Genomic DNA, 57,671 nt, shown 5'->3' on the forward strand with positions numbered 1-57,671 from the left:
AACACCGGGTTCCCGGTGTAAGTCAGGTCGAACCCTTATTAACCCAGGACGGACGGCTGATCCTGAACTTCCAGGACGACACGTTCAAAGACCCCTTTATTGATAAGTACGTCTCTGACGGCACCATCAAAATGTTTGCCTACCTGGTGCTGTTGTACGACCCGGAGCCGCATCCGCTGCTGTGTATCGAAGAGCCGGAAAATCAGCTTTACCCCACCTTACTCTGGGAGCTGGCTGAAGAATTCCGTGCCTATGCTGAGCGGGGTGGCCAGGTATTTGTGTCCAGCCACTCGCCCGATTTCCTGAACGCGGTAAAGCTTGAGGAAGTGTACTGGCTGGTGAAAGAGCAGGGCTATACCCACATTCGTCGGGCGGAAGATGACCCACAGTTGAAGGCCTTTATAAACGAAGGGGACCAGATGGGCTACCTGTGGAAAGAAGGCTTTTTCCCGGGGGCTGATCCACGATGACCGAACTGGTATTTTTTCTTGAGGAGCCATCCGCCAAAGCCATGCTGGAAGGTGTGGTCCCCAGGCTTCTGGATGACAGCATTAACGTACGTTATGTGGTATTTGAAGGCAAGCAGGACTTGGAAAAACGCCTTCCACGTCGATTACGTGGCTGGCAGAACCCCCATGCTCGCTTTTTGGTGATGCGAGACCAGGATTCTGGTGATTGCTACGAGATTAAAGGCAAGCTGGCAGGCATTTGTGATAGAGCAGGCCGACCGGATGCACTGATTCGCATTGCCTGTCATGAGCTGGAAAGCTTTTATCTGGGCGACTTGAATGCCGTAGCCGCTACGATTGGGCCACAAAAACTGGCCAAACAACAAAACAACGCGAAATACCGTGATCCGGATCGCCTCAACAACGCCGCCCAGGAACTGAAACGTATCGCCAAAACCTATCAGAAGCTCTCTGGCTCACGTGCCATTGGCCCAGTGTTGTCACTGGATGAGAACCAGTCCCAAAGTTTTAATCAGTTGATTGGTGGCATCAAACGGTTGGCAGGAGTACAACCATGAATTTAAAACCTGGCGGTAAAACCCACACCATGCGAACTATCTACAAACTACCTCTGAGCGTCTACGTCTTCCTCGCTGCAGAACTTTGGTATGGCGTATCTTTCCCAAAATGAACAACCACACCCTTGGCCGCAGTCTGAACCCCCTCGCCCTGCCCCTGAAAGGCAGCGCCCTGATCGAAGCCAGTGCCGGCACCGGCAAAACCTTCACTATCGCCATCCTCTACGTACGCCTGGTGCTGGGCCATGGCCAGACCCAAGACAGCCCGCTGCAGAATCTGCTTCCGCCTAACCTGCTGGTGGTTACCTTCACCGAGGCTGCCACCAAAGAGCTGCGAGACCGTATCCGCACCCGGCTGACCCAGGCCGCCGAGGTGTTTTCCGATGCCCCCGACGAGTCCGATCCGCCGGCCGAAACGGCACTGATTTACCAGCTTCGGAATGAAGGTTACCCGGACCCGGCCACATGGCCAGACTGCCGCAAGAAGCTGCTGCTGGCCGCCGAATGGATGGACGAAGCCGCAGTGTCCACCATCCATAGCTTCTGCAACCGCATGCTCAGCGAGCACGCCTTCGACAGCGGCAGCCTGTTCAAGCTCACCCTGGAAACCGACCAGAGCGAACTGCTGGAGGATGTCACCCGGGATTACTGGCGCACCTTTGTGTACCCGCTGCCGCCGGCGCTGATGGACGAGGCCCTGAGCCACTGGAAAACCCCGGCCGACCTGCGTAGGGCCGTGCGCAACCTGATCGATGATCCGGACAGCCTGGGCACCCCGCCGGAAAACGTGCACCAGGCCATCAATCAGGTGGTCAGCCTGCGTCAACAGCAATCACAAACGCTGAAGGCCCATCCCTGGGACCGGTGGCAGGCAGAGGTGATCGACCTCCTGAACGACCTGAACAAGAGCAAACGGCTCCATGGCGCCAGCAAGAACGCCATGGTCAAGGTCTGGGACACTCTGATCACGTGGGCGGAATCCGACGACCTGTTACCGGACAAGATAGACAATGCCGCCGGGTTCAAAAACCAGACGCCTGAGGGCCTCGCCAATATTCTCAAAGGCGAGGAGCCCGCTCCCCATCACCCGGCATTCGAAGCCATAGAAGCATTGATGGACTTTAGCCAGAACCAGCCCAGCGCCAAATCCGACATTTTGCGCCACGCCAGCCACTGGATTGCCGAACGGCTGGAATCGGAAAAGCAGAAACGCTCGGAGATGGGCTTTGATGATCTGCTCACCCGCCTGGACGGAGCCTTGCACGGGCCCCGGGGTGATCAGCTGGCCGCCACCATCCGCCGCCAGTTCCCGGTGGCGCTGATCGACGAATTCCAGGACACCGACCCGGTGCAGTACCGTATCTTCAACCGGGTCTACAATGTGGAAGGCAGCGATCCGGACACCTGCCTGCTGATGATCGGGGATCCTAAGCAGGCCATTTATGGTTTCCGGGGCGCCGATATCCACACCTACCTTCTGGCCCGCCAGGGCGTAAAAGAGCGCACCTACACGCTGGGCAAGAACTTCCGCTCCGCCAAACCCATGGTGGCTGCGGTGAACCGGGTGTTTGAACACAGCGACCAGCACAGCCGCGATGGCGCTTTCCTGTTCGGCAAGGGCGACAACTCACCCTTGCCATTCCAGGGTGTGGCCGCCAACGGCACCAAACGCCTGTGGTCGGTAAACGGCGAGGTTCAATCCAGCCTGATGTTCTGGACGCACGAATCCGGGGAAGAGGGCAAAGACGGCAACCCGAAGGGCCTGGCCAAAGGCACCGCCACCGCCGATGTCGCCGAAACCTGCGCCAGCGAGATCGCCCGTCTGCTCACGCTGGGCCAGGCCGGGCAGGCCGGCTTTGCCCTGCCGGAGAACCCGGCAGATCTGGAACCGGTAACCCCCAAAGACATCGCCATTCTGGTCAACAACCGCAACGAAGCCAGCGCGGTGCGGGATGCCCTCGGCCGCCGGCGCATCAAGAGCGTGTACCTGTCGGACCGGGATTCGGTGCTGACCTCACAGGAAGCCAAGGAAATGCTGTGCTGGCTGCGGGCCTTCGCCGAGCCCCGGCAACTGGCCTGCATTCGCGCGGCGCTGGCCACCCCCACCCTGAGCCAGTCCTGGCAGGCCCTGGACCGGTTGCTCACCGACGAGATTGCCCTCGAGCGGGAAATCGAACGGTTTATGGGCTACCAGCAGCAATGGCAGAAACAGGGTGTACTGCCGATGCTGCGCAGTTTCCTGATGGATTTCGGGGTGCCCGGCCGGTTGCTGCAACGGGCCGATGGCGAGCGGCGGCTGACCGACATCCTGCATATCGCCGAACTGCTGCAGCAGGACAGCCTGCAACTGGACGGCGAGCATGCCCTGGTGCATCACTACACCCGGATTCTGCGGGCGGCGGACGAGGAAGACGAACACCGCACCTTACGCCTGGAAAGCGACGCCGGACTGGTAAAGGTGATTACCGTGCACAAGTCCAAGGGGCTGGAATACCCGCTGGTGTTCCTGCCCTTTGGCACCGCTTACCGGGCCCAGAGCGAAAAGCAGGCCTTTGTGCGCTACCACGATGACCAGGGCAAACTGGTCACTGTCTTCGACCCCAACGCCGAAGACGTTGCCAAGGCCGACCGGGAGCGTCTGGGCGAGGATATCCGCAAGCTCTACGTGGCCCTGACCCGGGCCCGGTTTGCGACCTGGGTAGGCGCTGCTGCCCTCGATAACTGGCCGCAAAGTGGCCTGGGTTATCTGATCGCCGGTGAAGCGGGGAGTCGGATCACCGACTGCCTGACCCGGCTGAGCGAAGGCCAACCGGAAATTACCATAACCCCGCTGCCGGAAGCGGAACAGACTCAATACAGCGAACCGGCGCCGGAGGCCCTGGGCCCGGCGTTGGAATCCACCCGTGAGGCGAAAGAGGACTGGTGGATTGCCAGTTACTCCGCCATCGAATACACCGGCATGGCCGGCACCGGAGTTGCGTTCACCGGTGAGGTGGAGAACGCCCAGACCCAGAACCTGCTGGAGGAAAGCACCCAGGAAGACGGCGAGCAGACAGCACCGATGACGGCTCATCGAAACCAGCACAATTTCCCCAAAGGCGCCGGCCCCGGCACCTTCCTGCACGAACTGCTGGAATGGTGCAGCCAGCATGGCTTCCAGCGGGTTGTGGATAATCCGTCCACACTCCGGGAACAACTTACACGCCGGTGCGGCACCCGGGGCTGGAATGACTGGGTGGACCCGCTGGAACACTGGCTGCAGGCGCTGATCACCCGGCCACTACAACTGCAACGCTCTGGCACTGAAAGCGTCAGCCTGGCAGACCTGGCCACCCTGCGCCCGGAACTGGAATTCTGGTTTGAGAGCCGCAACGTCAGCATCGGCAAGCTCGACCAGCTGGTGACCCATTACACCCTGAACGGCGCCGACCGGCCCCGAGTGGAGGAGAACCGCTTTAACGGTATGCTCAAGGGCTTTATCGATCTGGTGTTTGAACACAACGGGCAGTATTACGTGCTGGACTACAAATCCAATACCCTGGGCGAGGAAGACAGCGCCTACACTGATCAGGCCATGGGTAACGCCATTCTGGATAAACGCTACGACCTTCAATATGTGCTGTACCTGCTGGCACTGCACCGGTTGCTGAAAGCCCGGCTGCCCGGTTACGACTACGACCAGCACATCGGCGGCGCCGTCTACCTGTTCCTGCGGGGGGTCAATTCCACCACCGGTGGCGCCTTTACCGACAAACCACCGAGAGCGTTGATTGAACAGCTGGATGCCCTGTTTGATGGTGAATCCGTGCCAGGGAGGGTGGCCGCATGAGCCGTACCCGCACTCACACCCACAATACCGAAAACCAGATCGCGCTGGATTTTGGGGATTCCACCCCGCACGTCGCCCCCATGCCCGGGCCGGAAAACAGGGCCGTTGACACCTCTGGTTTGCTCACCAGCCTGGATAAAACCGAGGCTCTGCTCCAGCAATGGCAACAGGCAGAATGGCTACGCCCCCTGGATGTGGGTTTTGCCCGGCTGATCTGTGAACTGTCGGAAGAGCAGGGCGAACGCCCCAATCCACTGGTTCTGCTGCTGGCGGCATTGACCTCCCATCAAGTGGGCCGGGGCCATGTCTGTATTGATCTGGCCAACCTGCTGGCGGATACAGGCAACACCCTGTCGCTGCCGCCGGAGGAGCCAGTTCGCGACACCCTCACCGAATCCGAAGCGGCCGGGCTGAGCCAGCTGAAACCCGGCGATCTGCTTACGCGGATTACCCTGGCCGATTGCCAAGCCGCCCTGAACGGTTCTCTAGCGGTTAGTGATGGCTCACTGACTACTCCCCTGGTAGTGAACGAGACCCGGCTCTACCTGCGCCGTTTCTGGCGCTATGAACAGCGCATTGCCGAAGGGATTCAGCAGCGTCTGGCCCTGCCATCACCCCTGGCGGAGCCGGATTCCGCTCCGGCCCAAACCCTGTCCAAAACTCTTGACCAACTGTTCCAGTCACCGGAACCGGTGGATTACCAGAAACTCGCCTGCGCCCTGGCCGCCCGTAACCGCTTTTCGGTGATCACCGGCGGCCCCGGCACTGGCAAGACTACCACCGTGGTCAACCTGTTGGCGGCGCTGCAGGCAGTAGCAGGTGAGTCCCCGGAACGGGCCGGCCGGAAATACCGCATTCGTCTGGCCGCCCCCACCGGCAAGGCTGCCGCCCGCCTGAACGAATCCATTGGCGGTGCTGTCAGTCGTCTGCCACTGGACCAACTGCCGGGCAACATACAGCTGGAGGATATTCCCACCAGGGTCACCACCCTGCACCGCCTGCTTGGTAGCCGGCCGGATACCCGCAGGTTCCGCCACAACCGCGACAACCCGTTGCTGGTGGACATTCTGGTGATCGACGAAGCCTCCATGGTGGATGTGGACCTGATGGCCTCGGTGTTCGACGCCCTGCCCGCCAATGCCCAACTGATCCTGCTGGGGGACAAGGACCAGCTGGCCTCGGTGGATGCCGGTGCGGTATTGGGTGAGCTGTGCCAGCGTGCTCTGAAAGCGCATTACACCCCGGAAACCGCCCGGTGGCTTACCGCCATCACCGGCAATCAGGTTCCGGAGACCCTGATTGATCCTGGCGGCCAACCCCTGGACCAGGCCGTGGCCATGCTGCGCAAGAGCTATCGGTTCCAGCAAGACAGCGGTATCCGGGCGCTCTCGGACGCTGTGAACACCAACGCTCTTGATAGCGCTGTGCTGCACCAGATCCGGGAAGCAGAGTTCGAGGATGTGGTCTGGCTGAATGGCGACAAAGCAAGGCCAGATCCGGAGCAAACACAGGCGCTGATTTGCCGCCATGCCATTACCGGCACGCCGGAGGCTTTCCGCAACGCCGGGCAGGGTCGGGTATTGAATAACAAGGAGTTACCGCCGCCAGTCGGTTATTGCCATTACCTGAAACGGATGCAGGATCACGACCTGACAGAAACCAGTCCTCGCGAAGACTGGGATGCCCTGGCGGTTCGGGTTCTGGACGCCTTCAACGACTTTCAGATCCTCTGTGCCCTGCGCAAGGGTCCCTGGGGGGTGGAAGGTCTGAACGACCGGGTTGCCCGGCATCTGTTGGCGGAAAAGCTGATCCCCAGGGCGGAAGGCTGGTACGCTGGCCGGCCGGTGTTGGTCACCGGCAACGACTACAACCTGGGCCTGATGAACGGGGATATCGGCATTACCTTCAACGTGCCCTGGGACAGGACCGAATCCGGTGAACCCAAAGACACGCTGCGGGTCGCCTTCCCGAGCGGCGACAGCACCGGAGCCATCCGCTGGATTTCCCCCAGCCGGCTACAGCAACAGGAAACCGTGTACGCCATGACCGTGCACAAATCCCAGGGCTCCGAGTTCAACCATACCTGCCTGGTACTGCCGGACCGCCTCAGCCCGGTGCTGACCAGGGAGCTGATCTACACCGGCATCACCCGGGCGAAAAACTGGTTCAGCCTGATTACCGGCGACTCCCAGGTTCTGAAAGACAGCGTTGGGCAGCAGGTAATCCGCGCCTCCGGGCTGGCCAGGAGACTCAGCGAGGGCTAGTGTCTGTGTCGTCGCTACTCCGGTGCTGCTGCGCCCACAGATGGGCGTAGTGGCCACCGGCGGCCAGCAGCGCGTTGTGGCTGCCACTCTCGACGATCCGGCCGCCGTCCATCACCAGGATGGTGTTGGCATCACGGATAGTGGAAAGGCGGTGGGCAATCACCAGCGTCGTCCGCTGCTGGCTGACTTCCTTCAGTGCGCCCAGGATCGCCTGTTCCGACAACGAATCCAGGGAAGAGGTAGCCTCATCCAGAATCAGCAACGGCGGGTTCTTGAGAATCACCCGGGCAATGGCCACCCGTTGTTTCTCGCCACCCGATAGTTTCAAACCGCGCTCACCCACTTTGGTTTCATAGCCATCCGGCAGGCTGTGGATAAAATCTTCCAGATGCGCCAGGCGCGCTGCCCGGTACACCTCTTCTTCCGTGGCCTCTGGCCGCCCATAAGCCAGGTTCCGGTAAAGGGTATCGTTGAACAGCACCGTATCCTGGGGCACCACACCGATGGCCGATCTCAGACTGTCCTGGGTGACCTGGCGGATATCCTGACCATCAATGCGGATGGCCCCTTTATCGACATCGTAGAAACGGAACAGCAGGCGGGCGAGGGTAGACTTGCCGGCACCACTGGCGCCGACCACGGCCACCGTATGGCCGGCCGGAATGGAAAAATTCACATCCTGCAGAATCGGGCGATCCGGGCGATAGGCAAAGTGAATGTGGTCGAAGCGCACCTCAGCGTTATCCACAGCCAGTTCCCTGGCCTCCGGTGCATCCTGAATGGCCGGCTCGTCCCCGAGCAGTTTGAACAGCCGCTCGATATTGACCAGCGCCTGACGGATTTCCCGATATACAAAACCCAATGCATTCAGGGGAATAAACAGCTGCAACAGGTAGGCGTTGATCATGGTGAAGTCACCAAGGGTAATCGCGCCGCTCGCCACTTCCCGCACTGCCATGGCCATAATCACGATCATCGCCAGGCCGATGATCAGCGCCTGGCCCGAGTTCAGGGCCGCCAGTGACAGGCGGTTCTTCAGCCGTGCCTGTTCCCAGTCCTCAAGATCCACGTCGTACAACTGCGATTCATAGCGCTCATTGTTGAAGTACTTGACGGTTTCATAGTTAAGCAGACTGTCTATCGCCCGGGAGTTGGACTGGTTATCCCGGGCATTGGCCTCCCGCACAAACCGGGTACGCCACTCGGTAATTTTGATGGAAAAGACCACATAAACGGCCACAGCCACCAGAATGGCCAGGACATATCCCACATTGAACGCCACGAACAGGATGCCGGCGACCATCAGGATTTCCAGAAGGGTGGGGGCAATATTGAACAGGGTGAAACGCAGCAGGAAACTGATGCCGTTGGTGCCCCGTTCGATATCCCTGGCCAGGCCTCCGGTTTTTCGGTCCAGATGGAAGGCCAGTTCCCGGTGATGCAGGTGCTCGAAGACCCGCAACGACACCCGACGCATGGCACGCTCTGCTACACGGGCGAACACCGCATCCCGCAATTCGCTGAACAGGGTGGCCCCAAAACGCAGCGAACCATAAGCCACCACCAGTACCACCGGAATCCACAGCAGCATGTCCGCGCCACGGGTCTGGTCCAGATAGTCGACGATGTACTTCAGCGCCACCGGAGTGGCCACCGTTGCCAGTTTAGCCAGGACCAGCAATGCCAGAGCCAGGGCCACCCGGCCCCGAAACTCGGCCAGATAAGGCCAGAGACCGGCAATCACTTTCCAGTCGGGTTTGTGGTCAGCGGGATAATCGTTATCAGCGTAGGCTCTCACTGTTGCGAATAACTCCAAGGTTGGGGAGCGCGAGTGGGTGGTAGAGTGTCTTCCGGGACCGTCAAAAGCCATGGATGGCTTTTGCCGAGCGTACAGGGACCTATTTACAGCGTGTCCCGGAAGTCACTACCACCCACTCGCGCTCTACCCGGATGTATGATAGGTCCTGTTGGAGAACAAATCGTATGGTTGCCAGAGTCTACAGCAGCCGGCACTCAGGAGGCACATCATCAGAACCCGTCACCGCAAGGCCCTGAAACTGGTTATTGGATTTATCAGCCCCTACCGCCGAGCCGTGGCCGGTGCTCTGGTGGCGTTGATTTTCACTGCGGGAATTACTCTGGGTCTTGGTCAGGGTTTACGAATCCTTGTGGATCAGGGATTGGCCACCGAATCCCCTGAGAATCTGGCAAAAGCTATCGGTCTGTTTTTTGTGCTGGTGCTGGGCCTGGCATTCGGCTCGTTTACCCGGTTCTATCTAGTGTCGTGGATCGGCGAACGGGTGGTGGCGGACATTCGCAAGAAGGTATTCAACCACCTGATTGATCTTCATCCCGGCTTCTTTGAGCAGAACCGTGCCCTGGAAATCCAGTCGCGGTTTACCGCGGATACCACGGTGCTGCAGTCGGTGATTGGCTCCACCGTGTCCATTGCCCTGCGCAACGCCCTCATGCTGGTTGGGGGTTTGCTGCTCCTGTTCATTACCAACGCCAAACTGGCCAGTATCATTCTGCTGGGGTTTCCCCTGGTGATCGCACCGATCCTGTTTTTCGGCAGGCGGGTGCGGGCGCTGTCCCGTCTCAGTCAGGACCGGGTCGCGGACGTCGGCAGCTACGTGGGCGAGAACCTGACCCAGATCAAGACCGTTCAGGCCTTCAATCACCAGCCCCATGACCGGCGCTTTTTTGCCGGGGTTTCGGAAAAGGCCTTCGAGATTGCCCGGCAGCGTATCCGTCAGCGCGCCTGGCTGACCACTCTGGCCATTTCCCTGGTGATGGGGGCCGTGGGCATCGTCATCTGGATTGGCGGGCTGGATGTCATTCATGGCCGCATCAGCCCCGGTGAACTGGCGGCGTTTGTATTCTACAGCCTGCTGGTGGGGGTGGCGGCAGGCGCCATCAGTGAGGTGATTGGTGAACTTCAGAGAGCAGCAGGCTCGGCGGCGCGGCTGTTCGAACTGCTGCAAACGGAGCCGGAATTTGTTCGAAAGAATGCGGGCAAAGCCCTTCCGGATCCCATCAAAGGCGAGATCCGCATTGAGCACCTGGGCTTCAGTTACCCTGGGCGTCCGGAGCAGCCTGCACTCTCTGACTTTACCCTGGAGGTGAAAGCCGGAGAAACCCTGGCACTGGTGGGCCCGTCTGGCGCGGGCAAATCGACCCTGTTCGATCTGTTACTGCATTTTTACCAGCCCGATCAGGGCCGGATTCTGATTGACGGGATAAATACGGCTGACCTGTCTCTGGAATCCTTGCGCCGGTGTTTTGCCCTGGTGCCCCAGAACCCGGCGCTGTTTCATGGCACGGTGGCGGACAACATCCGCTATGCCCGTCCGGATGCGAGCCAGGGGGATGTCGAGCAGGCCGCACGGATAGCCTACGCCCATGACTTTATCCAGAGCCTGCCCAAGGGCTACGGGACATCCCTGGGGGATGCCGGCCTGGGATTGTCCGGCGGGCAGAAGCAGCGCCTTGCCATCGCCCGGGCCTTGTTGGCCGATGCCCCGATTCTCCTGCTGGACGAAGCCACCAGTGCGCTGGATGCGGAGAGTGAAAATCTCATTCAGCAAGCCATGCCAGCACTCACAACCGGGCGCACCACGCTGGTGATTGCCCATCGACTGGCGACCGTCAGAGACGCAGATCGCATCGCGGTTCTCGATCAGGGCCGCCTGCTGGCCGTGGGTACCCACGACGAATTAATGCGCCATAATGGTCTCTATCGGCGGCTGGCAAAACTGCAGTTTCGGGAAAACGCCGCCTGACAGCGACAATAGTCGGTTTGTTTCCTGTCACCGTACTACTTACACTGGTAGGTGAAACTTCTGAACCTGAACCCAGGGAGAATGGCAAAGTGAGCAATAAAGAATTGCAGGCACTCAAAGAACGCTACGTTGCAGCGGGCGCGGCAAGTCCCAATGAACAGTTTGCCGACCATGCAACGAATGCGGAGCTGTGGGATGCAGACGGCAAACGCATGATCGATTTTGCCGGCGGCATCGGCGTACTTAACATCGGCCACCGCCACCCGAAAGTGGTAGAGGCGGTAAAGGCCCAGCTGGACAAGCTGATGCACACCTGCCAGACGGTGATGCCCTATGAGGGCTACGTAAAGCTGGCGCAGAAGCTCAGCGAAGTGGCTCCGGTCAAGGGCCACGCCAAGGTTATGCTGGCCAACTCCGGTGCGGAAGCCCTGGAAAACGCAATGAAGATCGCCCGGGCAGCCACTGGCAAAACCAACGTGATCTGCTTCGATGGTGGTTATCACGGCCGTACCTTCTACACCATGGCCATGAACGGTAAAGCGGCGCCCTACCAGACCGATTTCGGGCCGATGCCAGGCACGGTTTACCGCGCACCATACCCGGTGCCGTATCACGGGGTCAGCGAAGACGAAGCACTTCGTGGTTTGAAGATGACCATGAAAGCGGACTCACCGGCCAACAATACGGCGGCCATCGTGATTGAGCCGGTACTGGGCGAGGGCGGTTTTTACGCCGCACCGACCAGTTTCCTGAAGGAAATCCGCAAGATCTGCGATGACAACGACATCCTGATGATTGTGGACGAAGTTCAGAGCGGCTTTGGCCGTACCGGCAAGATGTTTGCCATTGAACACAGCGGTATTGAGCCGGACCTGATAACCATGGCCAAGAGTATGGCCGACGGTATGCCAATTTCGGCCATCGTGGGTACGGACAAGCACATGGATGCTTCCGGACCAAACTCTCTGGGCGGTACCTACACCGGCAGCCCGACCGCCTGTGCTGCAGCTTTGGCGGTATTCGATGTGTTCAAGGAAGAGGACATCCTTGGCAAGGCCCAGGCACTCGGCGAAAAGCTGAACAAGCGTTTCAGCCAGTGGCAGGAGCAGTTCGAGCATGTGGATAACGTCCGCAACCTCGGTCCCATGGCGGCTTTTGAGCTGGTAGAAAGCAAATCCAGCCATACGCCGAAGCCGGAATTGGCGGCTGCGGTGACCAAGAAGGCCAAGGAGAAGGGGCTGATTCTGCTGAGTTGTGGTATGTACGGCAATACCTTGCGGTTCCTGATGCCGGTGACCATTGGGGACGATGTGCTGGAAGAAGGGCTCGCGATTGTGGAAGAGAGCCTGAAGGAAGTTGGGGCTTAAAACCCTTTAGACTTTCTGTGAAGATCAAAGCCGGGCTCAAGGGCCCGGCTTTTTTGTGCGCCTACGCAAGCCTTCGGATTCATCGTATACTGCGGTGAGTTCTCCGGCAGTGCCGTTCGGCCTGCTGTTGTTTCACCAACCAGGCTAAACCATGACCTCTCCGAGTTCCTCCAACATTCCGGACCACAAACCAAGGCCCTGGGTCGATCTGCTGGTCAGTATCATTATTCCTTCCGTGATCCTGATGAAACTCAGTGGCGATGAGCACTTGGGCAGTGTGAATGCCTTGCTGATCGGGCTCGCCTTTCCCCTGGGCTGGGGGCTGTTCGAGCTGGTTAAGTACCACAAGAAGAATTTTATTGCAGTGCTGGGTCTGATCAGTGTGGGGCTCACAGGAGGCATCGGATTACTGGAGCTGGATGCCGGCTGGCTCGCCATCAAGGAAGCAGCGATTCCTGCCATCATTGGTCTGGCCGTACTGATATCCACATGGACGAAGTACCCGCTGGTCCGGACCCTGCTGTATAACCCGAACGTACTGGATGTTGAGAAGATCCAGCGCTCTCTGGAAGAACACAATCAGGTCGACGAATTCGAACAACGGCTACAGAAGGCCAGCTACTTTTTTGCAGGCACGTTTCTGTTCTCGTCGATCATGAATTACGTGCTCGCCAAGTGGATCGTGGTCAGCCCCTCCGGGACCGAGGCCTTCAACGAAGAGCTTGGCCAAATGACGCTGGTCAGCTATCCCATGATTGCCATTCCCTCGATGGTGATGATGGTGCTCATTTTTTACTACCTGTGGCGCACCATTCGCCGACTGACCGGATTTACCCTGGAAGAGGTTATGGCGCCGCATCTTGCTGAAAAGGAAAAGTCCGCGGAATCGACGTCAAGGAAATAGAACAACGCTGATAACGGTAAATCCTGGACGAAAAAAAGCGGCGAAGGTTAGTAACCTTCGCCGCTTTTTTTACTCATCAGAACGTTGACGAATCAAATGTCCAGGTTGGTGACTTCCAGAGCGTTGGTCTGGATAAAGTTACGCCGCGGCTCCACATCGTCACCCATCAGGGTGGTGAATATCTGGTCGGCCGCGAAGGCATCTTCAATGGTCACTTTCATCATGCGACGGGTTTCCGGATCCATGGTGGTTTCCCACAGCTGATCCGGGTTCATTTCACCGAGGCCCTTGTAACGCTGAATACTCAAGCCACGCTGGGCTTCCTTCATCAACCAGTCCAGAGCGCCTTCAAAGGACAGAACCGGCTGCTTGCGCTCACCACGCTGGATATAGGCACCCTCTTCAATCAGGCCATCCAGGGTTTCGCCCATGCGGGCAATAGCGCCGTAGGAAGACGACTCAAAGAATTCATGGCTGAAGACGTGCTCATGGGGAATCCCGTGAACATAGATGGTGACCTTCGGCAGGTACAGATCCCGCTCGGGATCCTTAGTGACCGAGAACGTGTACTTGGTGCCGGTACGGGTATCCAGATCCAGCCCCTCGCCCAGGCGTGCGACCCAGCGGGTCACCGTTTCTTCATCCTTCAGGTGCTCTGACTTGAGAGTGATGTTCTGAAGCATCTGTTCCAGCACCTTGGCGGGATACGCCCGGGACAGCCTTCCGATCATGGCCATCACGGCCTGATAGTCCTTAACCATGGTTTCCAGCGCGGAGTCCTTGATCGCCGGTGCTTCAGGGTTTACGTACAGCTGTGCGCCTTCCAGAGCCGTCTGGGTGAGGTAGGCCTCCTTGGCTTTCTCATCCTTCAGGTACTGTTCCTGTTTACCTCGCTTGACCTTGTACAGCGGCGGCATGGCAATAAAGACATGGCCACGTTCGATGATTTCGCGCATCTGGCGGAACAGGAAAGTCAGCAGCAGGGTACGGATGTGGGAGCCGTCCACATCCGCATCGGTCATGATGATGATGGAATGGTACCGAAGTTTGTCCGGGTTGAATTCCTCCCGGCCGATTCCGCAGCCAAGGGCGGTGATCAGGGTACCGACCTCTGCTGAGGACAGCATCTTGTCGAACCGGGCTTTCTCCACGTTCAGGATCTTGCCCTTCAACGGCAGGATCGCCTGGGTCTTGCGGTCCCGGCCCTGTTTGGCACTGCCACCGGCCGAGTCACCCTCCACAATGTACAGTTCTGAAAGTGCCGGATCCTTCTCCTGACAATCCGCCAGTTTTCCAGGCAGGCCGGCAATATCCAAAGCGCCCTTGCGACGGGTCATATCACGGGCCTTGCGCGCCGCCTCACGGGCCCTGGCCGCTTCAATCATCTTGTTGACGATCAGCTTGGCTTCGTTGGGCTGTTCCTGAAGGTAATCGGCGAAGCTCTGATACAGCTCCTGCTCGACCGCAGTTTTCACTTCCGACGACACCAGCTTGTCTTTGGTCTGGGAAGAAAACTTCGGATCTGGGACCTTGACGCTGACAATCGCGGTCAGGCCTTCCCGGGCATCATCACCAGACGTAGCGACCTTCGCTTTCTTACCGAGGCCTTCGTGCTCGATATAGTTGTTCAGGGACCGGGTCAGGGCGGCGCGGAAACCGGCCAGGTGAGTACCACCATCCCGCTGGGGAATGTTGTTGGTGAAACAGTAAAGGTTTTCCTGGAAGGCATCGTTCCACTGCATCGCCACTTCCACGGCGATGCCGTCTTCACGCTCACGGTTGAAGTGGAACACCCGGTTAATCGGCGTCTTGTTGGTGTTCAGATGCTCAACAAATGCCCGCAAACCGCCTTCGTATTCAAACACTTCTTCTCTGCCGCTGCGCTCGTCTGTGAGACGAATGCGCACACCACTGTTCAGGAACGCAAGCTCCCGCAGGCGCTTGGCCAGAATGTCGTAGTGGAATTCGATATGGGTGAAGGTCTCCGGTGACGGAATGAAGTGAACCTTGGTACCGGATGCGTCGGTTTCACCAACGGGGCCCAAAGGGGCGTCCGGTACACCGTGGGTATAGGTTTGCTCGTAGACCTTGCCATCGCGACGAATGGTCAGGGTCAGGGTAGAGGACAAGGCATTAACAACCGACACGCCTACGCCATGCAGACCACCGGAGACCTTGTAGGAATTATCATCAAATTTACCACCGGCGTGCAGAACCGTCATGATAACTTCGGCGGCGGAGACGCCTTCTTCCTCGTGCAGGTCCACCGGAATACCACGACCATTGTCTTTTACCGTTACCGATTCATCGGGGTGAATAACAACGCCGATCTCGGAGCAGTGGCCCGCCAGCGCTTCATCGATGGAGTTATCCACCAATTCAAAGACCATGTGGTGCAGGCCTGTGCCATCATCGGTATCACCGATGTACATGCCGGGCCGTTTTCGCACCGCATCCAGTCCCTTCAAGACTTTGATACTGGAGGAATTGTAGTTCGATTCACTCATTCGGAAACTCCTGAAGCGTGATTAGGCCGGGGCATCTTAGCGTTCCGCACCGGTCTTATTCTTCCATCAATTTGCCATGTTCCACGTGGAACATTCTGTATTCTGGTGCCTTCCCGTCCGGCCAAAGCTGACCAACCCGAGGCCGTTCGATCGACGTAATAAACACCTGACAACGCAATGCCTGTAACCTGCGGGCCAACATCGCCCTGTGCCCTTCATCCAGCTCGGCATTAATATCGTCAAGCAAAAAGGTCACCTGTTTGCCCATGTCACTCAACACCATGCCTTGGGCAATCTTCATCAAAATCACCAGGGTTTTCTGCTGGCCCCGGGAGAAGGTTTCCGCAACGGGCCGTCCCTGAAACCTCAACCGGATATCCGCGCGGTTGGGCCCATAAAGGGTGTGCCCCATTTTACGCTCCTGCTCCCGATGGCCTACCAGTACGTCCACCAGGGATTGAGTGGCATCCCACCCGGCGTAAAATTCGAGCTTCAACCCTTCGGTCCACTGCACTTCAACTTCCCTGACCAGCGCTTCGAATGCGGCCTTGAAGCGGACAAACGTATTGATTCGGGCGTCATTGATCCGGTCACTCAAGGCAGCGTACTGGCGGTCCCAGACCCGCAATAAGGATTCGTCCAGTCTACCATTTCTGAGCGTTTGATTCCGCTGTGATGTCACTCTCTGACATTGCTGCCACACTGACGCAAATGAAGGTTCCACGTGGAACACTGCCCAATCGAGGAACTGCCGTCGTTTCCCCGGCCCCCCGGCAACGACATCGAAAACGCCCGGATCAATCACCGATACCGGTAAATGCATTGCAAGCGAGGACAAACTACGAACGCCTTCGCCGTCGACCCGCAACGCAGTCTCTTTCTGCACCACATCGCGGGAGATACCCAACCGATGTACCAGACCATTACCGCTTTTCCTGGCATCGTCCGTCAGTCCGTGATCGAGTCCGCCAAACACGGTGAATCGCTGCTCACCATGGTGCACTACCGCCTGATGCCGATTTACCCGGAACGATCTCCCCAACCCCAGATAACCAATAGCTTCCAGAACGCTGGTTTTGCCACTGCCGTTCTCTCCATACAGGAGGTTAAAGGAAGGAGAAAAGGTCACGGGCGCCGACGACAGATTGCGGAAGTTTTCAGTCTGGAATTTAACTAACGCCATAGACAAGAGAACTCGAAGCGGAAAGGAAGGAGCCGAAAAAAGAATCCGCACAATGAAAAAGGCAGCGTTACCGCTTCCGGTAACGCTGCCTTAGTGTACAAAAGCCAATGCCTGAAGGCGACCGCCTCAATGAAGCATATTCAGCCGCTCATCCATGAACACATCCATTTCCGGCGCGAGGATGTGCACATAGCGATCAAAATACAAAAACTGTTTCAGTAACAAGGCAAATTCCCGGGGGAAGTGGAGTCCATGGCTTTCCCCGATTTTTACCATATCCATCAGAATATGATTCACATCGTCTTCGGCCTTATCGGCCTCGTAAGGAACCTCGTCGGGTACCATCTTGTCCATCTGTTGGTAGAGCCTGCGAAGATCGCCGGCAAGCTCGTCCACCCGGACAGTCTTATGGGTAATTCCAATACGGATCATGGCGTCGGCCATGCCCTCGAAATTTCCAACCATCACCGCAGAAATAAAATCACTGACCGCCTGCCAGGTATCCGGCTTTATCCGGCCCACGATTCCGAAATCGATAAACCCGACTCGCCCATCTTTCAGGACCATCAGGTTTCCGGCATGAACGTCCGCGTGGAAAAATTCACACTGGGTCAGACTCGCAAACCAGGTGTTCATCGCCGTGATCAACGTCCGCTCCGGATCCCGGGCATAACCCCTGATGCTTTCCAGATCGGTCAACGGCACCCCGTGAAAACGTTCCATGGTCAGGATTCGACGGGTACTGCAATGTTCGAAAACCCGGGGGACGGCCGCATCCTGGTTATGAGTATCGTGCAGAAATTCCCGGAACACCTTCAGGTTGTTGGCTTCCTTGATGAAGTCACATTCCTCCATCATGGTCCGCTGGATTTCTTCGACAATCCCGGACATGGAGGTCCAGGACAATTTCGGCGCCAGTGTTTCCAGAATCCGCGCAGACAGATACAGAAAGTTCAGATCCGTCAGCAGGATATTCTCAACACCCGGCTTCTGTACCTTGATGACCACGTCTTCACCGGTCACCAGTCTTGCGGCATGTACCTGCGCAATAGAGGCGGACGCCAGGGCTACAGGATCAATGTCCAAATAGACTTCGTCCAGCGGACGCCCCAGTTCCTCAGTAATGATCTTCCGGATCACGCCAAAGGGGAGGTTGGGTGTCTTATCCAGGCAGTTCTGGAATTCCTCAACGTACTCCTTGGGGAAGAACGTCGGTGAGCTGGCGATAAATTGCCCGAGCTTTATGTAGGTGGCACCCAGTGATTCAAATGTCTGCCTCAGCAGCCGGGGTGTCGGGGGACGATCTCCCCGAACCCAGTTGATCCCTGTGCGCCCGAGTACCGACACAGTCTGCCCAATCCGGAAAGCTCCTTTGATTCCATTCGTTACGGCACTCATCAGTCTCATCCTCCTACAGCCTCATGGGCATAACCACGTAAAGACAACGGGCATCGTTCTGCGCTTCGATCAACGCACTGCTGTTGGGGTTGGACAGGGTCATCTTTACCTGATCCTCATCCAGTGCGTTCATCACGTCCACCAGGTAGCCTACATTAAAACCGATCTGCAGGGATTCGCCCTGATAATCCACAGGCAGCGCGTCTTCGGCCTGTTCCTGATCCGGATTATTGGCGAATACCTGGAGTTCGTTAGGGGCAAGATTCAGGCGCACACCCCGAATATTCTCGTGAGACAGAATCCCCGCCCGTTGCAGCGTATTCCTGAGCGTGGCGCGGTCTGCCAGTACCACTTTGTCGCCGCCCCGGGGAATCACCCGGTTATAGTCCGGGAATTTGCCCTCAATCAGTTTTGAGGTGAAGGTGTAAGCGCCCACGGTCGCGCGCAGGTGATTATCGCCAATCACCAGGGTGACCGGTGATTCCACATCCTCAAGCAACCGTGCCAGTTCCAGCACGCCTTTACGGGGCACAATAACCTGGCGAAGTTCCGGACAATTCGTCGGCAGGTCCAGGTGAGCCATAGCCAGACGGTGACCATCGGTGGCAACCGTCCGCACATGATCCTTATCCACTTCCAGCAGCAACCCGTTCAGGTAGTAACGAACGTCTTGCTGAGCCATGGCAAAGGCGGTTGTATCCAGCATTCGACCCAACTCTTTTTGGGGCAGTTCCAGCCGGAAACTTTCCGCTTCGTCTTCCACATTGGGGAAGTGCTCAGCTGGTAACGTGGACAGAGTGAAATGACTTGCACCACAGCGCAGATGCAAACGATCGCCTTCCAGCGACAGCTCCATCGGTGCCTCATCACCCAGGGCCCGGCAGATGTCGGACAGCTTGCGGGCCGGAACAGTAATCCGGCCAGGCTGATCCACATGCACCGGTGTTACCCGGGCAACCAGTTCCACTTCCATGTTGGTCCCGGTCAGGGTCAGGGTATTGTCTTCCGCCACCAGCAATACGTTGGACAGCACGGGCATGGTCTGTTTCTTTTCCACGACGCCCGCAATGCTTTGCAGCGGGATAAGCAGGGATTCACGGCTGATCGTCAGTTTCATGGCACTCAGCTTTCTTTATGTTGGAAGGGTGAATGTTGTTCGCCAACGCCCGGCATCAGGTTGTCAGCAGTCTCATAAAATTCTGATAATCCTCGCGGATGCCCGGATCAGTCTCCTGCAACTCCACGATTTTCTTACATGCATGCAGCACGGTGGTGTGGTCGCGACCGCCGAAAGCATCACCAATCTCCGGGAGGCTGTGATTGGTCAGCTCCTTGGACAGAGACATGGCAACCTGCCGTGGCCGGGTCACTACGCGGGTCCGCCGTTTCGACAGCAGATCCGCCACCTTGATCTTGTAATATTCCGCGACGGTGCGCTGAATATTATCAATACTCACCTGCTTCTCATGAAGTGCCAACAGGTCTTTCAGACTTTCACGGATAAACGGGGGAGTGATTTCGGAACCCGTGAAGTGAGCATTCGCTATCACCAAGCGCAGCGCTCCTTCAAGCTCCCGAACATTCGATCGGATTTTCTGGGCAATAAAAAAGGCCGCTTCACTGCTCAGCTTGACGTTGGCCTGCTCCGCCTTTTTCATCAATATGGCTACCCGGGTTTCAAGCTCCGGAGGCTCCACCATGACCGTTAACCCCCAACCAAACCGGGATTTAAGCCGTTCTTCCATGTCGACGATTTCTTTCGGGAAACGATCACAGGTCACAATGACCTGCTGGCCGCCCTCAAGCAACGCATTAAAGGTATGGAAGAATTCTTCCTGGGAACGCTCCTTGCGGGCAAAAAACTGGATATCATCGATGAGCAGGGCATCCACCGACCGGTAATAGCGCTTGAATTCATTAATGGCATTGAGCTGTAACGCCTTGACCATATCGGCCACAAAACGCTCTGACCTGAGGTATGCCACTTTTGCCTTGGGATTGCGACGGACAATCTCGTTCCCAATCGCATGCATCAGGTGGGTTTTACCCAGACCCACGCCACCGTAGAGGAAAAGAGGATTGTAGGCGCCACCCGGATTTTCAGCCACCTGCATGGACGCCGCCCGCGCCAACTGGTTGGACTTACCCTCTACAAAGGTTTCAAAGGTGAAGCCTTCATTGAGAAAACTCTGGTGCTTGATATCCCCTTCAATCTGAACCGGCCGGCGCTCACTATAACTTTTGGGTCGCACAGACGTTGATCCGGGCACCGTCGCGGCGACGCCTCTTTCCTCTTCCGTGACCCGACTCCCGGCTTCCTCCAGCACCTGGCCGTTCAGCCGGGCAGGCATTTCCGAGCGCTTGACCGGATCACTTTCCCGGGGCGCCGATCCCACCTTCATGTTAACCCGGGGCGCCTGACCACCGTTCAGATCCTTGAGAACCTCTTCAATGCGCCGAAGGTACTTTTCGTTTACCCAATCCATCACAAAGCGGTTGGGCGCGAACAACATCAGCTGCCCCTCCCGGTGATCGGATTGCAGGGGCCTGAGCCAGGTATTGAACTGTTGTGCGGGAAACTCGTCCCGAAGTACTTCAAGACATTGATGCCACATACTATTTGGCACGACAGCCTGCTCCCGATAACCCTGAAATGTCGCTGAACGGATAAAGGACATCCTGTCCAGAGAGATGACCCCGGATTCTAACCCGCCAGGGCCCGCAGTGAAAGTGCTAAAGCCAGTTCATGAACAGCCTGTGGAAATTTATTCCCTTATATTTCAATTTTGTACGAACTTACCTACAACCTTGTGTACAGAAAATTTCCGCTTCCAGGGTTATACACAGCCCTGTGTGCACAAGCATGGACGAACCCTGTTAGGAACCATGGGACGCAACCGGGGATAACTCGATCGGATTCAACAATACCGTGTTACCCACATTCCGCCCTTGCGTCGTCCACAGACTTCAGGGCCCATTGTCAATACCCTTGTCAACCAACCAACATGTTGTTTTTTCGGACTTAGTTTTGCTTATCCACAGAAAACGTCGTCTCTAATAACAGTAATAATTAATCCTTAAAGAAATTCTAAAAAGACTTACTGAATTTATTACCTGGTCGAACCTGTTCCGGATTTCAGCCATTGGCATAACCCCGTAGCAATAAACATTGAATTCCCGCCGCTATTTGCATAGAATGCCGCTCCTGTTTCGGCTGTACAATTTCCGGCCAGTTACTGAATTTCCAACTTACGAATTGTGAGACCATCACCATGAAAAGAACGTTTCAACCAAGCGTCCTGAAGCGTAAGCGCGTTCACGGTTTCCGTGCCCGTATGGCAACTGCCAACGGCCGCAAGGTTATTTCCCGTCGTCGTGCCAAAGGCCGCGCACGTCTGTCCGCGTAAGCTTTGTCCGCCGAATGAAGGCTTTGGGTTTCCCGAAATCAAATCGTCTCCTGCGACCTGCTGATTACGGTAAAGTCTTCGATGACGTGCAGCTGAAAGTTCCGCACAGGAATTTTCTGATCCTGGCGACACCGAATAATCTCGGTCACGCCAGGATCGGTTTGATTTTTTCCAAGAAAAATCTGAAGCTCTCGGTCCAGAGAAACCGGATAAAACGCCAGGTCAGGGAAAGCTTCCGACTTCAGACGGACCTCCCGGGGCTTGACGTTGTGGTACTGGGAAGACAGGGCCTTGTTTCCCTGGACAACCCAACCGTTCGCGCATCCATGGACGACCTCTGGCGACGGCTCAGGAAAAAATACACTCAATCTCAGCCATCCCGGGCAGCACCATCGGAGACTGCCGGTCGAGGAACGGGTTAATGCGCAAACTTTTGCTCCTGCCCATCCGCTTCTACCAGTATGCCATCAGTCCCATGATGGCCAGCCATTGCCGCCATTACCCCACCTGCTCACAATATGCCGTTGAAGCCATTACTCATCATGGCGCCCTGAAAGGGTTATTTCTCGCAATCCGGCGTCTGTTAAGGTGTCATCCCTGGGCGGAAGGCGGGTATGATCCGGTGCCGGGCACGGAAAAATCCGTGGGCCTGGAATCCGGAACACCCTGCGTGCACGCTGATCATCCCCACACAACAACCCAGACCAGACAGTAACTCTATGGATATTCAACGCATCGTATTATTTGCCGGCCTGGCTATTGTCAGTTATCTGATGGTGCTTGCCTGGAATGAGGATTACCACCAGCAACCGGAGGCCGCCCAGGTTTCTCAATCCGCTCCGTCACAAACCACGGTTGGCCCGGGCAATCCAGATGATATGGTGCTGCCGGAAAACAGTACTGGCTCATCCGTGCCAAACCCTGGCTCTGAAGAATTTGCCACTCCCGAAACCGGAAAGTCCGTTGTCAGCCAGACCGAAGCTGGTACCACCGTCACGAATCAGTTCGTTAAGGTTCGGACTGATGTTTACGAGCTGACGATTGACCGTGTCAGTGGCAATCTTGTCCGCGCCCAGCTTCTGGATTACGACAAATCACTCCACAGCAAAGAACCTCTGACACTGCTCAATAACACCGAAAACCGGTTGTATGTTCTTGAGAGTGGGCTTATTGGCCGTGACGGTCCGGACAGCCGTAAAAACGGCACAGCCCCCCTGTACCAGACCGAAGCGTCGAGCTATGAACTGGCCGAAGGTGATAATCAGCTAACCGTCGACCTGACCTTCACAACCGACAAGGGCGTCCGGATCACCAAGCGCTATCAGTTCGAACGCAACAGTTACGAAATTGCTGTGAAATACCTGGTTGAAAACCAGTCCAGTGAGAACTGGCAGGCCAATTTCACCGGAAAAATTGTACGTGACCAGTCTCCCGACCCCACATCCCAGGCCAGCATGGGTATTAAGGCCTTCCTCGGTCTGGTTGTCAGTTCTCCGGAGGATCCGTACCAGAAATTCAAATTCGACGATCTTCAGGAAAACCAGCTCAACCGGTCCGTCACCAACGGCTGGCTGGCCTTCCTCCAGCACTACTTCATTTCAGCGTGGGTTCCCGAGCGCGACCAGGCTGCCCAGTTCCAGACTACCCGTCGCGGGCCCTATTACGTAATGGGCTTTGTCTACCCGGCGACAACCGTTGAGCCTGGCCAGACCGCTGAAATCGGTGCCCGTGCCTACGTTGGGCCTAAAATTATTGATCGTCTGGAAAACATGGCGCCCAATCTGGATCGCACCGTCGACTTCGGCTGGCTGTTCTTTATTTCCCTGCCACTGTTCGTCATCCTGGAGTGGTTTCACAGCATTGTCGGGAACTGGGGTGTCTCCATTATCCTGCTGACCGTTCTGGTGAAAGCCGTGTTCTTCCATTTGTCCGCCACCAGCTACAAGTCCATGGCCAAAATGCGTGCGGCGGCGCCGCAACTGACCCGGCTCAAGGAACTCTATGGCGATGATCGCCAGCGCATGTCCCAGGAAATGATGGCGCTGTACAAGCGTGAAAAAATCAACCCGCTGGGTGGCTGCCTGCCAATCCTGGTGCAGATGCCGGTGTTCATATCCCTGTACTGGGTTCTGTTTGAGAGCGTACAGCTGCGACATTCCCCCTTCGTGCTGTGGATAAATGATCTTTCTCAAATGGACCCGTACTTCATCCTGCCGATCCTGATGGGTGCAAGCATGTTCCTGCAGATGCACCTGAACCCGACGCCACCGGATCCGATGCAGGCCAAGATCATGAAGCTGATGCCGCTGGTCTTTACCGTGTTCTTCCTGTGGTTCCCGGCAGGTCTGGTGCTGTACTGGCTGACAAACAACATTCTGTCGATCAGTCAGCAGTGGTACATTACCCGCAAAATTGAAGCAGACGCGGCAGCCAAAAAGCACTGACCCGTGCAATTGATCTGACCCAAACAGAGGCTCCTTCGCGGAGCCTCTGTTGTTTCCGCCCCGAGGAACAACCAACATGAGCCAGAATTCTGACACCATCGCCGCCATTGCCACGGCACCCGGCCAGGCCGGTGTTGGCATTGTCCGGGTATCCGGCCCGAAGGCTTCGGAGATTGCCGGACAGATGTTGGGTTTCCGCCCCAAACCACGCTATGCCCATTACGGCCCCTTCCTGGACAGCGAGGGTGAACTGATCGATGAAGGAATAGGACTGTTTTTCCCCAATCCCCACTCCTTTACCGGAGAGGACGTGTTCGAGTTGCAGGGCCATGGTGGCACGGTGATCCTGGATCTCCTGCTCCGTGAAGTCTGTAGCCGGGGCGCAAGACTGGCGAGGCCCGGTGAATTCTCCGAGCGGGCGTTCCTGAACGACAAGCTGGATCTGGCCCAGGCCGAGGCGATTGCCGATCTGATCGAGAGCAGTTCGGAACAGGCCGCCCGCTGTGCCGTGCGTTCCATGCAGGGGGTGTTTTCCCGGCAGATTGAGGACCTGGTGGAGGCGGTAACCCACCTGAGGATCTACGTTGAGGCGGCCATCGATTTTCCGGAAGAGGAAATCGATTTTCTCGCCGATGGCAAGGTGGCCAGTGACCTTCAGGCCCTGCTTGACCGGCTTGAGCGGATTCTTGCCGACGCCCAGCAGGGCACCATTTTACGGGACGGCATGAAAGTAGTGATCGCCGGGCGGCCAAACGCGGGCAAATCCAGTCTGCTCAATGCCCTGGCCGGTCGCGAAGCGGCGATTGTAACGGCCATTGAAGGTACCACCCGGGATGTCCTCAGGGAACATATCCACATCGATGGCATGCCGCTGCACATCATTGATACCGCTGGCCTGAGGGATAGCCCGGATGAAGTGGAACAGATCGGGATCGCCCGGGCGTGGGATGAGATCCGTCAGGCCGATCGCATCCTGCTGATGGTGGATGCGACCACCACCGATAAAACCGAGCCCCATGAAATCTGGCCGGATTTTATCGACCGGTTGCCAGCGAACGCTCCGGTTACGGTCATCCGCAACAAGGTGGATCTTTCCGGTGAAGGGGTTGGTATCAGCGCGGAGCCTCACCAGAGTGCTCCGGTCATCCGTCTGGCAGCGAAATCTGCCGGAGGGCTGGAGATTCTCCGGGACCATCTCAAGCAATGCATGGGGTTTGCCAGTACCACCGAAGGCGGATTCCTGGCCCGCCGCCGGCATCTGGATGCCCTTGAGAGAGCTCTGGAACTGCTGGTTCAGGGCCAGAGTCAACTCGAGGGCTTCGGTGCCGGTGAATTGCTGGCCGAAGACCTGCGCGCTGCCCAGGATGCCTTGGGCGAGATTACCGGGCATCTGACACCCGATGAATTGCTCGGCAAGATCTTCAGCAGTTTCTGTATTGGCAAATAGTTTCGGTTCTACCCATGATGCTTAGCATGCAGGCAATAACTGCGGAGATTTTTCACCATGCGTATAACGGCAACTCATCTCGCACAGTGGTCAGACAAGCGTGAAGCCCAAGGAACGCTTCCTGTATTTGTGAGAAGGTTGATCTCGGCAACAGCTCGCACCACGGCGCTTGCCATGCCGGGCGGCGACTCGGTGAACCTACCAGGCTGGGATGGCGTTATAGAAACGGTGGAGGGAAATCCTTGAAGCCTGGCTGGAAACTTCTCCTGCAACCGCTTTGTGGTTGGGCATTCAGTTGGGTATCGCCGGTCACGGCATAGAGGCTGTAGAGAATCACTGGGCGCACTGGAGCAACCAATCCAAACCGGCCGTAACAGCCTCTAAGTTGTTTGCCGGGCGAGAGGAATCCAGGGGTTCACTCAAGAACAGCATTCAGCAGCGCGAACCTTTGATTTCCATTATGGCAGACAGCCAGTCCGAAGCTGTTGCCTTTGTATGCGCACTATTGATTGAAGAAGGCTATTCTCCACGCGCCGCCTGCGTGACCTCAGAAGAGGGCTGGCAGTTTGTGGATGCCAACCCTGGCATTGACTTGGTGGTCATCACCGATAACCGACTTGGCAACCGTCGTTCTCCCCGTGAAGGAATCAGCCTATACAATTCACGAGGTGTTACTTCTCGCATGCCATACGATGGCGGGAAGCAGGAACGCAAGGTTTCAGACGAATTCAGGCGTTTTTCTACCCATTGGAAAGACTCGAAACCCAACCTTGCGGCAATGATCGAAGACCTTGCGAAATCTTACGAGCTAGACGCCCGAAGACAGGATGAAGACGGCTTATGGGCTCAAGAGTGGTGACGATGTATGGATGCTCGCTATCCCAGCACAAACTGGGCTTCTAGCTGATTCAAGAGCTGGAAAGTGGTGATATAGGGTACACCGAAGACGTCGCAGATATTTGGAATTTTGACCTTGGTACTGTTTTGGGGAACTGGTATTTCGTGAGTAACGACAGTACCACCGACAACAGCCGCAGTTGCTATCAGCCAAGGATCAGCCTTGCTGAGGAACTCCGCTACAAATTCTTGCTTTTTTCCTTCCAGCTCAGCTACATGCTGAGCTACTTCTGCGAACTTTTTCTGGATATCGTCGTCTGAAACCGGGATGAACTGGTCCTTCCTATCCTTTACCCAATCCGAAAGCTCGTCATCTCCATCAGACAATTCGTCATAGACTGTGCGGATGCTCGCCAGCGCTGACATCGCGTACTGTTGGTCGAGCCACGCCCAGTAAGCCGGACAGAATGACATTTGGTAGTGGAGATTCTTTGCCTGGATATAGGTGTTGGCGTCCAGCAAATACATCAGATCCCTAATTCTTTGGCATAGTTGGTTATTTTGTGGGGTTTCATATTCAGTAAGCTACCCGCATCCCGAAGAAGAACGCGCCCACTGAGAGCTTCACTGACCAGAGCCTTAGAGAAGGTTTCGCTGATCTGCCCTCGTTGAGTTCTGTAGAACGTAGGGCCACCTTGAGTTCGTTCACGGTTCCGGTAACGTTCCTGAAGATCGTCGACGTAATTCCGGTACTCATCCCGGGAGATTTTCCCGAGTGTCAGTGCCCGCCTTGCGATTACCCATGTGCTGACGCGGAAATGAGCTTCCAATACTGGAAGGTTTTCTTTCCAATCTTCCGCATCTTGCCAGTGGGTATCAAATTCCGCCTCAGGAACCAAAAATTCCGCCGCTACAGCGTTACAGAAAATCTCTTCTCTTTGGTGAGTATCGGGACTTGCGTCAGAAACCCCGCTTTTGCCAAGCCAGATATGCACCAATTCATGGATCAAGGTGAACAATCGTGCGGCCGGGGCGTCGGCTTGGTTGACGAAAATCACCGGTGCCAGAGGATCGGAAATCGCAAAGCCGCGAAATTCTTGAACAGACAGCGGGCGAGAGTGATGACGGATGAATCCCTGCCGCATGACCAGGATGCCCGCCTCTTCGATCTTGCGGATGAGTAGGCGCCAGTAATCTTCCCAGTTACCTCGCTCGGGATGAGCTGGTATGCCGAGCACCTGCCGCATGTTCTGAACCACATCCAGGATATTGGAACGAGCAGTGAACCGACCAACATATGGGTTGCGCTCCACACCTTGGTCTCGGAGATACTCCGCGTACCATTCCTGCCGTCGCAGAACGATCTGGGCCATTTCGATAAGCTCGGAAGAAGGTCGGTTAGGATGATGCCCCCCGACCGTTCGAAGATCTGGTAGCGGTAACGTCTCTTCCGGCGGCTGCTTCAGATAAAGATAGCCAAACGGAATATGGGTTTTGGCGGCAAAGTCTTGAGCCTGCTTGAAGGTCGGTGGTTTCTCCGCTCGCTCCCAGGCGTCAAGTTTATCGTTTGGCACCCCCAGTTTGGATGCCAGAGCAGACACACTAAGCTGTGCCCGCTCCCGGGCCCAGGTTAGGATATCTGCATTGATTCTGGCGTAGGTGGTGGCCATGACTGCTGCTCGGAACAAAATTTATCAGGGCGTAGTGTAAGCTTAGACGGTTTAGGAGCCAACTGATGCCCTTGGCCGTGCGTGCGTCGAACTATCGGCAAGTGAAACGCGAAAAGGCGCAAAATTTACGATTTTCTGCACATTCCCCGAGCGAACCCCGGAAAGCTATTATATGATTGATAACGAAGGGTAGTAGCCACCTAGTGTAATCAGTGTCTGCTGTCCCAGCACGTCCTGCTCCACTTGAGCACGCAATGCCAGAATCTCCCGGAACAGATCACGCCCACGAGTGGCGGTTTCCGACACCCCATTCAGGAAAAACCGCAGCCAATGAATCACATTATTATTGGTTCGTACCTGCATCAGCGCATCGTAGTAACTGGCGCGGTTGCGCTCAAAAAAGTCCGACAGGTACAGCGATGGCTTATTCAGCAAGCCATGACTTACCAGGTAAAGTGGAATCAGCAAGCGCCCGATACGGCCATTACCATCAAGAAACGGGTGAATGGTCTCAAACTGGTAGTGGCTCAAGCCAATACGGATCGGTTGGGGCACCTGAATCTGATCGTTATGCCAGAACAATTCCAGATCGCCCATCATTGCCACCACACCTTCATAATGGGGTGGGATGAAACTGGCATCGGCTAGGCTGGAACCACCAATCCAGTTCTGGCTGCTCCGAAACTCCCCGGGCAATTTGTGTTCGCCATGCACCCCTTGCAGCAACAGTTCATGAGTATGTTTCAGCAGACGATTGGAAAGGGGGGGGGTACTGGCAAGTTGGGTAATCGCAGAGTTGACGGCCTCGATGTAATTACGCACCTCTTGCCAGTCATCACGTTTTCCGGAGAAATCTGCTCTGCTGGCAGGAGGACTTCATCAATGGCGGTCTGCGTGCAGTTTGGCCATTCCGAGCAGCAAACCCGGCTACTGTAGATTTTGAGAAGAACAGGGAAAACACGTCAGCCCGAGATGTTCTTCAGGCCTGCTTCAGCGGCAGCACGTGAGGCTTCACGCGCTGAACTTTTTGTTGAGCGATCACTCAATAACCGATAGAGTACTGGACAGGTAAAAACCAACAGCAATTGTCCAGGAGTCGAAAGCGATGAGTCCCAGGATTGATTATTACTTCACCAGCATTTCACCGTTCACCTACCTTGGACATCAGGCATTCCTTGAGACCGCCGGGCAGGCGGGGGCTGAGGTCAACTTCAAGCCAGTAAAACTGGCAGAGGTGTTTGCCAACTCCGGCGCGAAACCCGTCCCTGAACGCCCGGCATGCCGTCAGGCGTACCGCCTGCTTGAGATTGAACGATGGGCCAGGAAACGCGGTTTGGCCGTCAACCTCAAACCTGCGCATTTTCCGACAGACCCCGGCTTGGCAGATCGTTGTGTTATTGCACTGCAGCAGGCCGGCCACAATCCTGGCGAGTTTGTGCAGCGGGTGCTGGCAGCCTGTTGGGCCGAGGAGAAAAACATTGCGGATGAAGCGGTGATTCGTGACATTCTGAACGCCCTTGAACTGGACGCCGACGGGTTGATCCAGGCCGCCCAGTCAACGAATATTACGGACCAGTACGACCGCAACAGCGAGGATGCCGTCCGGCAGGGCGTTCTCGGTGCTCCTGCCTATGTGTTGAATGGCGAGCAGTTCTGGGGTCAGGATCGGGTGGAGTTGTTGGCCGAGACTCTGGAATTAATGCCTGGAGCTGAATGATGATCGATCTCTATTATTGGCCGACGCCCAATGGCCACAAGATCACCATTTTTCTGGAGGAGACCGGCCTGGATTACCGGATTCATCCGGTGGATATCAGCGCTGGAGACCAGTTCAAGCCGGAGTTTCTTGCCTTCTCACCCAACAATCGCATGCCGGCCATCATCGACCACGACCCCGGCGATGGTGATGGACCGATCACAGTGTTCGAATCCGGCGCCATCCTCCTCTACCTGGCGGAAAAAACCGGGCGGCTCCTGCCTGTTGATCTGCGCGGGAGAAAAACGGTCATGGAATGGCTGATGTGGCAGATGGGAGGGCTGGGGCCGATGGCGGGGCAAAACCATCACTTCGCGCAGTACGCACCGGAACAGATCCCTTACGCGATCAATCGTTACGTCAATGAAACCAACCGCCTGTACGATGTACTCGATCGCCGCCTGAGTGGTCGGGACTGGGTTGCCGGCGATTACTCCATTGCCGATATCGCCATCTATCCCTGGATCGTCCCTCATGAGCGGCAAAAGCAAACCCTGACTGACTTCCCCCACCTCGAGCGCTGGTTCCGCTCGATGCAAGAGCGTCCGGCGGTGATTGCTGCCTATGAAAAAGGCGCGCCTTGGTCTGGTCGCCCGACGGTCACCGACGAAGGAAAAAAACTGCTGTTTGGCCAAACAGCAGGTGGCGACAAACAGGATGGCGCCGATTCGTGACGCGTTCGACCAAAGCTTACAAAGCAATCATTAGGCACTGGCGCCTATGGAGCCTGTACCAAAAAAAGGAAGCCAGCCGACTTCCCTCGTCTGGAGAGCTTATCCGGTAAAGGCCAGATCCTCGGCATCCAGTTGCATCAGGTTCTTGCTGGGGCTGAGCATGCTGGCCCCGTGGCTCTGGGCCCGGGGCAACAACCGCTGGAAATAGAACTCGGCGGTGGCCAGCTTGGCCTGGTAGAACCCGGCCGATTCCTCGCCGCCGCTATCGAGCCTAGCCACAGCCACGGCGGCCTGGCGTAGCCAGATATAGGCCATGGTGACGTAACCGCTGTACATCAGGAAATCGTAGGCGGCGGAGCCGACCACATCCCGGTCCTTGCGGGCGGCCAGCATGATCCGCACGGTCAGCAGATTCCATTGGCCAGTCAGCTTGAGCAGCTCCAGGGCATAGGGCCGCAGCCGTTTATCGGTCAGGTGCTTGCGGGCAAAGTTGGCAATGTTCAGGGTGAATTCACGCACCGCGCCGCCCCGGGTCATGAGCAAGACCTTGCGGCCAAGCAGGTCCAGGGCCTGGATGCCGGTGGTGCCTTCGTACAGGGTGGCAATGCGGGTATCCCGGACAATCTGCTCCATGCCATGTTCACGGATATAGCCATGGCCGCCGAACACCTGCACGCCCAGGTTAGCCGCCTCGTAACCGAGTTCGGTCAGAAAACCCTTGAGGATCGGGGTGAGGAAACCGAGTTTGTCGTCGTACTTCTCCGCCTTTTTGTGATCCCCATCGGTAAAGCCCTCCACCATATGATCCGCCAGACGGGCGGCGTAGTAGAGCATCGCCCGTCCGCCCTCGGCAATGGCCTTCTGGGTGAGCAGCATCCGGCGTACATCGGCGTGGTGGATCAGGCGGTCGGCTACCTGGTCCGGTTCCTTCTTGCCCGAGAGCGCGCGCATGGAGCGGCGCTCCTTCGCGTAGGCCAGGGCCCACTGATAGGACAGCTCCGCGGGCCCGACACCCTGAATCGCGGTGCCGATGCGGGCGGTGTTCATGAAGGTGAACATGCAGTTCAGGCCTTCGTTCTCCGGCCCAATCAGAAAGCCGGTAGCCTCGTCGAAATTCATCACGCAGGTGGCGGAGGCCTTTATGCCCATTTTCTTTTCCAGGCTGCCGCACACCACAGAATTGCGTTTGCCTGGGCCACCCTCGTTGTCTGGCAGGAACTTGGGAACGATAAACAGGCTGATACCCCGTGTGCCTTTCGGCGCGTCCGGCAGTCGGGCCAGCACGATATGAACAATATTCCCGGTCAGGTCGTGGTCGCCGGAAGAGATGAATATCTTGGTGCCGGTGAGCCGGTAGCTGCCATCGGCCTGGGGTTCGGCTTTGGTTTTCACCTGTCCGAGATCGGTGCCGCACTGGGGCTCGGTCAGGCACATGGTGCCGCCCCAGCGTCCTTCCGTCAGTGGCGGCAGGTAGGTCTGTTTCTGGTCGTCCGAGCCGTGCAGGAAAATCGTGTTCATGGCGCCCAGGGACAAACCGGGATACATGGAAAACGGCCAGTTGGCGGTGCCCATCATTTCCTGTTTCAGCAGGCCCATGGAAGCGGGCAGACCCTGGCCGCCAAATTCCTCCGGGGCCGAGAGCCCCTGCCAGCCAGCCATGGCGTATTGCTGATAGGCTTCCCGGTAGCCTGCCGGTGTGGTTACCTGACCATTCTCAAGCTTGCAGCCTTCTTCATCTCCCGAGAGATACAGGGGGCTCAGTACCTGCTCGCAGAATTTTCCACACTCAGAGAGTATGGCTTCCACGATGTCCGGCGTGGCGCTTTCACCGCTGGCCAGAGTTGCGTAATGGCGCGGGTAGTCGAACACTTCGTTCAGCAGAAACTTCATGTCGCGCAGGGGCGCCTTGTAAACCGGCATGGCGGAATCCTCTGTATCTGTCCCGGAATCAGTCTGGGGCGACAACCGCCCGTTTCTGTTGTTGTACGCCATTCCCCAGGCACTGCCATTGACGAAAACCACTGACAGGAATGTCAGAACGGACAATTGGCCGAACTGACGGAACCGGCATCGGTGGTTTCAGGGAATGGTCGTTACCGACCGGGCCGGCGTATCTCTCAGCGCCCATGCCATCCCAAAAACCGATCAGGGAGTGTAAAAGTCATGCAAAGCCTGCTAACTGTGATTTCGAAGTGCCTACCGGCACCTATACTCTGGATAGTAGCTTCAGCTCTGCTGCTGAGCGGCTGCGCCGGTCCATCGCTCGATGATTACGCGGACAGGACCCCTGAACTGGTACCTGAAGCCTACTTCACCGGCGAACTTTCGGCCCGTGGCGTGGTCAGGAACTTTTCCGGGGAGGTCATTCGCACCTTTGATGCGGACATTACCGCTACCTGGGATGACGACGGGGTGGGAACCCTGGGTGAAGTGGTGCTTGTTATCCGGTAAATGTGATAACGAATAACTGATAAACCGTAACCGGGAAGAGCCTGGAAATTCTATGTGGAAACAGTGGTTGATTGCGTTGGTGATGGTGGCTGTAGCTGTCGGCGGCGCCGTTATCTACCAGAAGCTGGACGAGGGCACCCAAGCTCAGGACGGTGGTGAGCGTCCGGCCAGTGCGGTCAATACGATCCTGCCACGGCTGCAAACGGTTCAGGATGTGGTGAGGGCTGTTGGCAGCCTGAAGGCCCTGAACGCGGTGGAACTCACTACCGAACTCAGCGGCAGGGTCGTGGCCCTGAATCTTGGGACAGGTCGCCGGGTAGAGCAGGGCGAGGTGTTGTTGCGCCTGGATGATCGCCAGGCCAGGGCCGATCTGCAGGTGATCGAAGCCCAGCTGGCGGATGCCCGCCGGCAATATGAGCGGGCGCAGCGGTTGCGCTCCAACAACAGTATTTCCCAGTCCCAGGTGGATGCACTGAGGACAGCGGTGGATGTGGCCGAGGCCCAGCGTCAGTCGGCACGGGTCCGTCTGGAAAATCACCGTATTGAAGCGCCGTTTACCGGCGTGGTCGGCCTGAGTGATATCAGCGTAGGCGCCTATATTACCTCCGGAACTACGGTAACCTCCCTGGACACCACGGATCGGATGGAGCTCGGCTTTTCGATTCCCGAACGCTTTCTCGGCCAGGTAAGTCTCGGGCAACAGGTAAAGGGCACGTCCCCAGCCTATCCGGACCGACCATTTTCCGGACAACTGGTTGAACTTGGGTCGCGGGTCAGTGAGCTGAGCCGGTCGTTGCCGGTACGCGCGCTGATTGATAACCCGGACGGGCTGCTCAGGCCGGGTCAGTTCATGTCGGCCACGCTCACCCTTCGGGAACGGCAGGCCCTGGTGATTCCGGAGCAGGCGGTGATGGTCCGGGGTGATGAACAGTATGTTTTTGTCGCGGAAGACGGGGTGGCCCGGCGGGTCTCTGTTATTTTGGGTTCCCGTATGCCGGGCCTGGTCGAGATTGCCAGTGGGCTTGGGGAAGACGATCCGGTCATTGTCACCGGCCAGGACCGCCTCAGCAGCGGTGACCGGATTCGGGTATTGGAGGATGACAAGGCCATTCCCGATAACCGTTTTGTTACCGCCAGGGAGTCATAATTCGTGATTCTCTCAGACCTTTCCATCAAGCGACCGGTTTTTGCCACCGTACTCAGCCTGCTGATTGTGGTGTTCGGACTGGCGGCATTGCTGGGTCTGCCGGTGCGAGAGTACCCGGATATCGACCCGCCCGTGGTGTCCATATCCACCGATTACACCGGCGCGGCGGCGGAGGTGGTGGATACCCAGATCACTCAGGTGATTGAAGGTGCGATCAGTGGTATTGAAGGCATCCGTTCCATTGAATCTTCAACCGAGCAGGGCGAGTCCCGGACCAGTATCGAGTTTTCCACCTCCCGGGATGTGGATATCGCCGCCAACGATGTGCGCGATGCGGTATCACGGGTTGCCAACCAGCTACCGGACGAAGCGGATCCCCCGGTGGTGCAAAAGGCAGATTCCGACGCCCGGCCGATGATGTGGGTCACCCTGCGCAGTGATGTCTGGGACAGCGCCGAGCTGAGTGATTTTGCCGACCGCGTGCTGGCAGACCGGTTGTCGGTTCTTGACGGCGTCGCCGATGTCCGCATTGGCGGTGAACGCCGGTATGCCATCCGGGTCTGGCTTGACCGGGAGCGGCTGGCTGCCCGTGAAATCACCGTGGCGGAGGTGGAGCGGGCGTTGCGAGCCAATAACGTTGAGCTGCCAGCCGGTTCGGTGGATTCCTCCACCCGCAATTTCACGGTTCGGGCCGAGGGGCGTCTGTCGAATGTTGAGGAGTTCCGGGAACTGGTGATTCGCCGGGATGGCAACGATCTGCTGCGCCTGGGTGAGGTGGCGAACGTGCAGATGGGCGTTGAGTCCGATGTCAGTCGCTTGCGTGCCAACGGCCAGACCGCCATCGGGATGGGCGTTATCCGGCAGTCCAAGGCCAATACCGTAGCGGTATCCGATGCCGTTCGGGCCGAGCTTGAGAAGATCCGGGAAATCCTGCCGCCGGAAGTGACCATTGCCGAAAGCTACGACGAATCCATCTTTATCCGGGCCTCCATAAAGGAGGTGGTCACCACCCTGGCGATCGCTGTATCTCTGGTGATCCTTGTGATTTTCCTGTTCCTGCGTTCCTGGCGGGCCACCCTGATTCCGGCGGTGACCATTCCGGTCGCGGTTATTGGTGCTTTTATTGGTCTGGGCTTTCTCGGATTCTCCATCAACGTTCTCACCCTGCTGGCAGTGATTCTTGCCATTGGCCTGGTGGTGGACGATGCCATCGTGATGCTGGAGAACATCCAGCGCCGGATTGATGAGGGGGAGCCGCCTCTGCTCGCCGCGTACCGGGGCGCAAAACAGGTCGCTTTTGCGGTCATTGCCACCACACTGACGCTTGTGGCGGTGTTTGTTCCCATCTCGTTCATGGGGGGCAACATCGGCCGGTTGTTCGCCGAATTCGGTTTTACCCTGGCGGCGGCGGTGGTTTTCTCCAGTCTGGTGGCACTGACCCTGGCACCGATGCTGTGCTCCAGGTGGCTCAGGCACAGCCCGGAATCGGCCGAGGGGCACCGTCTTTGGGCCGCCAGTGAAAAAGTCCTGAACGGGCTTACCAACGGTTATAGAAGGCTGCTGCAGTTTTCCCTGAACCAGCCCGGACTGCTGCTGGGGATTGGCATGGTCGGACTGGTGATTGCGGTGGTGGTTTTTCCGAAGCTGCCCCAGGAACTGGCACCCACGGAAGACCGTGGCGTGATTATCATGCCCACCAGCGCCCCGAGGGGGGCGACGGTCGAGTACACTGATCACTATGTCCGCCAGGTAGAGCAGCAGCTTCTTCCCTATCTGGACGAGGGCATCGCCAATCGGCTGCTGGCTATCGTCGGGTTTCGGGACGAAGAAGACGCTGCGTTCCTGATTATGGGCCTGGTGCCCTGGGAGCAGCGGGACATCAAGCAGCAAGAGGTCGCCAGTGAAATAAGAAAGAAGCTGGCTGACGTTTCAGGTATCCGGACTGTGGCGGTAAACCCGCCGGGTCTGGGTCAGCGAGGATTCAGCCAGCCGGTTGAGTTCGTGATTGCCGGCCCGGACTACGAATCGGTCCAGGCCTGGAGTGACGAGATTGTCGAGCGGGCCAGAGAAAACCCGAATCTTCAGAACCTCGACACGGATTTTGAACTTACCCGGCCGGAACTGAGGGTCTCCATTGACCGCGAACGGGCCGCCGATCTGGACATCACCATTGAGGATGTGGGGCTGACACTCCAGACCATGTTGGCGTCCCGACAAGTCACCACTTACCTCAACCGTGGCCGTGAGTACGATGTCATCATCCAGGCAGAGGATGCCAACCGTGCGACGCCGGAAGACCTCGGGCAAATCTTTTTGCGGCCCCGTGAGGGTGGCAACCTGATCCCGCTGCAGGCGCTGGTTTCGGTGCAAGAGATTGGTGCCAATCCGGACCTGCGCCGTATTGACAGGCTTCCGGCGGTAGTTATCAGTGCCTCTCTGGCTGACGGCTACGATCTCGGCTCTGCCCTCACGTATCTGAACAACCTGGCTGTGGATAACCTACCTCCGGAAGCGCGGGTCAGTTACAGGGGCCTGAGTCGGGAATTCCAGGAGTCCTCCGCCGCGATTTATGTCACCTTCGCTCTTGCGTTTGTCATCGTTTTCCTGGTGCTGGCGGCGCAGTTTGAAAGCTGGATTCATCCGCTGATCATCATGCTCTCGGTGCCCCTGGCGGTCACCGGTGCCCTGCTGGCGTTGTGGTGGACGGGGATCAGTCTCAACATCTACAGCCAGATCGGAATCATCATGTTGCTGGGGCTGATGGCCAAGAACGGCATATTGATTGTGGAATTTGCCAACCAGCTCCGGGACAGGGGCTACGAGGTGAGGGATGCGATTCTTGAGGGTGCCTGCCTCCGGTTCCGTCCGGTGCTGATGACTACCATCTCAACCGTGTTCGGTGCGATTCCCCTGGTGATTGCCACCGGTGCCGGGGCCGAGAGCCGGGCGGCCATCGGGATGGTGATTCTCGGTGGCCTGACCTTCGCCACCACACTGACCCTGTTCATCATTCCGGTGCTGTACAACTTGCTGGCCCGGTTTGCCCAGTCCTCCAACGCCGTGGAAAAGGAACTGGAACGCCAGGCCGCAGGCCGGGCCGGTGGCACCGGGCTGGCAGCAGCACCCCGGAACCGTGCTGACGATTTCTGAGGGCGCCGGCCTTGCAAGCTGCACCAAAACAGGATTCTTCATGGCAACACACAGTCAGTTCCGTTTGCTCGGTCAGCGCCGGTTTCTGCCGTTCTACCTGACCCAGTTCTCCGGTGCCTTCAACGACAACCTGTACAAGAACGCCCTGTTGCTGCTGATTACCTACAGCGCCGGCGACCTGATGGGCCTGTCGGTGAATGTCGTGGTCAATCTCGCGGCCTTCCTGTTCATACTGCCGTTCTTCCTGTTCTCCGGTATCGCCGGGGAAATGGCGGATCGCTATGAAAAAGCCCGGATCATCCGGAATGTGAAACTGGCGGAAATTGTGATCATGTCGGTTGCGGCACTCGGGCTCTGGTTTGGATGGTACGAACTGCTGCTGGTCCTGCTGTTCCTGATGGGCGCCCAGTCCACGTTTTTCGGCCCGGTAAAATACGCCATCCTGCCCCAGGTACTGGCAGACGACGAACTGGTGGGTGGCAACGGTCTGGTGGGCATGGGCACCTTCGTGGCGATCCTGCTGGGCACCATTGCCGCGGGCCTGCTGATGGGTTTTGAGACTGCCGCCAGGCTGACGGCGATTGCCGTGGTGGTGATGGCGGTGTTGGGGTACCTGGCGGCGCGCCAGGTTCCGGCAACCGGGCCCGACGTTTCCGGCATTACGGTTCGCTTCCGGCCGGTGCTGGAAACCCGGAATCTGATGATCGTGGCGGCGGAGCGACGTCAGGTTCTGCTGGCGGTACTGGCGATTTCCTGGTTCTGGTTTCTTGGCGCCGCCTACCTGACCCAGTTTCCCAACTTTGCCCGCACCAGTCTGCTGGGCGATGAAACGGTGGTGACGCTGCTGCTGGCCATGTTCACTATCGGTATCGCCATCGGTTCCATGCTGTGCGAACGGCTCACCAAACACCGGATTACCCTGGCCCCCGTGCCCTGGGGCGCCCTTGGCCTGAGTCTGCTGGGGATTGATCTGTTCTTCGCGGTGCCGGACGATCCGGTTGCCTCCACCTGGTGGACCCTGGTGACCGACCCGGTTTACCTGAGAGTCCTGCTGGATCTGGCCGGCATCGGGGTATGCGGCGGTCTGTTCATCGTGCCCCTGTATGCCTTTATCCAGCATGAAACCCCGCGAACCAAACGCGCCCGGATCATCGCTGCACTGAATGTGATCAACGCCCTGTTCATGGTGGTGAGTGCCCTGGCCGGGATTGTAGTCCTTGGCCTGCTTGAAGTGAGCATTCCGGGCTTTTTCCTGTTGTTGTCAGTGCTGAACGGGGTGGTTCTGGTGGTGGTATGGCAGCTGCGGCGCAAAACCGCGGCTCATTCTGTGGATAATTAGTTGGACAACCTACGGACAAACTCTGGATTACCTGTATGTATATTAATTAAAACAATAGGTTAAGGTGTTATTTTGGGTGGTTGACAAGTAGCCTTGCATGTGGATAACTTTCTTGAAAACTTTTCTGAGAAGAGCAATCCAAGCCTATGAAAAGCCGGAAATTTCGGTTTTCCACTACCCACTGAATCGTGAAAAAAGCGGTTTCCGGCCCCCTGTGACAACCAGCCGGCTTTCAATGGCGATTTTATCTGGTTAAAATTTGCACATTCCGACTGCATTTTCCCAGGTGAGGCGTTATACTCGCCGCCCTGTTTTTATACCTTTTTTTCAGCCCGATTTCCGAGGTGAACTGTGGATTTTCCGACCCGTTTCGATGTCATTGTCATTGGTGGTGGCCATGCCGGTACCGAAGCCGCGCTGGCGGCTGCACGCATGGGTTGCCAAACCCTGCTGCTGACCCACAACATTGAGACCCTGGGCCAGATGTCCTGCAACCCGGCCATCGGTGGTATCGGCAAGAGCCATCTGGTGAAGGAAATCGACGCGCTGGGCGGCGCCATGGCAGAAGCCACGGACCAGGCTGGCATTCAGTTCCGGGTGCTGAACAGCCGCAAGGGACCGGCGGTCCGTGCCACCCGCGCCCAGGCGGACCGGGTACTGTACAAGGCGGCCATCCGCCATACCCTGGAGAGCCAGCCGAACCTGACCCTGTTCCAGCAGGCGGCGGACGACCTGATTGTGGAAAACGATCAGGTGACCGGTGTCGTCACTCAGACGGGCATCCGATTTAACGCGAAGACAGTGGTCTTGACCACCGGGACCTTCCTCGGCGGGGTTATCCACATCGGTATGCAACACCATGCCGGCGGCCGTGCCGGCGATGCCCCGGCTAACGCCCTGGCCAAACGCCTGCGGGAACTGCCGTTCAATGTCGGCCGCCTGAAAACCGGCACACCGCCGCGGATTGATGCCCGGTCTGTGGATTTCTCGGTGATGCAGGAGCAGTGGGGTGATGACCCGGCTCCGGTGATGTCGTTTATCGGCAGCCGCAGTCAGCATCCGGAACAGGTCTGCTGTTACGTCACCCGCACGACTGAAGAAACCCACGACATCATTCGCAGCGGTTTTGACCGTTCGCCGATGTTTGCCGGCAGCATTGAAGGTGTGGGCCCTCGCTACTGCCCCTCCATCGAGGACAAGGTGAACCGCTTTGCCGACAAGGATTCGCATCAGATTTTTGTGGAACCGGAAGGGCTGACCACCAACGAGCTGTACCCGAATGGCATTTCCACCAGCCTGCCGTTTGATATCCAGCTGGCGGCGGTGCGTTCGATTCCGGGGTTCGAGAAGGCCCACATAACCCGGCCGGGTTATGCCATCGAATACGATTACCTGAACCCCCAGGACCTGCGACACACCCTGGAAACCAAGTTCATCCAGGGTCTGTATTTCGCCGGCCAGATCAACGGCACCACCGGCTATGAAGAAGCCGGTGCCCAGGGTCTGCTGGCGGGGATCAACGCCGCCCTGCGGTCCCAGGACAAAGACGAGTGGTACCCGCGCCGGGATGAAGCCTATCTGGGCGTGCTGGTGGATGACCTGATCACCATGGGCACCTCCGAGCCCTACCGCATGTTCACCAGCCGTGCCGAGTACCGGCTGATCCTGCGGGAAGACAACGCCGATCTGCGCCTGACCGAAACCGGCCGCAAGCTGGGCCTGGTGAACGATGAACGCTGGCAGAAATTCAATGGCAAGCGTGAGGCCATTGCCACCGAGCGCAGCCGTCTCGAAGCCACCCGGATTCATCCGAACACCGAAGCCGGTGCGCGGGCCAACGGCTTTCTCAAGCAGCCGATGACCCGGGATCAGTCCCTGGCGGAGCTGCTGCGTCGCCCGGAAATCGTTTACAGCCACATTGCCGAGATTGGTGCTGAGCAGGCAGAAGACCCGGTGGTGGCGGATCAGGTGGAAATCGAGATCAAGTACGAAGGCTATATCTCCCGCCAGACCGATGAGATCGAGCGTTTACGCCGGAACGAAAACACCGCCCTGCCGGTGGATCTGGACTATGACGTGATTGGCGGCTTGTCCAACGAGATCAGGCAGAAACTCCAGACCGTTCGTCCGGAAACCGTGGCCCAGGCCTCCCGCATCCAGGGCGTGACCCCGGCGGCGGTGAGCCAGATCCTGGTGCATCTGAAAAAGCGCGACCTGCTGCGCAAGCAGTCCGCCTGATCCGTGGCCATGACCAACACGCTCTGGCAGGGTCAGCTCCGGGACGGGCTGGCGGCAATGGATCTCTCCCTGAACGACGGCCAACAGCAACAGCTGCTGGCCTTTCTTGGCCTGCTCAACAAATGGAACCGGGCCTACAACCTCACTGCGGTTCGTGATGAGCGGGAAATGGTGTCCCGGCAGCTGCTGGACAGCCTGAGCATCCTGCCCTGGGTAAACACGGACCATTTGCTGGATGTGGGTGCTGGCGGCGGCCTGCCCGGAATTCCCCTGGCCATCGCCCTGCCCGCAAAGCGGTTTACCCTGCTGGACAGCAACGGCAAGAAAACCCGGTTCCTTAATCAGTGTGTGCTGGAGCTGGGCCTGGATAACGTCGAGGTGATTCACGGCCGGGCGGAAGATTGTAGCCCTGACGAACCGTTTACCCGGATCAGCAGCCGCGCCTTCACCGCGCTGGAGAATCTGGTGAACTGGTGCGGCGATTTGCTGGCAAATGAGGGTGAGTTCCTTGCCATGAAAGGTCAGTTTCCGGATGATGAAGTGGCGGCCCTTCCGGCTGGCTGGCAGGTAAGATCCAGCCATTCCCTGGATGTCCCCGGCGCCGACGGCGAACGCCATCTGTTGGTGATCGCCCGGGCAGAGAATTGGCGAAAGTTCGGCAGTCGAGTTTCTGAACCGGTAACCCATAAACAAGGAGGCAAGACATGGCGCGCGTGATTGCAGTGACCAATCAGAAAGGCGGTGTGGGCAAAACCACCACCTGCGTCAACCTTGCCGCCTCCCTGGCCGCCACCAAACGCCGGGTGTTGCTGGTGGATATGGATCCCCAGGGCAATGCCACCATGGGCAGCGGTGTGGATAAGAACGCCCTGGAACGGTCCGGTTACGACATGCTGACCAAACGGGCCAGCGCCGCCGAAGTCATCATTCCTGCAGAAGCTTCCGGCTTCGATATCCTGCCGGCCAACGGCGATCTCACTGCTGCCGAAGTGGAACTGATGAACGAAATCGGCCGAGAGCACCGTCTGCGCCTTGCCCTCAATACCGTTCGCGACAACTACGATTACATCCTGATCGATTGCCCGCCCTCGCTCAGTCTGCTGACGGTGAATGCCCTGTCCGCTGCGGATGCGGTACTGATTCCGATGCAGTGTGAGTACTACGCGCTGGAAGGCCTGGCCGCGCTGATGAACACCGTCGACCAGATCCAGGAGACCGTGAACCCGAATCTCGAGGTGGAGGGTATCCTTCGGACCATGTACGATCCGCGGAACAGCCTGACCCTGGATGTGTCCGGCCAGCTCAGCGAGTACTTCGGCGACAAGGTCTACCGTGCGGTGATTCCCCGCAATGTCCGCCTTGCCGAGGCGCCAAGCTACGGCATGCCGGCGCTGAAATACGACCGGGCCTCCAAGGGTGCCATCGCCTATCTGGCCCTGGCCGGCGAGATGGTACGCCGCCATGGCTCGAAAAAGACATCCGCGCCGGTTGCGGTGTAACATACCGCCCTGTCACTCACTGAAGCACAACGATTTTCAACGGGAAGAATGACTGACACCATGGCGGCTAAGAAACGAGGATTGGGTGAACGCGGACTGGGCGCCCTGCTGGCGGGCTCCAGGGTCAATCTGGACCAGGAGCTGAAAGACCACGACGGTGAGCTCCGCGAAGTCCCTGTCGACCTGATCCAGCGTGGCCGCTTCCAGCCCCGGCGCGATATGGATCCGGCCGCCCTGCAGGAACTGGCCGATTCCATTCGTCAGCAAGGGGTGATGCAGCCGGTGGTGGTTCGCCCCATCGCCGAAGGCCGCTATGAACTGATTGCCGGAGAGCGTCGCTGGCGAGCCACCCAGATGGCCGGTCTGGACAGCATCCCCGCCATCGTCCGGTATGTTCCGGACGAAGCCGCCATCGCCATGGCGCTGATCGAGAACATCCAGCGCGAAAACCTCAATCCCATTGAAGAAGCCTTTGCCCTGCAGCGTTTGCAGGACGAGTTCGGCCTGACCCAGGCCCAGGTTGCCGAAGCCGTCGGCAAATCCCGGACCACCATTACCAACCTGCTGCGCCTGATCGGGCTCTCCGAAGATGTCCGTATCATGCTGGAGCATGGCGATCTGGAGATGGGCCACGGCCGGGCGATGCTGACCCTGGCGCCGGAATTGCAGATGCAGGTGGCGAAACAGGTGGTGGCGAAATCCCTGTCCGTTCGCCAGACCGAAGCCCTGGTGCGCCGGGTCCAGCAGGAAACGCCGGACAGTAAATCCCGGAAAAAAGGCGCGCTGGATCCCAACATTCGGGCGTTGCAGGATGATCTGGCCGAACGGCTTGGAGCCCGAGTGTCCATTGACCATGGCCAGCGTGGCAAAGGCAAGCTGGTGATCGAATACAGTTCCCTGGACGAACTCGACGGCATTCTGGGCCACATCAAATAAAATCGTTGGGCTTTTGTGGGTCTTCCGACCCCCCTACGAAAGTTCGTATCTGGTTATGTACACAACATGTAGTGGTGAAAAACTGAACGGCCGTCTATTTGTGACGAAAATTGCCAAAACCCAGTTATTACGCCACTTCTGACGGGCCAGCTGGCACCGGGTTTTGTTGATTCGTGCACATTGAACACATATAATCTGCGGCGCTCGTATCGGTGTATTTGCTTACTTTTTAAACTGCACCGGGCGAAAAGCACCGTACTTTCGGGACAAACATGACGAAGGCAGCTTCGGGGGGTATCGGCCGCCCGCCCATCGCACGATGGTTTGTAATAGAAAGTGTGATACTTGCCGTCGTCAGCCTGGCGTTTCTCTTGCGAGGCCAGGTGGCCGGTTATTCTGCGCTGCTGGGCGGACTTATCTTTCTGATCCCCCATGGTTATTTTGCGTTCAAGGCATTCCGCTACGCCGGCGCGCGGTCTGCCAGAAAGATCATGAGCTCTTTTTACCAGGGTGAGGCCGGCAAGCTCATCCTGTGCGCCATCCTTTTCACGATGGTGTTCAAATGGATTCAGCCGCTCGACGTAGCGGCACTTTTTCTAACATTTGCGATCATGCTGGTCACCAACTGGTTGACACCGCTTCTGGCGGGCAGCAATACGCAGCAAAGCTAACTGGACCTGGGAAACCGTTATGGCAGGAAATGCATCCGAATATATCCAGCATCACCTCCAGAACCTGACGTATGGCAAGCTGCCTGCGGGTTATGAACGTGCCGACGGCACGGTACTGCAGGAAGCGCAGTGGACTATGGCCCACAATGCGGCTGAAGCATCCGATATGGGGTTCATGGCACTGCACGTCGATTCCCTCGGCTGGTCCGTCGCCCTGGGTGCGATTTTCCTGTTCATTTTCCGTCTGGCGGCCAAACGCGCCACATCCGGTCAGCCCGGTGGGCTGCAGAACTTCGTTGAAGTCATGATCGAGTTTGTCGATAACAGTGTTAAGGAAACCTTCCACGGCAAGAACAAGGTCATCGCGCCGCTGGCACTGACCATTTTTTGCTGGGTGTTCCTGATGAACCTCATGGATCTGGTGCCGGTGGATTTCCTGCCCCAGCTGTTCCACCTGATGGGTCTGGAATACATGAAGGTGGTTCCGACCACAGACGTGAACGTGACTCTGGGCATGTCCCTGTCCGTATTCGCGCTGATCATCTACTACAGCCTGAAGGTGAAGGGCGTGGGTGGCTTCCTCGGTGAGCTGACCCTCCACCCCTTCTCTTCCGACAACCTGTTCCTGAAGATCCTGCTGGTGCCGGTAAACTTCCTGCTTGAGGGCGTGAGCCTGATCGCCAAGCCGATCTCACTGGCTCTGCGTCTGTTCGGTAACCTGTATGCCGGCGAGCTGATCTTTATCCTGATTGCACTGCTGCCGCTCTGGGCGCAGTGGACACTGTCTGTACCCTGGGCGATCTTCCACATTCTGGTTATCACCCTGCAGGCATTCATCTTTATGATGTTGACGATCGTGTACCTGAGCATGGCTCATGAGGACAGTCACTGATCGGACACCATTAAGCCGTAGTTCTAAACCCTAAACCCTAAACCCTTAAACTGAAAAACCTAACTGAAAACTGGGAGTTATCATGGAAACTGTAGTTGGAATGACCGCTATTGCCGTTGCACTGCTGATTGGCCTGGGTGCCCTGGGTACTGCGATTGGCTTTGGTATCCTCGGTGGCAAGTTCCTGGAAGGCGCTGCGCGCCAGCCGGAAATGACCCCGATGCTGCAGGTTAAAATGTTCATCGTTGCAGGTCTGCTGGACGCCGTAACCATGATCGGTGTTGGTATCGCTCTGTTCTTCACTTTCGCCAACCCGTTTGTCGGCCAGATCGCCGGTTAATCGAGTCGCCAGCCGGGGGCTACACTCCGGTCAGATGATTCTTAACAAAACAGGCGAGAGGTGAAGACGTGAACATTAATTTGACGATGATTGGTCAAGCCATCGCGTTCTTTATCTTTGTCGTCTTCTGCATGAAATATGTGTGGCCGCCTATCATGGCCGCACTGCAGGAGCGTCAAAAGAAGATCGCTGACGGACTGGCTGCCTCAGACCGCGCTTCGCGCGATCTGGAACTGGCTCAGGAAAAGTCAGCTCAGGAACTGCGTGAAGCCAAGCAGCAAGCTGCTGGTCTGATTGAACAGGCCAACAAGCGTGCGGCCCAGATTGTGGAAGCCTCCAAGGATGACGCCCGCAAGGAAGGCCAGAAGTTGGTTGAGCAGGCCAAGGCCGAAATTGAGCAGGAGCGGAATCAGGCCCGTGACGCGCTGCGTGCAGAAGTTGCCGCTATTGCTGTCGCCGGTGCTGAGAAGATCCTGGAAACCTCTGTCGATGCCTCCAAGCACAACGAGATGTTGGACAAACTGGCGGCAGAACTTTAAACGACGAGGTTCATCATGGCAGAACTGAGAACGCTGGCCCGTCCATACGCAAAGGCAGCATTTTCTGCCGCTCAGGAGCATAAGCAGCTGGCTGAGTGGTCACAGGTGCTGACGGTTGCCGGACAGGTCACCGCGAACAAAGACATTCGACAGCTTCTCGCGAATCCGGGTCTCGAAGAGCAGAAGAAGGCGGAGTTGATTCTGGAGGTCGCCGAAGAAGGCGTCACCGAACAGGTCCGGAACTTTTTCGCTGTACTGGCTGAAAACCGCCGGCTGACTCTTCTTCCTGAGATTGCAGCGCTCTTCAACATGTACCGGGCTGATCTGGAGCGCACTGTTGATATCGAAGTTACCGCGGCTTTCGAGCTGACGGACGAACAGCAACAGAAGCTCGCCCAGGCACTCTCGAAGAAACTCGAGCGGCAAGTGTCACTCGCAGCGTCACTGGACAAGTCTCTGATTGGCGGCGTGATTATTCGCACCGGTGATCTGGTCATTGACGCTTCTGTACGCGGAAAGCTGACCAAGCTGGCCGACGCTCTGGGCTCCTGATTTCAGCACAAGGTTTGAGGATATTGGCATGCAGCAACTGAATCCATCCGAGATCAGTGACATCATCAAGAAGAGAATCGAGAAACTCGACATCTCTTCCGAAGCAAAGAACGAAGGTACGATCCTGTCGGTTTCCGACGGTATCGTGCTGATCCACGGTCTTGCCGACGTTATGTACGGTGAGATGATTGAATTTGCCAACGGCACCTTCGGTATGGCTCTGAACCTGGAGCGTGATTCCGTTGGTGCGGTTGTGCTGGGCGACTACGAAGATCTGGCCGAAGGCCAGAAAGTTCGTTGCACCGGCCGCATCCTGGAAGTACCGGTTGGTCCGGAACTGATGGGCCGCGTTGTCGACTCTCTGGGTAACCCGATTGACGGCAAGGGCGACCTCGGTACCGACCTGACCTCTCCGGTTGAAAAGGTGGCACCGGGCGTTATCGCACGTCAGTCCGTTGACGAGCCGGTCCAGACCGGTCTGAAAGCAATCGACACCATGGTGCCGATCGGCCGCGGCCAGCGTGAGCTGATCATCGGTGACCGCCAGATCGGTAAGACCGCGGTGGCCATCGACGCGATCATCAACCAGAAAGACACCGGCATCAAGTGTATCTACGTTGCCGTTGGCCAGAAGCAGTCTTCCATCGCCGCGGTTGTGCGCAAGCTGGAAGAGCACGGTGCCATGGACCACACCATCGTGGTTGCCGCCGGCGCCGCGGATCCTGCAGCGATGCAGTTCCTGGCTCCGTACTCCGGTACGTCCATGGGTGAATACTTCCGTGACCGTGGCGAAGACGCCCTGATCATCTATGATGATCTGTCCAAGCAGGCCGTGGCTTATCGCCAGATTTCCCTGCTGCTGCGTCGTCCGCCAGGCCGTGAAGCCTACCCGGGTGACGTATTCTACCTGCACTCGCGTCTGCTGGAGCGTGCGTCCCGTGTTAACGCGGATTACGTTGAGCAACTGACCAACGGTGAAGTGAAAGGCAAAACCGGTTCCCTGACCGCTCTGCCGATCATCGAAACCCAGGCCGGTGACGTTTCCGCGTTCGTACCGACCAACGTAATCTCCATTACCGACGGCCAGATCTTCCTGGAAACCAACCTGTTCAACTCCGGTATCCGTCCGGCGATGAACGCCGGTATCTCCGTATCCCGGGTAGGTGGTTCCGCCCAGACCAAGATCATGAAGAAGCTTGGCGGTAACATCCGTCTGGCCCTGGCCCAGTATCGTGAACTGGCCGCTTTCGCCCAGTTTGCTTCCGATCTTGACGAAGCAACACGGCAGCAGCTTGAGCACGGTCAGCGGGTAACGGAACTCATGAAACAGAACCAGTACAGCCCGATGTCCGTGGCTGAAATGGGTACGGTTCTGTTTGCAGCCAACGAAGGCTTCCTGGACGACGTTGATGTCGACAAGGTAGTGAAGTTTGAAGCGCAGATGCTCGACTGGATGCGCTCCGAGCAGAAAGACCTCCTCGACAAGATCAACGAGAAAGGCGATTACAACGACGAAATCGCTGCCGGCCTCAAAGCTGCACTTGAGAAATTCAAGACCACTCAGAGCTGGTAAGAAAACGGGCCTGCGGCGTGTGTCGCGGGCCGCTTTTCATAGCAACGAGTGTCTAACTTGAGAAGGCAGTGAGTTATGGCCGTCGGCAAAGAAATACGTAACCAGATTTCAAGCATCAAGAGCACGCAGAAAATCACCAGCGCCATGGAAATGGTGGCTGCGAGTAAGATGCGCAAGGCTCAGGAACGCATGCAGGCGACTCGCCCGTATGCCGACAAGATGCGTCAGGTGATCGGGCACATTGCCAAGGCGAACGCTCAGTACAAGCACCCGTTCATGCTCGAGCGCGACGTTAAGCGCGTGGGCTATATCGTGGTGTCAACTGATCGTGGCCTCTGCGGTGGTCTGAACATCAACCTGTTCAAAGCGCTTGTCCGTGAAATGAAAGCGTGGAAAGAAAAAGGAGTGGAAACCGATCTGTGCGCCATCGGGCAGAAAGGGGCTTCCTTTTTCCGGAGCTATGGCGGTAATGTCATTGCGGCATTGACCCACCTGGGTGACAGCCCGAGCTCTGAAAAACTCATCGGCAACGTCAAGGTCATGCTGGATTCGTTCTCCGAGGGCAAGATTGATCGCCTGTACGTGGTGAGCAACGAATTCGTCAACACCATGACCCAAAGCCCGAAGGTACAGCAGCTTCTGCCCCTGCCTCCGAGCGAAGACGAAGAAGAGATCAAGAACCAGTGGGATTATCTCTACGAGCCCGATGCCAGGCAGATCCTCGATGGCCTTCTGCCACGTTTTATTGAATCCCAGGTGTACCAGGGTGTGGTAGAAAATCTGGCATGTGAACAGGCAGCCCGGATGATCGCCATGAAGAGCGCAACTGATAACGCCGGTAGCATTATCGACGAACTTCAGCTGGCTTATAACAAGGCGCGTCAGGCAGCCATTACCCAAGAGATATCGGAGATTGTGAGCGGCGCCGCTTCGGTCTGATCCGGCCCACAATCCAACTGGTTTTATTGACTATCAAGATAACGAGGAACCGAGCATGAGTAGCGGACAAATCGTTCAGATCATTGGCGCGGTTATCGACGTGGAATTCCCACGTGACTCCGTACCCAAAGTATATGACGCACTGCTGCTTGAAGGTGGCGAAACAACTCTGGAAGTCCAGCAGCAGCTGGGTGACGGCATTGTACGTACCATCGCCATGGGCAGCACCGAAGGCCTGAAGCGTGGCCTGAAAGCAGAAAACACCGGTAAGGCAATCTCGGTACCGGTCGGTACCAAGACCCTTGGTCGTATTATGGATGTTCTGGGTCGTCCCATTGACGAAGCCGGCGAGATCGGCGAAGACGAACGCTGGGCCATTCACCGCAAGGCACCGAGCTATGCAGACCAGGCCGCTTCGGCTGACCTGCTGGAAACCGGTATCAAGGTTATCGATCTGATCTGCCCGTTCGCCAAGGGTGGTAAGGTTGGCCTGTTCGGTGGTGCCGGTGTTGGTAAAACCGTAAACATGATGGAGCTGATCAACAACATCGCGAAAGAGCACTCCGGTCTCTCCGTATTCGCGGGTGTGGGTGAGCGGACCCGGGAAGGTAACGACTTCTATTATGAAATGAAGGAGTCTAACGTTCTCGACAAGGTTGCCATGGTCTACGGTCAGATGAACGAGCCTCCCGGAAACCGTCTGCGTGTGGCCCTGACCGGTCTGACCATCGCTGAGAAGTTCCGTGACGAAGGTCGTGACGTACTGTTGTTCGTTGACAACATCTACCGTTACACCCTGGCCGGTACCGAGGTATCGGCACTGCTGGGCCGTATGCCTTCCGCGGTAGGTTATCAGCCGACGCTGGCCCAGGAAATGGGTGAGCTGCAGGAACGGATTACCTCCACCAAGAACGGCTCTATCACCTCTATCCAGGCGGTCTACGTACCGGCGGATGACCTGACGGACCCGTCGCCTGCGACCACCTTCTCGCACCTCGATGCGACCGTGGTACTGAGCCGTGACATCGCTTCAAAGGGTATCTACCCGGCGATCGATCCCCTGGATTCCACCTCCCGTCAGCTGGATCCGCTGGTGATCGGCCAGGAGCATTACGAAGTGGCCCGTGGCGTGCAGACAAACCTGCAGCGCTACAAGGAGCTGAAAGACATCATCGCCATCCTGGGTATGGACGAACTGTCAGAAGAAGACAAGCTGACCGTTGCCCGTGCCCGTAAGATCGAGCGTTTTCTGTCCCAGCCGTTCCACGTTGCTGAAGTCTTCACCGGTTCGCCTGGTAAGTACGTTTCCCTCAAGGAAACCATCAGCAGCTTTAAGGGCATCCTGAATGGCGACTATGACGAATTGCCCGAGCAGGCGTTCTACATGGTTGGTACTATTGAGGAAGCGGTCGAGAAAGCGAAGGAAATGAAGAGCAAGGCAAAGAGTTAATCTGAGCCGAAGCACTTGTTTCCGGATCGATCAAAGAGGCAACTGACATGGGTATGACCGTGCATTGTGATGTGGTAAGTGCCGAAACAAAGATCTATTCCGGATTGGTTGAAATGCTGATCGCTGCGGGCTCTGAAGGTGACCTGGGTATTGCCCCGGGTCACACCCCGCTGCTGACCGAGCTGAAGCCGGGTCCCATTCGGATCATCAAGCAGGGCGGTGAAGAAGAGATTCTTTACGTGTCCGGCGGATATCTGGAGGTCCAGCCCAATCTGGTCACTTTGTTGGCGGATACTGCGGTTCGTGCAAAGGATGTGGACGAAGCAGCCGCACTTGAGGCTCAGAAAGAAGCCGAGAAAGCACTTGCCAACAAGACCGGTGAATTCGAGTACTCCCGTGCCGCTGCAGAGCTGGCCGAGGCTGTTGCCCAGCTTCGCACCATCCAGCAGCTGCGTAACAAAATGCGCTAAGCATTTCTGTTTCGGGTGTGCCGAACACCGAAGCCGCATCCTGAGCGGCTGGAAGACCAACGCCCGGCGTTGGGCCTCCGGTCCCGAGGGGTGCGGTTTTTTTATTTTCCGATTCAAGACATTCCATACACCGGGAGCCTGACCATTCCATGAGCCCGTTACACGTTGTCATTCTGGCCGCTGGCCAGGGTTCCAGAATGAAATCCGCCCTGCCCAAGGTTCTCCACCCGGTGGCCGGTCGCCCCATGCTTCATCATGTGATTGCCACGGCCAAACAGCTGGGCGCCGAAAAGATTCACACTGTGATCGGGCATGGTGCCGACAGGGTTAGGGAAACCACCACCGGGGCCTCGGTGAACTGGGTGACCCAGAGTGAGCAGCTGGGTACCGGCCACGCCGTTGCCCAGGCCCTGCCCGATCTTCCGGACGAGGCCAGGGTTCTGGTGCTTTATGGCGATGTCCCGCTTACCCGTCACGATACCCTGGACGCACTGGTTGGCACCCTGGATGACAACACCCTTGGGCTTCTGACGGTGACCATGGACAATCCCCATGGTTACGGCCGCATTGTCCGCGATGCCAATGGCGCGGTGCAGTCCATCGTGGAGCAGAAAGACGCTTCGCCGGAACAGCAACAGATCCGCGAGGTCAACACAGGCATTCTTGCGGTTTCGGCGAAGCATCTGAAAACCTGGCTGCCGGCGCTGTCCAACAGCAATGCCCAGGGCGAGTACTACCTGACCGATATTATTGCCATGGCGGTGGAGCAGGGCCTGAACGTTTCGGTTTCCCAGCCCAAGGACCCCTACGAGGTACAGGGCGTCAACAACCGCCTTCAGCTGGCTGAACTCGAGCGCTGGTTCCAGCGTAGGGAGGCAGACCGGTTGATGGCCGAAGGCGCCACTTTGGCTGATCCGGCGCGGGTTGATGTGCGCGGAGAGCTGACCATCGGCAACGATCTGTGGATTGATGTGAATGTGGTTTTTGAGGGCAGGGTCACATTGGGCAGCAACGTGTCGATCGGGCCCGGCTGTGTGATCAAGGATGCCACCATCGCTGAGGGCGCTGAAATCAGGGCCAACAGCGTGATTGAAGGTGCTACGATCGGTGCCAACGCCCAGGTCGGGCCATTTGCCCGTATTCGTCCCGGCACTGAACTGGCCGCCAACACCAAGGTGGGAAATTTCGTTGAAACCAAAAAGGCCGTGGTCGGCGAGGGCAGCAAGATCAACCACTTGAGCTACGTGGGCGATGCCTCACTGGGCCGTAATGTGAATGTGGGTGCAGGAACCATCACCTGTAATTATGATGGTGTGAACAAGTACCGGACCGTGATCGGTGACGGCGTTTTTGTGGGTTCCAATACCTCCCTGGTAGCGCCGGTGACGGTCGCGGCAGACGCCACCATCGGAGCCGGGTCCACCATTACCCGGGATGTGGCGGACAGCGAACTGGCCGTGGCCCGTGGCCGCCAGCGGAATATCTCCGGCTGGGAAAAGCCGAAGAAACACTGACTCAAACGATCAACAGACAGGTAGAACAGTATGTGTGGAATTGTAGGCGCGGTTTCGGAACGGGACGTTCAGGGCATCCTTCTTGAGGGTCTGCGCCGCCTGGAATACCGGGGATACGACTCCGCCGGTATGGCCGTGATCGGTGGTGACCACGGCGTCCAGCGCGCTCGGGAAGTGGGCAAGGTCGCCTCACTGGCAGACGCCATGAAAGCCAACCCCCTCGCGGGCCATCTGGGCATTGCCCACACCCGCTGGGCCACCCATGGCGAGCCGTCCCAGCTCAATGCCCACCCGCACATGTCGGGTGACCGCCTGGCCATCGTCCATAACGGCATTATCGAGAACTATCAGGAACTTCGCGAAGAGCTGCGTGCCGAGGGTTTTGAGTTCACCTCGCAAACCGATACCGAAGTGATCGCGCACCTGATCGAAAAGAACTACCGTTCCCTGGGTAACCTCCAGGACTCGGTCCGGGCGGCCATCGCTCGCCTCCGCGGCGCCTATGCCCTGGCAGTGGTCCACGGGGATGAGCCTGATCATCTCGTGGTATGCCGCGAAGGCAGTCCCCTGGTGATCGGTGTCGGTATCGGCGAGAACTTTATTGCCTCCGATCAGCTGGCTCTGCTGCCGGTCACCGACCGGTTCATGTTCCTCGAAGAGGGGGACATTGCTGATATCCGCAAGGATGGTAGTGCCATCCTTGATCGGGACGGGCAGAGCGTGGAGCGGGAGATTACCCGATTCGAGCACGGCGCCGATTCCGCCGACAAGGGCGAATACCGCCACTTCATGCTCAAGGAAATCTACGAGCAGCCCAGGGTCATCAAGGCCACCATGGAAGGCCGGGTAACCAACACCCGGGTACTGGAACAGGCCCTGGGTACCGATGCGGCGAATCTGCTCGAAAACGTTCGTCATGTCCAGATCATTGCCTGCGGCACCAGCTACCACGCCGGAATGGTGGCCCGCTACTGGATTGAGGAGTTGGCCGGCGTGCCCTGCTCTGTAGAGGTGGCTTCCGAGTTCCGCTACCGCAAGCATGTGATCCAGCAGGACACCCTGTTCCTGTGCATTTCCCAGTCCGGTGAGACCGCCGACACCCTGGCCGCCCTGCGTCAGGCCAAGAAAGCCGGTTTCCGTGCCGCCCTGGCGATCTGCAACGTACCCGGCAGTTCCCTGGTGCGGGAATCGGACCTGGTGATCATGACCCAGGCCGGGCCGGAAATCGGCGTTGCCTCCACCAAGGCCTTCACCACCCAGCTGACGGCATTGCTGATCTTTACCCTGGCACTGGCCCGCCACAACGGCCTGCCTGAAGACCAGGAGACAGAGATCGTGGAGGCGATCCACCTGCTGCCCGGCCAGGTGAGTGATGTGCTGGCCCTGGATGGCGAGATTGCCGAGATGTCCAAGGCGTTTATGGACAAACACCACAGCCTTTTCCTGGGTCGTGGTTCCCAGTTCCCGGTTGCCCTGGAAGGTGCCCTGAAGCTGAAGGAAATTTCCTACATCCACGCCGAGGCCTACCCGGCCGGTGAGCTCAAGCATGGCCCCCTGGCTCTGGTAGACAGTGAGATGCCGGTCGTCACCGTAGCGCCGAACAACGACCTGGTGGAAAAGCTCAAATCCAACCTGGAAGAAGTCCGCGCCCGGGGTGGTGAGTTATTCGTGTTTGCCGATAAAAAGGCGGACGTGAAGCCGGAAGAGGGCATCCATGTGATGCAGCTTCCTTCAGTGCATCCGATTACTGCCCCGATCGTTTATACGGTTCCGCTGCAGCTGCTGTCCTATCATGTGGCGGTGCTCAAGGGCACGGATGTGGACCAGCCTCGAAATCTGGCCAAAAGTGTGACGGTAGAATAAACCGCCATTGGTCAGGCAAGAGGAGCCAACTCCCGACGCGTCAGTCGGGCAGATCCGCGGCCTCCTCAGAGCATTCCTTGAGAAGCCTCCCTGTGGAAACATCGTCAAAACACTCGTTTCGGTCTGACTGAGCCGGATCACGGTTCCGATCCGGGCGGTATGATTGCCCGCTATGGTATTTCTTGGGGTGCGTTGGGCGCCGCTGCCGTAGAGATTACCTCGATCATGAAGCGCAACTCCTGTGGCAAGGCTCTGGATGTTGCCCGCCTGGCCCGGGACATGCTCGGTGGCAACGGTATCAGCGATGAATACGGTGTGGCACGTCATCTGGTGAATCTGGAGGTGGTGAACACCTATGAGGGCACCCACGATGTCCATGCCCTGATTCTGGGCCGGGCCCAGACCGGGATCCAGGCGTTCTTCTGACACCAGTTTTGTTATTTTGTTATTTTTTTCGCAAAGCGACCGCATTGCGCCGGGAATCGGTTAAAATGCGGTCGCTCTTATTACTTTAGTTAAGTAATATTACGAAAAAAATCCGTAGTGGTTAGACCCACCTCACCTTCTTGTTGTTATTAAGACCAAATACGGTCAAACAATGTACCTTTGGACCATACCCCGGTACATAAATATCAAGGAAGATGTCGACGCTCTGCCACACAATACCGACAACCCGTTCTCTCAGAAGATTTTCGCAATGCCCACGACTGTTATCTCCGGCTTTACCTACAACTTCCTTGGCAAGGCGCCTGTCTGGTACAAGCAGGTGATCCTGCTGTTTCTCATTGCCAACCCGATTGTGATGTATGTGCTTGGGCCCGGAGCGGCGGGCTGGCTTTTGATTGCCGAGTTCATCTTCACTCTGGCCATGGCCCTGAAGTGCTATCCGCTGTTGCCCGGTGGCCTGCTGGCTGTGGAGGCCCTGCTGATCGGGCTGACTAACCCGGATGCAGTGTATCTGGAGGTGCTGACCAACTTCCCGGTGATCCTGTTGCTGATGTTCATGGTGGCGGGGATCTATTTCATGAAGGAGCTGTTGCTGGTGACCTTCACCCAGATCCTGGTGGGTGTGCGGTCCAAATCGGCGCTGTCGCTGCTGTTTTGCGGTGCGGCCGCGTTGTTGTCGGCTTTTCTGGATGCCTTGACGGTAACCGCCGTTATTATCTCGGTCGCCGTGGGTTTCTATGCTGTTTATCACAAGGTGGCTTCCGGCAAGGGCTATCAACACGCCGACCACAATGCCAACAGCGACGAAGAAGTGATCGAGCTGCACCGGGAGGACCTGGAAAATTTCCGCGCTTTCCTGCGCAGCCTGCTGATGCATGGTGCCATCGGCACCGCCTTGGGTGGCGTGGCGACCATGGTGGGCGAGCCCCAGAACCTGCTGATCGCGAAAGTGGTGGGCTGGGATTTTGCGACCTTCTTCCTGCGCGTGGCGCCGGTCAGTTTGCCGGTACTGGCGGCGGGTCTGTTCACCTGCTGGGCCCTGGAGAAGCTGCGCTGGTTTGGTTACGGCGGACGGCTGCCAAAACCCGTTCGCCGGGTGCTGGAGGAGTTTGCCGATAACGAGCGCGCCAAACGGACCAAGGCAGACCAGGCCGCCCTGTGGGTTCAGGCCCTGGCCGCGCTGATCCTGGTGGTGGGGCTGGCGTTTCATCTGGCCGAGGTGGGCCTGATTGGCTTGCTGGTGATTATCCTGATTACCTCGTTTACCGGCGTTACCGACGAGCACCAGATCGGCAGGGCGTTCCAGGAATCGCTGCCTTTCACCTCTCTGCTGGTGGTTTTCTTCGCCGTGGTGGCTGTAATTCACGAACAGCACCTGTTCAAGCCGATCATTGATTACGTGCTCTCGTTGCCGGCCAACCAGCAGCCCGGCATGTTCTTCATCGCCAACGGCATTCTCTCGATGATCAGCGATAACGTGTTTGTAGCGACGGTTTACATCAGTGAGGTCAAGCAGGCCCTGGATGCCGGTGCTATCAGCTATGAGCACTTCCAGAAGCTGGCGGTTGCCATCAACACAGGCACCAATCTACCAAGTGTTGCTACACCGAATGGCCAGGCCGCGTTCCTGTTTCTGCTGACATCCGCCATTGCTCCGCTGGTGCGTTTATCCTATGGCAAGATGGTCATCATGGCGTTTCCCTACACACTGGTGATGGGCGGAGTCGGCCTGTACATGGTAATTAACTATATTTGACAATCTTCCCGGTTTTTTTGCGGGCAGTGTCAGTGTAGATTTGGTCGGGTCTGTTAATCTTTGCTTAAACAGACCCGACATTTCCGGATTCCATGCGCAGCAGCTTTTCACTTCACTTGTTTGTCTTCCTGACGCCCGGGCTCTTTCATGTCGCCCGGCTCGTTATCCTGTTGGTAGCCGCTCTGTTATCAACAAGCGCCACCGCCCAGTCTGGCCCGGGCGCAAAAACCCTTCGCGTGGCTTATGTCGAGTTTCCGCCCATTACCTATCAAACCGACGACGGCGCACCGGCAGGCAGCTTCATCGAACTTACCCGTAAAGTGGCGGTTGAGGCGGGCTACAAGCCGGAATTTGTCTACTTGCCGCTGAGTCGCACGTATCTTTACCTGAGCAACGGAAGGATCGATGTCTGGCCCGGTGTGACCGAGGTTCCACGCCTGGTGGACGATGTCCTGGAGAGCTGGGTCAGCCCGTTGGCTGTGCAACTGAGTGCCTGGTACCGTGAAGGCACCCCGGCCCTTGATCATTTTGATCTGCTTCAAGGCAAACGGGTGATCGTGATTGGCGGCTACACCTACGGTGGTCTTTTGGCCTGGCTGGAACAGAACGGTGGCATACGGGTAACCGAAGCGCCGAACCACCGATCGGCCGTTGATATGCTGAAGCGCAAGCGGGGTGACTATCTCCTGGATTACCGGCAACCGGTTCAGGAAATCCTGACAGAGCCTTCGGATAGTGTTATCCGGGAATCGGAAGTGCGCACCCGCAATGCCGCGTGGATTTTCTCGCTTGCACATCCCCGTGCAGCGTTGCTGCGGGACGACTTTGATGATGCCTACCTGCGACTGGTGGAGAAGGGCGAAGTGCCCCCGGTGCGTGAAATTACCGGAGGTTATGTGATACCAGGGTTCCCCGAGGAACTTCGGTAAACGGCCCTTTGCACAGGGATATATCAGGGATTGAGCACGATATCACCGTACCAGGCTGTTGCGGTTTCGCCGGTGTTGTCCGAATCCGACATGATGGCAATGCCCACCACCGGTGGCGGTGCCTCGCCAAAGGCCTTTCGATAATCGGCCATGATATCCCGTTCAATCGTGACCCATTCACCGACCTGTTTTGAGCCGGAATTGACGGCGACCATCACGGTCTTCTCCGTGTAGGGGTTGGGCACGAACTCACCCTCTGGCAAGGTGTTGGCCCAGATGTAGTTCAGGGCATTGCCCGGTAGGGTTTCTCCGAACAGCACCTCCACGGTTTTGCGTTTGGCACGTTCGAAAAAGCCGGCCTTCTCAGGCTGAAATTCAAAGGCGACATAGATTCGGGCGGGGTAGTCATCCCCCGACTTTTCCCGGGCATCACCCTGTTCAAAAACGTTTGAGACTTTCCAGCGCCATTGCAGAACCAGC

At 57.4% G+C, this 57,671-nt stretch carries 47 protein-coding genes and 1 pseudogene (2 of these 48 running past the window's edge); 37 read left to right on the forward strand and 11 right to left on the reverse strand.

Annotated features, from left to right (window positions below):
- The 4 genes from D0851_RS12450 to recD form a co-directional block, all read left to right on the forward strand.
- Nucleotides 1-470, forward strand: partial view of an AAA family ATPase gene (locus tag D0851_RS12450; protein ID WP_117618932.1) — the end only. The gene continues 721 nt to the left of window position 1, outside the view; 470 of the gene's 1,191 nt are visible here — the last part of the coding sequence; the start codon falls outside the window, past its left edge; its stop codon occupies nt 468-470.
- Entirely contained in the window at nt 467-1,027 is a 561-nt protein-coding gene (locus D0851_RS12455; protein WP_117618933.1) for a DUF4276 family protein, read from the forward strand. Before D0851_RS12450 ends, D0851_RS12455 begins: the two co-directional genes overlap by 4 nt.
- 109 nt (nt 1,028-1,136) lie before the next feature.
- Nucleotides 1,137-4,856: an exodeoxyribonuclease V subunit beta gene (recB, locus tag D0851_RS12460; protein ID WP_117618934.1), complete on the forward strand. Its 3,720-nt coding sequence runs from the start codon at nt 1,137-1,139 to the stop codon at nt 4,854-4,856.
- Entirely contained in the window at nt 4,853-7,120 is a 2,268-nt protein-coding gene (gene recD, locus D0851_RS12465; protein ID WP_117618935.1) for an exodeoxyribonuclease V subunit alpha, read from the forward strand. The genes recB and recD overlap by 4 nt, the downstream gene beginning before the upstream one ends.
- On the opposite strand, the gene D0851_RS12470 is transcribed toward recD, so the two are convergent.
- Entirely contained in the window at nt 7,107-8,918 is a 1,812-nt protein-coding gene (locus tag D0851_RS12470) for an ABCB family ABC transporter ATP-binding protein/permease (protein ID WP_117620392.1), read from the reverse strand. The genes recD and D0851_RS12470 overlap by 14 nt on opposite strands.
- Nucleotides 8,919-9,171: 253 nt before the next feature.
- On the opposite strand from D0851_RS12470, the gene D0851_RS12475 reads away from it, so the two are divergent.
- The 3 genes from D0851_RS12475 (at nt 9,172) to D0851_RS12485 (ending at nt 13,173) form a co-directional block, all read left to right on the forward strand.
- Nucleotides 9,172-10,902, forward strand: coding sequence for an ABC transporter transmembrane domain-containing protein (locus D0851_RS12475; protein ID WP_117620393.1), 1,731 nt, complete (start codon nt 9,172-9,174; stop codon nt 10,900-10,902).
- Nucleotides 10,903-10,991: 89 nt separating this feature from the next.
- The gene (gene gabT / locus D0851_RS12480; RefSeq protein ID WP_117618936.1) at nt 10,992-12,269 is read left to right on the forward strand and encodes a 4-aminobutyrate--2-oxoglutarate transaminase; all 1,278 of its coding nucleotides are present in this window, start codon (nt 10,992-10,994) and stop codon (nt 12,267-12,269) included.
- Between the two features lie 151 nt (nt 12,270-12,420).
- The gene (locus D0851_RS12485; RefSeq protein WP_117618937.1) at nt 12,421-13,173 is read left to right on the forward strand and encodes a VC0807 family protein; all 753 of its coding nucleotides are present in this window, start codon (nt 12,421-12,423) and stop codon (nt 13,171-13,173) included.
- Nucleotides 13,174-13,265: 92 nt separating this feature from the next.
- On the opposite strand, the gene gyrB is transcribed toward D0851_RS12485, so the two are convergent.
- The 5 genes from gyrB to dnaA form a co-directional block, all read right to left on the reverse strand.
- Nucleotides 13,266-15,680, reverse strand: a complete 2,415-nt coding sequence (gene gyrB, locus D0851_RS12490) for a DNA topoisomerase (ATP-hydrolyzing) subunit B (protein WP_117618938.1) — start codon at nt 15,678-15,680, stop codon at nt 13,266-13,268.
- A 55-nt stretch (nt 15,681-15,735) separates the two neighbouring features.
- On the reverse strand, nt 15,736-16,863 hold the full coding sequence (gene recF, locus D0851_RS12495) for a DNA replication/repair protein RecF (RefSeq protein WP_117618939.1): 1,128 nt from the start codon (nt 16,861-16,863) through the stop codon (nt 15,736-15,738).
- Between the two features lie 126 nt (nt 16,864-16,989).
- A complete protein-coding gene (locus D0851_RS12500; RefSeq protein ID WP_117618940.1) occupies nt 16,990-18,261 on the reverse strand; it encodes an ABC1 kinase family protein in 1,272 nt (423 codons plus the stop codon).
- 13 nt (nt 18,262-18,274) lie between these two features.
- The gene (gene dnaN, locus D0851_RS12505; protein ID WP_117618941.1) at nt 18,275-19,378 is read right to left on the reverse strand and encodes a DNA polymerase III subunit beta; all 1,104 of its coding nucleotides are present in this window, start codon (nt 19,376-19,378) and stop codon (nt 18,275-18,277) included.
- A gap of 55 nt (nt 19,379-19,433) precedes the next feature.
- Nucleotides 19,434-20,888 (reverse strand): chromosomal replication initiator protein DnaA, encoded by a 1,455-nt coding sequence (gene dnaA / locus D0851_RS12510; RefSeq protein ID WP_117620394.1) that lies wholly within the window; start codon nt 20,886-20,888, stop codon nt 19,434-19,436.
- A gap of 645 nt (nt 20,889-21,533) precedes the next feature.
- Here dnaA and rpmH point away from each other — a divergent pair.
- From rpmH to D0851_RS20340, 6 genes are all read left to right on the forward strand, one after another.
- Nucleotides 21,534-21,668: a 50S ribosomal protein L34 gene (gene rpmH / locus D0851_RS12515; RefSeq protein ID WP_008172542.1), complete on the forward strand. Its 135-nt coding sequence runs from the start codon at nt 21,534-21,536 to the stop codon at nt 21,666-21,668.
- 14 nt (nt 21,669-21,682) lie between these two features.
- Entirely contained in the window at nt 21,683-22,090 is a 408-nt protein-coding gene (gene rnpA, locus D0851_RS12520) for a ribonuclease P protein component (RefSeq protein WP_117618942.1), read from the forward strand.
- Nucleotides 22,090-22,383: a membrane protein insertion efficiency factor YidD gene (gene yidD, locus D0851_RS12525; RefSeq protein ID WP_117618943.1), complete on the forward strand. Its 294-nt coding sequence runs from the start codon at nt 22,090-22,092 to the stop codon at nt 22,381-22,383. Before rnpA ends, yidD begins: the two co-directional genes overlap by 1 nt.
- A 4-nt stretch (nt 22,384-22,387) precedes the next feature.
- The gene (yidC, locus tag D0851_RS12530; protein WP_117618944.1) at nt 22,388-24,112 is read left to right on the forward strand and encodes a membrane protein insertase YidC; all 1,725 of its coding nucleotides are present in this window, start codon (nt 22,388-22,390) and stop codon (nt 24,110-24,112) included.
- 76 nt (nt 24,113-24,188) lie between these two features.
- Entirely contained in the window at nt 24,189-25,559 is a 1,371-nt protein-coding gene (mnmE, locus tag D0851_RS12535) for a tRNA uridine-5-carboxymethylaminomethyl(34) synthesis GTPase MnmE (RefSeq protein WP_117618945.1), read from the forward strand.
- Between the two features lie 277 nt (nt 25,560-25,836).
- Nucleotides 25,837-26,418: a hypothetical protein gene (locus D0851_RS20340; RefSeq protein WP_205422198.1), complete on the forward strand. Its 582-nt coding sequence runs from the start codon at nt 25,837-25,839 to the stop codon at nt 26,416-26,418.
- A gap of 17 nt (nt 26,419-26,435) precedes the next feature.
- On the opposite strand, the gene D0851_RS12545 is transcribed toward D0851_RS20340, so the two are convergent.
- The 3 genes from D0851_RS12545 to D0851_RS12555 form a co-directional block, all read right to left on the reverse strand.
- Nucleotides 26,436-26,924 (reverse strand): DUF4411 family protein, encoded by a 489-nt coding sequence (locus tag D0851_RS12545; protein WP_227539290.1) that lies wholly within the window; start codon nt 26,922-26,924, stop codon nt 26,436-26,438.
- Nucleotides 26,924-28,066 carry an XRE family transcriptional regulator gene (locus D0851_RS12550; protein WP_117618947.1) on the reverse strand — a complete coding sequence of 381 codons (1,143 nt, stop codon included), beginning with the start codon at nt 28,064-28,066 and terminating at the stop codon, nt 26,924-26,926. The genes D0851_RS12545 and D0851_RS12550 overlap by 1 nt, the downstream gene beginning before the upstream one ends.
- Nucleotides 28,067-28,234: 168 nt before the next feature.
- Complete coding sequence (locus D0851_RS12555) at nt 28,235-28,888, reverse strand: Fic family protein (protein ID WP_205422199.1); 654 nt, start codon at nt 28,886-28,888, stop codon at nt 28,235-28,237.
- A gap of 283 nt (nt 28,889-29,171) precedes the next feature.
- On the opposite strand from D0851_RS12555, the gene D0851_RS12560 reads away from it, so the two are divergent.
- The gene (locus D0851_RS12560) at nt 29,172-29,783 is read left to right on the forward strand and encodes a 2-hydroxychromene-2-carboxylate isomerase (RefSeq protein WP_117618948.1); all 612 of its coding nucleotides are present in this window, start codon (nt 29,172-29,174) and stop codon (nt 29,781-29,783) included.
- A complete protein-coding gene (locus D0851_RS12565; protein WP_117618949.1) occupies nt 29,783-30,496 on the forward strand; it encodes a glutathione binding-like protein in 714 nt (237 codons plus the stop codon). Before D0851_RS12560 ends, D0851_RS12565 begins: the two co-directional genes overlap by 1 nt.
- A gap of 99 nt (nt 30,497-30,595) precedes the next feature.
- Here D0851_RS12565 and D0851_RS12570 read toward each other — a convergent pair whose 3' ends face one another.
- Entirely contained in the window at nt 30,596-32,416 is a 1,821-nt protein-coding gene (locus D0851_RS12570; protein ID WP_117618950.1) for an acyl-CoA dehydrogenase C-terminal domain-containing protein, read from the reverse strand.
- Nucleotides 32,417-32,659: 243 nt separating this feature from the next.
- On the opposite strand from D0851_RS12570, the gene D0851_RS12575 reads away from it, so the two are divergent.
- From D0851_RS12575 to D0851_RS12680, 22 genes and pseudogenes are all read left to right on the forward strand, one after another.
- Nucleotides 32,660-32,947 carry a DUF3833 family protein gene (locus D0851_RS12575; RefSeq protein WP_227539291.1) on the forward strand — a complete coding sequence of 96 codons (288 nt, stop codon included), beginning with the start codon at nt 32,660-32,662 and terminating at the stop codon, nt 32,945-32,947.
- Nucleotides 32,948-32,999: 52 nt separating this feature from the next.
- Nucleotides 33,000-34,094: an efflux RND transporter periplasmic adaptor subunit gene (locus tag D0851_RS12580; RefSeq protein WP_117618951.1), complete on the forward strand. Its 1,095-nt coding sequence runs from the start codon at nt 33,000-33,002 to the stop codon at nt 34,092-34,094.
- Between the two features lie 3 nt (nt 34,095-34,097).
- Entirely contained in the window at nt 34,098-37,244 is a 3,147-nt protein-coding gene (locus D0851_RS12585; protein ID WP_117618952.1) for an efflux RND transporter permease subunit, read from the forward strand.
- Nucleotides 37,245-37,284: 40 nt separating this feature from the next.
- Nucleotides 37,285-38,583: an MFS transporter gene (locus D0851_RS12590; protein WP_117620395.1), complete on the forward strand. Its 1,299-nt coding sequence runs from the start codon at nt 37,285-37,287 to the stop codon at nt 38,581-38,583.
- A 351-nt stretch (nt 38,584-38,934) separates the two neighbouring features.
- Nucleotides 38,935-40,821 (forward strand): tRNA uridine-5-carboxymethylaminomethyl(34) synthesis enzyme MnmG, encoded by a 1,887-nt coding sequence (gene mnmG / locus D0851_RS12595; RefSeq protein WP_117618953.1) that lies wholly within the window; start codon nt 38,935-38,937, stop codon nt 40,819-40,821.
- 9 nt (nt 40,822-40,830) lie between these two features.
- Nucleotides 40,831-41,538: a 16S rRNA (guanine(527)-N(7))-methyltransferase RsmG gene (gene rsmG, locus D0851_RS12600; protein WP_117618954.1), complete on the forward strand. Its 708-nt coding sequence runs from the start codon at nt 40,831-40,833 to the stop codon at nt 41,536-41,538.
- On the forward strand, nt 41,526-42,320 hold the full coding sequence (locus D0851_RS12605) for a ParA family protein (protein ID WP_117618955.1): 795 nt from the start codon (nt 41,526-41,528) through the stop codon (nt 42,318-42,320). Before rsmG ends, D0851_RS12605 begins: the two co-directional genes overlap by 13 nt.
- A 60-nt stretch (nt 42,321-42,380) precedes the next feature.
- On the forward strand, nt 42,381-43,256 hold the full coding sequence (locus D0851_RS12610) for a ParB/RepB/Spo0J family partition protein (protein WP_117620396.1): 876 nt from the start codon (nt 42,381-42,383) through the stop codon (nt 43,254-43,256).
- A 272-nt stretch (nt 43,257-43,528) separates the two neighbouring features.
- Nucleotides 43,529-43,927, forward strand: a complete 399-nt coding sequence (locus D0851_RS12615) for a F0F1 ATP synthase subunit I (protein ID WP_117618956.1) — start codon at nt 43,529-43,531, stop codon at nt 43,925-43,927.
- Between the two features lie 19 nt (nt 43,928-43,946).
- Nucleotides 43,947-44,819 carry a F0F1 ATP synthase subunit A gene (gene atpB / locus D0851_RS12620; protein ID WP_117618957.1) on the forward strand — a complete coding sequence of 291 codons (873 nt, stop codon included), beginning with the start codon at nt 43,947-43,949 and terminating at the stop codon, nt 44,817-44,819.
- An 82-nt stretch (nt 44,820-44,901) separates the two neighbouring features.
- Nucleotides 44,902-45,159, forward strand: coding sequence for a F0F1 ATP synthase subunit C (gene atpE / locus D0851_RS12625; RefSeq protein ID WP_012138088.1), 258 nt, complete (start codon nt 44,902-44,904; stop codon nt 45,157-45,159).
- Between the two features lie 68 nt (nt 45,160-45,227).
- A complete protein-coding gene (locus tag D0851_RS12630) occupies nt 45,228-45,698 on the forward strand; it encodes a F0F1 ATP synthase subunit B (RefSeq protein ID WP_205422201.1) in 471 nt (156 codons plus the stop codon).
- Nucleotides 45,699-45,713: 15 nt separating this feature from the next.
- The gene (locus D0851_RS12635; protein ID WP_117618959.1) at nt 45,714-46,250 is read left to right on the forward strand and encodes a F0F1 ATP synthase subunit delta; all 537 of its coding nucleotides are present in this window, start codon (nt 45,714-45,716) and stop codon (nt 46,248-46,250) included.
- 28 nt (nt 46,251-46,278) lie between these two features.
- Nucleotides 46,279-47,823: a F0F1 ATP synthase subunit alpha gene (gene atpA / locus D0851_RS12640; protein WP_117618960.1), complete on the forward strand. Its 1,545-nt coding sequence runs from the start codon at nt 46,279-46,281 to the stop codon at nt 47,821-47,823.
- A 75-nt stretch (nt 47,824-47,898) separates the two neighbouring features.
- Nucleotides 47,899-48,762 (forward strand): F0F1 ATP synthase subunit gamma, encoded by an 864-nt coding sequence (atpG, locus tag D0851_RS12645; RefSeq protein WP_117618961.1) that lies wholly within the window; start codon nt 47,899-47,901, stop codon nt 48,760-48,762.
- A 55-nt stretch (nt 48,763-48,817) separates the two neighbouring features.
- A complete protein-coding gene (gene atpD / locus D0851_RS12650) occupies nt 48,818-50,212 on the forward strand; it encodes a F0F1 ATP synthase subunit beta (protein ID WP_117618962.1) in 1,395 nt (464 codons plus the stop codon).
- A 47-nt stretch (nt 50,213-50,259) separates the two neighbouring features.
- The gene (locus tag D0851_RS12655) at nt 50,260-50,682 is read left to right on the forward strand and encodes a F0F1 ATP synthase subunit epsilon (protein ID WP_117618963.1); all 423 of its coding nucleotides are present in this window, start codon (nt 50,260-50,262) and stop codon (nt 50,680-50,682) included.
- 149 nt (nt 50,683-50,831) lie between these two features.
- Nucleotides 50,832-52,196: a bifunctional UDP-N-acetylglucosamine diphosphorylase/glucosamine-1-phosphate N-acetyltransferase GlmU gene (glmU, locus tag D0851_RS12660; RefSeq protein ID WP_117618964.1), complete on the forward strand. Its 1,365-nt coding sequence runs from the start codon at nt 50,832-50,834 to the stop codon at nt 52,194-52,196.
- 30 nt (nt 52,197-52,226) lie between these two features.
- Nucleotides 52,227-54,059, forward strand: coding sequence for a glutamine--fructose-6-phosphate transaminase (isomerizing) (gene glmS, locus D0851_RS12665; RefSeq protein WP_117618965.1), 1,833 nt, complete (start codon nt 52,227-52,229; stop codon nt 54,057-54,059).
- A gap of 195 nt (nt 54,060-54,254) precedes the next feature.
- A pseudogene (locus D0851_RS12670) lies at nt 54,255-54,485 on the forward strand (acyl-CoA dehydrogenase family protein); the annotation flags it as partial.
- A 271-nt stretch (nt 54,486-54,756) separates the two neighbouring features.
- Nucleotides 54,757-56,262, forward strand: a complete 1,506-nt coding sequence (gene nhaB, locus D0851_RS12675) for a sodium/proton antiporter NhaB (protein ID WP_117620397.1) — start codon at nt 54,757-54,759, stop codon at nt 56,260-56,262.
- 92 nt (nt 56,263-56,354) lie between these two features.
- Nucleotides 56,355-57,191, forward strand: a complete 837-nt coding sequence (locus D0851_RS12680; protein ID WP_117618966.1) for a substrate-binding periplasmic protein — start codon at nt 56,355-56,357, stop codon at nt 57,189-57,191.
- A gap of 23 nt (nt 57,192-57,214) precedes the next feature.
- Here D0851_RS12680 and D0851_RS12685 read toward each other — a convergent pair whose 3' ends face one another.
- Nucleotides 57,215-57,671, reverse strand: the 3' portion of a protein-coding gene (locus D0851_RS12685) for a DUF3047 domain-containing protein (RefSeq protein WP_264756487.1). The gene runs 164 nt beyond the window's last position; only the last 457 of its 621 coding nucleotides appear in the window; the start codon falls outside the window, past its right edge; its stop codon occupies nt 57,215-57,217.

Source organism: Marinobacter sp. Arc7-DN-1 (assembly GCF_003441595.1).
In the GTDB taxonomy this organism is placed as follows: Bacteria; Pseudomonadota; Gammaproteobacteria; order Pseudomonadales; family Oleiphilaceae; genus Marinobacter; species Marinobacter metalliresistant.

What these genes read in the sequence shown, in the direction of transcription:
- D0851_RS12455 (WP_117618933.1), top strand. Translation starts at nt 467, where the DNA reads ATGACCGAACTGGTATTTTTTCTTGAGGAGCCATCCGCCAAAGCCATG.
- recB (WP_117618934.1), top strand. Translation starts at nt 1,137, where the DNA reads ATGAACAACCACACCCTTGGCCGCAGTCTGAACCCCCTCGCCCTGCCC.
- recD (WP_117618935.1), top strand. Translation starts at nt 4,853, where the DNA reads ATGAGCCGTACCCGCACTCACACCCACAATACCGAAAACCAGATCGCG.
- D0851_RS12485 (WP_117618937.1), top strand. Translation starts at nt 12,421, where the DNA reads ATGACCTCTCCGAGTTCCTCCAACATTCCGGACCACAAACCAAGGCCC.
- gyrB (WP_117618938.1), bottom strand. Translation starts at nt 15,680, where the DNA reads ATGAGTGAATCGAACTACAATTCCTCCAGTATCAAAGTCTTGAAGGGA.
- recF (WP_117618939.1), bottom strand. Translation starts at nt 16,863, where the DNA reads ATGGCGTTAGTTAAATTCCAGACTGAAAACTTCCGCAATCTGTCGTCG.
- D0851_RS12500 (WP_117618940.1), bottom strand. Translation starts at nt 18,261, where the DNA reads ATGAGTGCCGTAACGAATGGAATCAAAGGAGCTTTCCGGATTGGGCAG.
- dnaN (WP_117618941.1), bottom strand. Translation starts at nt 19,378, where the DNA reads ATGAAACTGACGATCAGCCGTGAATCCCTGCTTATCCCGCTGCAAAGC.
- rpmH (WP_008172542.1), top strand. Translation starts at nt 21,534, where the DNA reads ATGAAAAGAACGTTTCAACCAAGCGTCCTGAAGCGTAAGCGCGTTCAC.
- rnpA (WP_117618942.1), top strand. Translation starts at nt 21,683, where the DNA reads ATGAAGGCTTTGGGTTTCCCGAAATCAAATCGTCTCCTGCGACCTGCT.
- yidD (WP_117618943.1), top strand. Translation starts at nt 22,090, where the DNA reads ATGCGCAAACTTTTGCTCCTGCCCATCCGCTTCTACCAGTATGCCATC.
- yidC (WP_117618944.1), top strand. Translation starts at nt 22,388, where the DNA reads ATGGATATTCAACGCATCGTATTATTTGCCGGCCTGGCTATTGTCAGT.
- mnmE (WP_117618945.1), top strand. Translation starts at nt 24,189, where the DNA reads ATGAGCCAGAATTCTGACACCATCGCCGCCATTGCCACGGCACCCGGC.
- D0851_RS12545 (WP_227539290.1), bottom strand. Translation starts at nt 26,924, where the DNA reads ATGTATTTGCTGGACGCCAACACCTATATCCAGGCAAAGAATCTCCAC.
- D0851_RS12550 (WP_117618947.1), bottom strand. Translation starts at nt 28,066, where the DNA reads ATGGCCACCACCTACGCCAGAATCAATGCAGATATCCTAACCTGGGCC.
- D0851_RS12560 (WP_117618948.1), top strand. Translation starts at nt 29,172, where the DNA reads ATGAGTCCCAGGATTGATTATTACTTCACCAGCATTTCACCGTTCACC.
- D0851_RS12565 (WP_117618949.1), top strand. Translation starts at nt 29,783, where the DNA reads ATGATCGATCTCTATTATTGGCCGACGCCCAATGGCCACAAGATCACC.
- D0851_RS12570 (WP_117618950.1), bottom strand. Translation starts at nt 32,416, where the DNA reads ATGCCGGTTTACAAGGCGCCCCTGCGCGACATGAAGTTTCTGCTGAAC.
- D0851_RS12575 (WP_227539291.1), top strand. Translation starts at nt 32,660, where the DNA reads ATGCAAAGCCTGCTAACTGTGATTTCGAAGTGCCTACCGGCACCTATA.
- D0851_RS12580 (WP_117618951.1), top strand. Translation starts at nt 33,000, where the DNA reads ATGTGGAAACAGTGGTTGATTGCGTTGGTGATGGTGGCTGTAGCTGTC.
- D0851_RS12590 (WP_117620395.1), top strand. Translation starts at nt 37,285, where the DNA reads ATGGCAACACACAGTCAGTTCCGTTTGCTCGGTCAGCGCCGGTTTCTG.
- rsmG (WP_117618954.1), top strand. Translation starts at nt 40,831, where the DNA reads ATGACCAACACGCTCTGGCAGGGTCAGCTCCGGGACGGGCTGGCGGCA.
- D0851_RS12605 (WP_117618955.1), top strand. Translation starts at nt 41,526, where the DNA reads ATGGCGCGCGTGATTGCAGTGACCAATCAGAAAGGCGGTGTGGGCAAA.
- D0851_RS12610 (WP_117620396.1), top strand. Translation starts at nt 42,381, where the DNA reads ATGGCGGCTAAGAAACGAGGATTGGGTGAACGCGGACTGGGCGCCCTG.
- D0851_RS12615 (WP_117618956.1), top strand. Translation starts at nt 43,529, where the DNA reads ATGACGAAGGCAGCTTCGGGGGGTATCGGCCGCCCGCCCATCGCACGA.
- atpB (WP_117618957.1), top strand. Translation starts at nt 43,947, where the DNA reads ATGGCAGGAAATGCATCCGAATATATCCAGCATCACCTCCAGAACCTG.
- atpE (WP_012138088.1), top strand. Translation starts at nt 44,902, where the DNA reads ATGGAAACTGTAGTTGGAATGACCGCTATTGCCGTTGCACTGCTGATT.
- D0851_RS12635 (WP_117618959.1), top strand. Translation starts at nt 45,714, where the DNA reads ATGGCAGAACTGAGAACGCTGGCCCGTCCATACGCAAAGGCAGCATTT.
- atpA (WP_117618960.1), top strand. Translation starts at nt 46,279, where the DNA reads ATGCAGCAACTGAATCCATCCGAGATCAGTGACATCATCAAGAAGAGA.
- atpG (WP_117618961.1), top strand. Translation starts at nt 47,899, where the DNA reads ATGGCCGTCGGCAAAGAAATACGTAACCAGATTTCAAGCATCAAGAGC.
- atpD (WP_117618962.1), top strand. Translation starts at nt 48,818, where the DNA reads ATGAGTAGCGGACAAATCGTTCAGATCATTGGCGCGGTTATCGACGTG.
- D0851_RS12655 (WP_117618963.1), top strand. Translation starts at nt 50,260, where the DNA reads ATGGGTATGACCGTGCATTGTGATGTGGTAAGTGCCGAAACAAAGATC.
- glmU (WP_117618964.1), top strand. Translation starts at nt 50,832, where the DNA reads ATGAGCCCGTTACACGTTGTCATTCTGGCCGCTGGCCAGGGTTCCAGA.
- glmS (WP_117618965.1), top strand. Translation starts at nt 52,227, where the DNA reads ATGTGTGGAATTGTAGGCGCGGTTTCGGAACGGGACGTTCAGGGCATC.
- nhaB (WP_117620397.1), top strand. Translation starts at nt 54,757, where the DNA reads ATGCCCACGACTGTTATCTCCGGCTTTACCTACAACTTCCTTGGCAAG.
- D0851_RS12680 (WP_117618966.1), top strand. Translation starts at nt 56,355, where the DNA reads ATGCGCAGCAGCTTTTCACTTCACTTGTTTGTCTTCCTGACGCCCGGG.